Origin of the sequence: Streptomyces sp. NBC_00986, from assembly GCF_045162565.1 — a bacterium.
Classification (GTDB): domain Bacteria; phylum Actinomycetota; class Actinomycetes; order Streptomycetales; family Streptomycetaceae; genus Streptomyces.
In genome coordinates this window covers 9,432,544-9,490,214 of the sequence record NZ_CP108733.1, presented here as the reverse complement: position 1 = coordinate 9,490,214, position 57,671 = coordinate 9,432,544, and the positions used below count along the sequence as shown (strand labels likewise).

Sequence of the window (57,671 nt, the reverse complement as noted above, 5' to 3'; positions counted from 1 at the left end):
GTACGGGCGCAAGCTGTGGGAGACGATGAGCTCCTTCTGGCCGACCGGCGACCAGCAGCCGGGCGCCACCCCGGCGGAGATCGAGTTCGCGCGGAACTGGCGGGACACGCCGAAGGTGGTGTTCTCCTCGACGATCGACAAGGTCGACTGGAACACCCGCCTGGTCACCGGCGACGCGATCGCCGAGATCACCCGGCTCAAGGCCGATGACGGCGGCCCGATGAACATCGGCGGCGCGACGCTCGCCGGGGCGGCCATGCGCGCCGGGCTGATCGACGAGTACACGATCGCCACCCATCCGGTCCTGGTGGGCGGCGGCACACCGTTCTTCACCGCGCTGGACAGCTGGGTGAACCTGAACCTGGTGGAGACGCGGACGCTTCCCGGCGGCGTGATCCTGACCAGGTACGAGACGAGGCGCTGAGCAGCAGCGGCCCATGGGACTTCGGCATCGGCCGCGAGACCCTGCATGCGGCCGACAGGTCACCCGGTCCGGCGGATCAGCGCCAGATACATCGCGTCGGTGCCGTGCAGATGCGGCCACAGCTGTACGTCGGGACCCGCGCCGAGTGCCGGGACGTCCGGCAGGAGCGGGCGGGCGTCGATCAGTTCGGTGTGCGGGTACTGCTTGAGGATGTCGTCGACGACGGCCCGGGTCTCGGCGAGGTGCGGTGAGCAGGTCGCGTAACCGACGACACCGCCGACGCGCACGGATTCGAGCGCGGTGCCCAGCAGGTCGCGTTGCAGGGGCGCGAACCCTTCGAGGTCCTCCGGGCGGCGCCGCCAGCGGGCCTCCGGACGGCGGCGCAGCGCACCGAGCCCCGTACACGGCACATCCATCAGGACGCGGTCGAAGCTGCCGGGCCGCCACGGCGGCCGGGTCCCGTCGGCGGTGATGACCTGGTAGGGCCCGGGGTTCCCGGCGAGGGACTTCGCCACCAGCCCTGCCCGGTGCGGCGCCTTCTCGGAGGCGAGGAGCATCGCCCCGCGCTCGGCGGCCACGGCGGCGAGCAGCGCGGCCTTGCCACCGGGTCCGGCGCACCCGTCGAGCCACTTCTCGTCCGGCCCGTCGAGGGGCGCGTTGGCCAGCGCGAGGGCGACCAGCTGACTGCCCTCGTCCTGCACCCCCGCGCGCCCTTCCTTCACCGCTTCCACGGCCCCGGGCTCCCCGCCCTCGCTGAGCCGCACGGCATACGGCGACCAGCGCCCCGGCACCGCGGCCTCCTCGCGGAGCAGTTCCTCGGTGGTGGAGCGGCCGGGGCGGGCGACCAGGGTCACCTCGGGCCGTTCGTTGTCGGCCTCCAGCAGGTCCTCGATGCCGGCACGTCCGCCGCCGAGCGAGTCCCACAGCGCGGAGACGATCCAGCGCGGGTGCGAGTGCACGATGGCGAGGTTGTCCTCGGGGTCGTCGTCGTAGGGCGGCGCGACCCGCTCGATCCAGGTGTCGAGGTCGTCGTTGGCGACCTTGCGCAGGACGGCGTTGACGAACTTGGCCCGGCCGTCGCCGAGGACGACCCGGGCGAGTTCGACGGAGGCCGACACGGCGGCGTGCGTCGGGATCCGCGTCCCGAGCAGCTGATGCACGCCGAGACTGAGCACATCCAGCACCGGCGGGTCGACCTCGCGCAGCGGCCGGTCGACGCACGAGGCGATGATCGCGTCGTAGGTCCCCTGCTTGCGCAGCGTCCCGTACACCAGCTCGGTCGCGAGCGCGGCGTCCCGGGCGTCGAAGTCGCCCTTCTCGCGCGCCTTCCGCAGCAGCGGCGGCAGGACGAGGTTGGCGTACGCGTCCCGCTCGTCCACGGCCCTCAGCGCCTCGAAGGCGAGGAAACGGACGGGGTCCTTCTGCGGCCGGCGGTAGGGCTTGCCGGGCTTACGGGGTCGCGGGGACTGCTCGCTCACGAAAAAGGTGCTCCGGATTTCTGGCCGAGATGTGCACCCAGCGTACGTCGCCCCGCGGGGCCTGTGCGCGGGACGTCAAGCGCACGGGGATGCCGGGGGTCTCGGGATCTTGGAGGTCCTGGAGGTCCCGGGGATGCTGCGGGTCCCGGGGGGCCGGGGGGCCGGGGGGCCGGGGGGCCGAGGTGCCGGGGGGCCGAGGTGCCGAGGTGCCGAGGTGCCGAGGTGCCGAGGTGCCCAGGATGCCGAGGTGCCGGGGGTCTGGAGGTCACAGGGATACTGCGGGTCCCCGGGTCCCCGGGGGCCCGAGGTGCTGGGATGCCCGAGGTGCTGGGATGCCAAGGTGCCGGGGGTCTGGAGGTCGCAGGGATACTGCGGGTCCCGGGGTGCCCGAGGTGTTGGGGTGCCCGAGGTGCGGGGGTGCCCGAGGTGCGGGGGTCCCAGGGCGCCGGAGGTCCCGGGCTGCTGGGGCGCCGAAGGCCCCCGGGTGCCCAGAGTCCCGGAGTGCCCAGGGCACCCGGGGTCTAGGAGGTCCCGAGCGCCCCGACGGTCTCCCCCGCGCCGATCCGCGCCCCGCGCGCCCAGTCCGCCGCCCGCATCGGCTTCTTGCCCTGCGCCTGCACCCACAGCAGCTCGACGGCGTACGACCCGGTGCCCACGTAGACGTTGTTCTTGCCGACGGCCAGCGCTCCGGGCGCGAGGTCGGTCCGCTCCGGCACGGGCACCGCCTGGATGAGCTTGAGCCGCTCACCGCGGAAGACGGTCCAGGCGCCGGGCGCGGGCGTGCACCCACGCACCACCCGGTCCACCCGCAGCGCGGGAGCGGCCCAATCCACCTGCGCGTCCTCGACGTTGATCTTCGGGGCGAGGGTGATGCCCTCGTTCGGCTGCGGTACGGCCTTCAGGGTGCCGTCCTCGATACCGTCCATGGTCGCCGCGAGCAGCCCCGAGCCGGCGAACGCGAGCCGGGTGAGCAGGTCGCCGCTGGTGTCGGTGGGGCGGATCTCCTCGGTGACGGTGCCGTAGACGGGCCCGGAGTCGAGGCCCTCCTCGATGAGGAAGGTGGAGGCGCCGGTGATCTCGTCGCCGGACATGATGGAGTGCTGCACGGGGGCGGCGCCGCGCCAGGCGGGGAGCAGCGAGAAGTGCAGGTTGACCCAGCCGTGGGCGGGGATGTCGAGGGCGACGCGGGGCAGCAGGGCGCCGTAGGCGACGACGGGACAGCAGTCGGGGGCGATCTCCCGCAGCCGCTCCAGGAACTCCGGGTCGCGCGGCTTGACGGGCTTCAGCACCTCGATGCCCGCCTCCTCGGCCCGCTCGGCGACGGGACTCGCCACCAGCCTGCGCCCACGCCCGGCCGGCGCGTCGGGCCGCGTGACGACGGCGGCCACCTCGTGCCGCCCGGAGGCGATCAGGGCGTCCAGAGCGGGAACGGCGACCTCGGGGGTACCGGCGAAGACGAGCTTCATGGGAGGGTTCGGGCCTCTCGGGCGGAGGTGGGCGGGCAGCGCACCAGTCTATGGCGCGTCCCGGGACACGCGCCCGGCGGCTCACACCCGTCAACTCGCTGACAACTCATCGACAACTAGCAGGCGCCCGCAGCGCACACCGGTTCAGCGGGGGCGTACGCATATGCCCCTACGCCCCCTTCGCGTGACCAGCGGAGCGCACAGGCGTTGGTCAAGAAAGAGTTGACCTCCTTGGGCCGCATTCGCGTGGCCCGATCCTTTTCAACGCCGGTTCGAGAGGCTTGTTCATGGCCGACCACGCAACCCACGACGCCCAGGCTCGGGCCAGCCTGCACTTGCTGGTGCGGGACATCGAGCGGGTCCGCCGGCAGGTGGACGCACTGCGCACGCTCACCGCCCAGCTGGGCAACGTCTACCGCCCGCGCCGCTCCGGCCCGTCCACGGGCTTCGTCGTCTACGGACGCGCTCCCGCCCCGACGGTCCGTCTCGCGCAGGAGCTGCGGGACAGTGTCGAGACCCTGGTCACGGCCGCCGTGGACTTCGACCGCTCACTCGGTTTCTCGTGGGACGCGGTGGGCTCCGCCCTGGGTGTCACCAAGCAGGCCGTCCACCGCCGCTACGGCGCCCGCCGCGCCGCGACCCAGGCCGCGGCCGACGCCGAGCGCACGACGGAGGCGGCGACGACCCGGCCGGTGGGCGTGAACACGGGCCTCCCCACGATGCCCACGATGCCTGCCCTCCCCACGGTCCCGGCGGCCCGCTCCATGCCGACCCAGCCCACCGCAGGCAGCCCCACCCTCCGCGACGAGGCCAGGCCCACGGCCTTCCCGGGCCCCCGCAACGGCTGACCCCACCCGAACCTCACCTGCCTCCCGGCCAAAACCCGGGAGGCAGCGGCATGCCAAACCCCGTTCGCCCGTAGGCGGCACCCGCGCACGGCCGACTGCGAGTGGTACCGCATCTTCTTCTGCACCCACCGGCACGCCGCACCCGCGGGCGGCTGGCCGCCAACGGCGAGACCCCACGGCAAAAGTCCATCTCTCAGCCAGCCATAAGCGCCGGGAACACGGGCGCACGCACACCCAACAGCCGCCAGCGGCGAGACCCCCCGACACCGAAGTCCCACCCCTCAACAGACGACGAACGGCCGACCGCCGACGGAGAGAATCCCCACGGCAAGGGTCCGCCTCTCGACAGCCGCCGTCCGCCGGCCGCCGACGGCGAGAAACCCCACAGGAAACGTCCACCTCTCAAGGAGCGGTAAACGCGCGGTGCGCGGGTGGGAGACACCCCCGAGGCCGAAGGCCGAGGGGCTCACCCGATATCCGGCGGATCAACACGCACCCGCACCACATCCCCCCCACCCCGAGCCATCCGAGCAGCCTGCGCAGCCTTCAACGCCCCGGCCAACGCCCCCCCACTCCCCGGCCGCACCCGAATCAACGCCCGCACCCACTCCTCCCCCACCAGCGGCCCCCCCACCCGCCGAGCCCCCCCGGCCAAAGCAGCCGGCACCGGCACAGGCCCCAACACCTCAGCATCAGAAGGCAGTTCAGCAGCAGCAAGAAACTCCGCGACGGCTCCCGCAACCCCCGCCACCGCAGCCATCCGAGAAACCGGCGGAAACCCCAACTCCCCCCGCTCCGCAAGCTCCCGCACCGCATGCCCCACGGGATCCCACCGCACCAACGCCTGCACAGGCCGCAAGGTAGGTTCCGCGACCACGACAACGGTCCCCCCACTCCCCTGCGGCCGCACCAGCGAACTCGCCGCGATCCACCGCCGCAACGCATCCTCCCCGGCCCGCAGATCGGGCCGCCCGAGCATCGCCCACCCGTCCAGCAACAACGCCGCCGCATACCCCCCGTCGGCAACCGGCTCGGCCCCCGGCGTACTCACGACCAACGCAGGCGTCCCCGGCACGGTGTCCAGCACCTGCTCCCGCCCCGACGTCCGCACCGGCACCGCGGGAAACGCCCGCCCCAACTCCTCCGCGGTCCGCCGCGCCCCCACGATCTGCGCCCGCAACCGGAACCCCCCGCACTCGGGACAGTGCCAGGAGTTCTCCTCGACCCCGCACCACCCACAGCGCAGCACGCCCGCGTCCTGCCCCTCCAACGGCCCGGCACAGTGCCGACACCGCGCAGCGGCCCGACACTGCGCACACGCCATCCGCGGCACATACCCCCGCCGAGGCACCTGCACCAGCACGGGCCCGTGCTTCAGCCCTTCTCTCACCGCCTGCCAGGCCAACGTGGGCAACCGCGCGGCCCGAGCCGCCTCGTCCCGCGCCAAGTCCCCGTCTCCCACGGTCCGTACGAGCGGCGCGGCCACCCGCACCTGGTCCCGCGACGCGACCAACGGCCGAGCCCACCCGCTCTCCACCAGCTGCGCCGCCTCCACGGTGCAACTCCAACTCCCCAGCAAAAACCCGCACTTGTCCAACGCGGCCCGCAGCAGCAACACGTCCCGCGCATGCGGCTGCGGCGCGTGCGGCTCGCTGTGGCTCCCGTCCCCGTCGTCCCAGATCGCGACAAGCCCCAGGTCCTGCACGGGCGCGAACATAGCGGCCCGAGTCCCGACCACCGCACGCACGGCCCCGCGCCGCACGGCCAGCCACTGCCGATACCGCTTCTCGGGCCCGGCATCCGCGGTGAGCACCGCATGCCGCCCCTCCCCCAGGAGCGCGGTCAACGCGGCATCGACCCGCCCGGCGGCCCGCCCGTCCGGTACGACGACGAGCGCTCCCCGCCCCGAGGCAAGCGTCGCGGCGACGGCCCGCGCGATCTCCTCGCTCCATTCGGGCCCGGGCAACGCGTTCCACACAGCCCGAGGCGCACCCCCCGACGCGAGCGCCTCCAGAAACCCGGCCCCCCGCTCGTACCGCCCCCAGGACCCCACCTCGGGCACCTCAGGCGGCGGCAAGGGCGCAGGCGAAGGCTTCTGCTCGGCCCGAGCACTACGCGGCGGCACAGCCAGCTGCAGCACATCGGCAAGACTCCCGGCATACCGATCGGCAACAGCCCGAGCAAGCCCCAACAACTCTTCACTCAGCACAGGCTCGGGCGACACGACCTGCGCCAACGCGGCAAGCGGCCCGGAGTAGTCGGACTCGGCCAGCCGCTCGACAAGAAACCCGTCGATCAGCCCCCCGCCCTCACGCCGCCCGTCCCGCACCCGATGCCGCCCGGCCCCGAACCTGACCCGCACCCGCACCCCGGGCTGCGCATCGGCGTCGAGCTCCTCAGGCACCGCATAGTCGAAGTACCGATCAAGATGCAGCACCCCCTTGTCCACGAGCACCCGCGCAACGGGCAACTCCCCGGCCAACGCGGCCCCCCGCCACGTCCGCGGCTTGGCCTTCGGCCCCTTCGCCTGCCGCACACTCTCCCGAATCAGCGCAAGCTGCTCAGGCGGCGCACCCTCCGCCCCACCGTCCCGTTCCCCATCAGCGCTGCTCACCCTTGCATTCTTACCAAACCCGACTGACAACGCCCGCCGCCCGCCGTGCTCATGTCCGCCCATCACATCCCGCGCCGGCCCTGCCGTGAACACACCGAGGCCCGGCTCCCCCCCAAGGGAAACCGGGCCTCGCAGAACCTGACGACAGAGCGGAACTACAGCCCCGCGGCCTTCCGCAGCGCGTCCACGCGGTCGGTGCGCTCCCACGTGAAGTCGGGGATCTCGCGGCCGAAGTGACCGTACGCCGCGGTCTGGGCGTAGATCGGGCGCAGCAGGTCCAGGTCGCGGATGATGGCGGCCGGACGCAGGTCGAAGACCTCGTCGATCGCCTTCTCGATCCGGTCCGTGTCGACCTTCTCCGTGCCGAACGTCTCGACGAACAGGCCCACCGGCTCGGCCTTGCCGATCGCGTACGCGACCTGCACCTCGCAGCGCGAGGCGAGACCCGCGGCGACGACGTTCTTGGCGACCCAGCGCATCGCGTACGCCGCCGAACGGTCCACCTTGGACGGGTCCTTGCCGGAGAACGCGCCACCGCCGTGGCGGGCCATGCCGCCGTACGTGTCGATGATGATCTTGCGGCCGGTCAGACCGGCGTCGCCCATCGGGCCGCCGATCTCGAAGCGGCCGGTGGGGTTCACGAGCAGGCGGTAGCCGTCGGTGTCGAGCTTGATGCCCTCTTCGACGAGCGCCTTCAGCTCGGCCTCGACCACGAACTCGCGGATGTCGGGGGCGAGCAGCGACTCCAGGTCGATGTCACTGGCGTGCTGCGAGGAGACGACCACCGTGTCGAGGCGGACGGCCTTGTCGCCGTCGTACTCGATGGTGACCTGGGTCTTGCCGTCGGGGCGCAGGTACGGGATCGTCCCGTTCTTGCGGACCTCCGAGAGGCGCTTCGACAGGCGGTGCGCCAGGAAGATCGGGAGCGGCATCAGCGTCGGCGTCTCGTCCGTCGCGTAGCCGAACATCAGGCCCTGGTCGCCCGCGCCCTGCTTGTCGAGCTCGTCCTCATCGCCCTCGACACGGTTTTCGTACGCCGTGTCGACACCCTGCGCGATGTCCGGGGACTGCGCGCCGATGGACACCGACACGCCGCAGGAGGCGCCGTCGAAGCCCTTCTTGGAGGAGTCGTAGCCGATCTCGAGGATCTTGTCGCGGACGAGCTGCGCGATGGGCGCGTAGGTCTTGGTGGTGACCTCGCCGGCCACGTGCACCAGGCCGGTCGTGATCAGCGTCTCGACGGCGACCCGGGAGGTCGGGTCCTCCGCCAGGAGCGCGTCGAGAATGGTGTCGCTGATCTGGTCAGCGATCTTGTCGGGGTGACCTTCGGTCACGGACTCCGAGGTGAAAAGGCGACGGGACACAACGCTCCCTGAGGTTGCAGCGGCTGCTGGCTGATCATTGGCGGACGGACGGGAGCTGCGCCCGACATCGTCCGAGAACAGTTTATCGGTCGCGGTCGACAGACGGTCCACCTGTCTCGCCTCTCGGGAAACGCTGTGACCTGCGGCACGCGCATTTTGCCGAATGCCGGGTGCCGTTGGCCAGAGCCGCCACGCACCAATGTCAGGTTTCGGCGAACTGACAGACGACTGACAGATGGCTGAAACAAATCAGGCGAGACGGTGTACGACCAGGTCCCACACGGTCTCGGCCAGGGCTTCCTTCGGTCCGTAGGGAACGGCCGTCTCGCTGCCGTCGGCACCCAGCACCATCGCCTCGTTCTCCTCGGAACCGAACGTCTTGCGCTCTCCCACCTCGTTCACCACCAGCAGATCGCATCCCTTGCGGGCCAGTTTGGTGCGGCCGTTGGCGAGGACGTCGTCCGTCTCGGCGGCGAACCCGACGACCACCTGTCCGGGGCGGGCCCGGTCGGCGGAGATCTCCGCGAGGATGTCCGGATTCCGCACCAGGACGATGGGGTCGGGTTCCTTGTCGTCCTTCTTCTTGATCTTCCCCGCCGCGTACTCGGCAGGACGGAAGTCCGCGACCGCCGCGGCCATGACGACCGCATCGGCGTCCGCGGCGGCCTTCAGTACCGCCTCCCGCAGCTGTACGGCGGTCCCGACCGGGACGACGTCCACGCCCGCCGGGTCTGGCAGTCCCGCGTTCGCGGCGATCAGGGTGACCCGGGCGCCCCGGGCGGCGGCGGTGCGCGCGAGGGCGTAACCCTGCTTGCCGGAGGAGCGGTTGCCGAGGAAACGGACCGGGTCGAGGGGCTCGCGGGTGCCGCCGGCGCTGACGACGACGTGCCGGCCCTTGAGGTCGGGCTCGGTGACGCCCCGCGCGAGCACCCTGCGGCAGACCTCGAAGATCTCGGTGGGATCGGGCAGGCGGCCCTTGCCGGTGTCGACGCCGGTCAGCCGGCCGACGGCGGGCTCGATCACGACGGCGCCGCGGCGGCGCAGCGTCGCCACGTTCTCCTGGGTGGCCGGGTGTTCCCACATCTCCGTGTGCATGGCGGGCGCGAAGACGACCGGGCAGCGGGCGGTGAGAAGGGTGTTGGTGAGGAGGTCGTCGGCCAGGCCGTGGGCCGCCTTCGCCAGCATGTCCGTCGTCGCCGGTGCCACGATCACCAGGTCGGCGCTCTGTCCGATGCGCACGTGCGGGACCTCGTGGACGTCGTCCCAGACCTCGGTCGAGACGGGGTGCCCGGAGAGCGCGGACCACGTGGCCGCGCCGACGAAGTGCAGGGCGGACGCGGTGGGGACGACGCGGACGTCATGGCCCGACTCCGTCAGTCTGCGCAGCAGCTCACAGGCCTTGTACGCGGCGATGCCACCGCTGACCCCCAGAACGACCTTGGGCTTGTCCACCGTCTCTCCCCGAGCTCGGAAACGTGCGTGCGACTCATGCGACTCGCGTGCGACTCGTACGACTCCATGACACACCACAGGCCCGACAGTCGCTGCCGGGCCTGTGGATAAAGCTGCTGCGGCTCAGGTCGCGGGGCCCTCGACGGCCTCGGACGTCAGCAGACCCGCGTTGATCTCGCGCAGGGCGATGGAGAGCGGCTTCTCGTGGACGTGGGTGTCGACGAGCGGACCGACGTACTCGAGGAGGCCCTCGCCCAGCTGCGAGTAGTACGCGTTGATCTGACGGGCACGCTTGGCGGCGTAGATCACGAGGCTGTACTTCGAGTCGGTGGCCTCGAGGAGCTCGTCGATCGGAGGGTTGATGATGCCCTCGGGAGCGGTGATGGAAGAGGACACGCTCTGCCTTCCGAAAGATGGGATGAGATCGGAAAAACGATCACACAACTTCCATCAAGGCTAGCAGCTCGCGCGCTACGTCCTCGACGGAGGTGTTGACCAGGGTCGCGTCGAACTCGGGCTCCGCCGCGAGCTCGATCTTGGCCGCGTCCAGGCGGCGCTCGATCACCTCGGGCGGCTCGGTGCCCCGTCCGGTGAGCCGGCGCACCAGCTCCTCCCAGGAGGGAGGAGCCAGGAACACCGAGTGCGCCTCGGCCATGGAGTCGCGAACCTGCCGGGCACCCTGGAGATCGATCTCCAGGAGGACCGGTACGCCGGACTCCAGGTGCTCGAGCACGGCCGTGCGGGGTGTGCCGTAGCGGTTGCCCGCGAATTCGGCCCACTCCAGCAGCTCGCCGTTGGCGATCAGCTTGTCCATCTCCTCGTCGGAGACGAAGAAGTAGTGGACGCCGTGCTTCTCGCCGGGGCGTGGCCTACGGGTCGTCGCCGACACCGAGAGCCACACCTCGGGGTGTTCCTTGCGCATATGGGCGACGACCGTGCTCTTGCCGACCCCAGAGGGGCCGGAGAGCACGGTCAGCCGCGGACGTACGTCCGGGGGCTCGGGGGTCGTCCCCCGGAATGTTGCAGCCATGCAGCGATTATTCCAGCAATCCCGGTGTGCCCGGGACTCCCGGTCCGGAGTACCCGGACTCAGGAACCAGTGCTGCCGAACTCACGCTCCAGGGAGGCGATCTGGTTGGAACCAAGGCCACGGACACGGCGGCTCTCGGAGATACCGAGTCGCTCCATGATCTGCTTGGCGCGGACCTTGCCCACGCCGGGCAGGGACTCAAGCAGGGCGGAGACCTTCATCTTGCCGATGACGTCGTTCTCCTGGCCCTGCTTGATGACGTCATGCAGGGAGGCGCCGGAGTGCTTGAGTCGATTCTTGACCTCGGCCCGCTCCCGGCGAGCCGCGGCGGCCTTTTCGAGCGCGGCTGCGCGCTGTTCAGGGGTAAGGGGCGGAAGAGCCACGCCTACGTCACCTCGGATGTCGAACTGTCGGATACGGACCGGTGAGGAACCTAGTCGCCCCACACCTGGGGAGCTACGAGCAACACGCTTGCCCGTTGACTCTGCTCGGAGACTAGCGGCCAGGGACGCCAGAGTCAGCGAGAACAGAGGAAAAGTCCTGGTCAGCCTGCGCCAGGCCGGACATTTCCGGCATAATGCCCCTGATTTGAGGATGTATTCAGACTCAAGTCGCTCCGGAGTCGCTCGTCGAGCCACTCATCGGAGGACTCGATCGACCCGTTCGAACACCTCAGACGGTGGCAAAGGCGACGCGGATGTCCTCCGCGAAGCGTTCCGAGGCCGCTCGGAGCGCTCCGACGTCGGGACCGTGACGTAGAACACCTCGGCTCACGTTCGGGACGACATTGCGCAGCACCGCTCCGAAGACCCCGGGAAGATCGGCCGGAGTGGCCCCCTGCGCCCCGATGCCGGGCGCGAGGATCGGACCGTTGACCGCGAGGTCGTACGACGACAGGTCGCCCAGGGTGGCGCCGACGACGGCCCCGAAGGAGCCCAGCGGCTCCTCCCCCGCGTTCTCGGCGGCCAGGTGGGCCAGCATGGTCGCTCCGATGTTCCGGCCGTCCTCGCGGACCGCGTGCTGCACCTCGCCGCCCTCCGGGTTGGAGGTCAGCGCCAGCACGAAGAGCCCGGCGCCGCTCTCCCGTGCCAGTTCGATCGCCGGAGCGAGCGAGCCGTAGCCGAGATACGGCGAGACCGTCAGCGCGTCGGAGAAGAGCGGGGCGTCCTTCCGGAGGAAGGACTCGGCGTACGCGGCCATGGTCGAGCCGATGTCGCCGCGCTTGGCGTCCATCACGACGAGCGCACCGGCTGCCCGCGCCTCCTCGACGGACTTCTCCAGGACGGCGATACCGCGCGAGCCGAAGCGCTCGAAGAAGGCGCTCTGCGGCTTGAGGACGGCGACCCGGTCGGCGAGTGCCTCGACGACCGTGCGGCTGAACCGCTCAAGGCCGGCGACGTCGTCGTTCAGGCCCCACTCGGTGAGCAGCGAGGCGTGCGGGTCGATGCCGACGCAGAGCGGGCCGCGTTCGTCCATGGCCGAGCGGAGACGTGCACCGAAGGGTTCGAGGGGGCTCATACCGGCTGCTTCCTTACGTCGGCGCCGACCGCGTCGGCGAGGGTGGCGTACGGGCTCGTGCGCAGGCGCGCGGCGAGGCCCTTGTGGATGGCGCGGCCCCAGAAGGGCCCTTCGTAGATGAAAGCGCTGTAGCCCTGCACGAGCGTGGCACCGGCGAGGATGCGCTGCCAGGTGTCCTCGGCGTTCTCGATGCCCCCGACACCCACGAGGGTGATGCGATCGCCCACGCGCGCGTAGAGGCGGCGCAGTACCTCCAGGGAGCGGGACTTCAGGGGCGCTCCCGACAGTCCGCCGGTCTCCTTGACGAGCTCGGGTCCGGATTTCAAACCGAGGCCCTCGCGCGCGATGGTCGTGTTGGTCGCGATGATGCCGTCCAGGCCCAGCTCCACGGCCAGGTCGGCGACGGCATCCACGTCCTCGTCGGCGAGGTCCGGGGCGATCTTCACGAGGAGCGGGACGCGGCGGTCGGTCACCGTGCGGTCGGCGGCTTCGCGGACGGCGCTCAGCAGCGGGCGCAGCGCCTCGGTCGCCTGAAGGTTGCGCAGCCCGGGCGTGTTGGGTGACGACACGTTGACGACGAGATAGTCGGCGTGCCGGGCGAGCCGCTCGGTCGACTTCACGTAGTCGCCGACGGCCTCCTCCTCGGGTACGACCTTGGTCTTGCCGATGTTGACGCCGACGACGGTCCTGAAGACCGCCTCACGAGCCTCCAGGCGGGCCGCCACGGCCGCGGAGCCCTCGTTGTTGAAGCCCATGCGGTTGATGAGCGCCCGGTCCGGCACAAGGCGGAACAGCCGCTTCTTCGGGTTGCCGGGCTGCGGCTCCCCCGTGACGGTGCCGATCTCGACGTGGTCGAAGCCGAGCATCGACATGCCGTCGATCGCGACCGCGTTCTTGTCGAAGCCGGCGGCGAGCCCGAACGGGCCGTGCATGCGCAGCCCGAAGGCCTCCGTCCGCAGCTCCTCGTACCGGGGCGCGAGGGCGGCCGCGACGAACGTGCGCAGCACGGGGATGCGGACCGCGAGCCGGATCCAGCGGAAGGCGAGGTGGTGGGCCTGCTCCGGGTCCATCCGTTTGAAGACCAGACGGAAGAAAAGCTTGTACATCTCAGTGTCCTCACAAGAAGGGGGACACCGTTTCCGGTGTCCCCCTCAGGGCTGCTAGTCGCGGGCCGCGGTCAGGTGTTCCGCGTGTTCCTGGAGCGAACGCACGCCCACGTCACCGTGGTTGAGGGCGTCGATGCCCTGGACGGCGGCGGCGAGCGCCTGGACCGTCGTGAGGCAGGGCACGGACCGGGCCACGGCCGCCGTACGGATCTCGTAGCCGTCGAGGCGACCGCCGGTGCCGTACGGGGTGTTGACGATGAGGTCGACCTCGCCGTCGTGGATGAGCTGGACGATGGTCTTCTCACCGTTCGGGCCGACGCCCTCGGACTGCTTGCGGACGACCGTCGCGTTGAGGCCGTTGCGCCGGAGGACCTCGGCGGTACCGGACGTGGCGAGCAACTCGAAGCCGTGGGCGACCAGTTCACGCGCCGGGAAGATCATCGAGCGCTTGTCGCGGTTGGCGACCGAGATGAACGCGCGGCCCTTCGTGGGCAGCGGACCGTAGGCGCCCGCCTGGGACTTGGCGTACGCCGTGCCGAAGACGGAGTCGATGCCCATGACTTCGCCGGTGGAGCGCATCTCCGGGCCGAGGACCGTGTCGACGCCACGCCCATGGATGTCGCGGAAGCGCGACCACGGCATGACGGCCTCCTTGACGGAGATCGGCGCGTCGAGCGGGAGTTCGCCGCCGTCGCCGTGGGCCGGGAGCAGCCCCTCGGCGCGCAGCTCGGCGACGGTCGCGCCGAGCGAGATCCGGGCGGCGGCCTTCGCGAGCGGCACCGCGGTCGCCTTCGAGGTGAAGGGGACCGTACGGGACGCGCGCGGGTTGGCCTCCAGGACGTAGAGGATGTCGCCGGCCATCGCGAACTGGATGTTGATCAGTCCGCGCACGCCGACACCCTTGGCGATGGCTTCGGTTGAGGTCCGCAGGCGCTTGATGTCGAAGCCGCCCAGGGTGATCGGCGGCAGGGCGCAGGCCGAGTCGCCGGAGTGGATGCCGGCCTCCTCGATGTGCTCCATGACTCCGCCGAGGTACAGCTCGTGGCCGTCGTAGAGGGCGTCGACGTCGATCTCGATGGCGTCGTCGAGGAAGCGGTCGACCAGGACCGGCCGGGAGGGGCTGATCTCGGTGGACTCGGCGATGTACGACTCCAGGCGGGTCTCGTCGTAGACGATCTCCATGCCGCGTCCGCCGAGGACGTACGACGGGCGGACGAGGACCGGGTAGCCGATCTCGTCGGCGATGGCCTTGGCGCCCACGAAGGTGGTCGCGGTGCCGTGCTTGGGGGCCGGGAGGCCCGCCTCGGCGAGGACCTGGCCGAAGGCGCCGCGGTCCTCGGCGGCGTGGATCGCCTCCGGGGACGTGCCGACGACCGGGACGCCGTTGTCCTTCAGCGCCTGCGCCAGACCCAGCGGAGTCTGGCCGCCGAGCTGCACGATGACGCCCGCGACGGGGCCCGCCTGCTGCTCGGCGTGGACGATCTCCAGCACGTCTTCGAGCGTGAGCGGCTCGAAGTACAGGCGGTCGGAGGTGTCGTAGTCCGTGGAGACGGTCTCGGGGTTGCAGTTGACCATCACGGTCTCGTAGCCGGCGTCGCTGAGCGCGAAGGAGGCGTGGACGCAGGAGTAGTCGAACTCGATGCCCTGGCCGATGCGGTTGGGGCCCGACCCCAGGATGATGACCGCGGGCTTCTCGCGTGGGGCGACCTCGTTCTCCTCGTCGTAGGACGAGTAGAAGTACGGGGTCTTCGCGGCGAACTCGGCGGCACAGGTGTCGACCGTCTTGTAGACCGGGCGGATGCCGAGCGCGTGCCGGACCTCGCGGACGACGTCCTCGCGCAGGCTGCGGATCTCGCCGATCTGCTGGTCGGAGAAGCCGTGCCGCTTGGCCTCGGCGAGCAGCTCCGGGTCGAGCTTGTCTGCGGCGGCCAGCTCGTCCGCGATCTCCTTGATGAGGAAGAGCTGGTCGACGAACCAGGGGTCGATCTTCGTGTACTCGAAGATCTCCTCCTGGGTGGCGCCCGCGCGGATGGCCTGCATGACGGTGTTGATCCGGCCGTCGGTGGGCCGTACGGCCTCTTCGAGGAGCTGGATCTTGTCGCCGGGCTCGCCGACGAAGGTGAACTGGCTGCCCTTCTTCTCCAGGGAGCGCAGCGCCTTCTGGAAGGCCTCGGTGAAGTTACGGCCGATGGCCATCGCCTCGCCGACCGACTTCATGGTGGTCGTCAGGGTCGAGTCCGCCGACGGGAACTTCTCGAAGGCGAAACGCGGGGCCTTCACGACGACGTAGTCGAGGGTCGGCTCGAAGGAGGCCGGGGTCTCGCGCGTGATGTCGTTCGGGATCTCGTCGAGCGTGTAGCCGACGGCCAGCTTGGCGGCGATCTTGGCGATCGGGAAGCCGGTCGCCTTGGAGGCCAGCGCCGAGGAACGCGACACGCGCGGGTTCATCTCGATGACGATGACACGGCCGTCGACCGGGTCGATCGCGAACTGGATGTTGCAGCCGCCGGTGTCGACGCCGACCTCGCGGATGATCGCGATGCCGACGTCGCGCAGCACCTGGTACTCGCGGTCGGTCAGCGTCATCGCCGGGGCGACGGTGATCGAGTCGCCGGTGTGCACGCCCATGGGGTCGAAGTTCTCGATGGAGCAGACGACAACCACGTTGTCGTTCTTGTCGCGCATCAGCTCCAGCTCGTACTCCTTCCAGCCGAGGATGGACTCCTCCAGGAGGACCTCGGTGGTCGGAGACAGGGTGAGGCCCTGGCCGGCGATGCGGCGCAGCTCCTCCTCGTCGTGCGCGAAGCCGGAACCGGCGCCGCCCATGGTGAAGGAGGGCCGGACGACGACCGGGTAGCCGCCGAGCGTGTCGACACCGGCGATCACGTCGTCCATGGAGTGGCAGATCACCGAGCGGGCGGACTCGCCGTAGCCGATCTTCTGACGGACGGCCTCGACGACGCCCTTGAAGAGGTCGCGGTCCTCGCCCTTGTTGATGGCCTCGACGTTGGCGCCGATCAGCTCGACGCCGTACTTCTCCAGGGTGCCCGCCTCGTGCAGCGAGATGGCGGTGTTGAGCGCCGTCTGACCGCCCAGGGTGGGCAGCAGGGCGTCCGGGCGCTCCTTGGCGATGATCTTCTCGACGAAGTCCGGGGTGATCGGCTCGACGTAGGTGGCGTCGGCGATCTCCGGGTCGGTCATGATCGTCGCCGGGTTCGAGTTGACCAGGATGACGCGGATGCCCTCGGCGCGCAGGATGCGGCAGGCCTGGGTGCCGGAGTAGTCGAACTCGGCGGCCTGGCCGATGACGATCGGGCCGGAGCCGATGACCAGGACGGACTGGATATCGGTGCGCTTAGGCACGCTGGCCCTCCATCAAAGACGTGAAGCGGTCGAACAGGTAGGCGGCGTCGTGCGGGCCGGCCGCCGCCTCGGGGTGGTACTGGACGCTGAACGCCGGCCGGTCGAGCAGCCGCAGCCCCTCGACGACCTGGTCGTTCAGGCAGACGTGCGAGACCTCTGCGCGGCCGTACGGCGTGTCGGAGACCTTGTCGAGGGGCGCGTCGACGGCGAAGCCGTGGTTGTGCGCGGTGACCTCGACCTTGCCCGTCGTACGGTCCTGCACGGGCTGGTTGATGCCCCGGTGGCCGTACTTCAGCTTGTACGTGCCGAAGCCGAGCGCGCGGCCGAGGATCTGGTTGCCGAAGCAGATGCCGAAGAGCGGGGTGCCGCGCTCCAGGACGGCCCGCATGACGGCGACCGGGTGGTCGGCGGTGGCGGGGTCGCCGGGTCCGTTGGAGAAGAACACTCCGTCGGGCTGTACGGCGTAGACGTCCTCGACGGTCGCGGTGGCCGGGAGCACGTGCACCTCGATGCCGCGCTCGGCCATGCGGTGCGGGGTCATGCCCTTGATGCCGAGGTCGACGGCGGCGACGGTGAACTTCTTCTCGCCGATCGCGGGGACGACGTACGCCTCCTTGGTGGCGACCTCGGCGGAGAGGTCGGCGCCCGTCATCTCGGGGGCCTCGCGCACCTCGGCGAGCATGGTGTCGTCGTCGGGCAGTGCCGGGCCGGAGAAGATGCCCACGCGCATGGCGCCGCGCTCGCGCAGATGGCGGGTCAACGCGCGCGTGTCGATGCCGGAGATCCCGACGACGCCCTGGTTGCGCAGCTCCTCGTCCAGGGAGCGGCGGGAGCGCCAGTTGGACGGCACGCGCGCGGGGTCGCGCACCACGTAACCGGCGACCCAGATGCGGGCCGACTCGGGGTCCTCGTCGTTCACACCCGTGTTGCCGATGTGCGGGGCGGTCATGACGACGACCTGGCGGTGGTACGACGGGTCGGTCAGGGTCTCCTGGTAGCCGGTCATGCCGGTGGAGAACACGGCCTCGCCGAAGGTCACCCCCACGGACCCGTAGGCACGGCCGCGGAAGATCCGGCCGTCCTCCAGGACGAGTACGGCGGGAACCTTGGCGGCTCCCCTGGTGGAGGTGGTCATCGTGCGCCTTCCGTGTCGGTCGTCTCGAGACTCTTGTTGATCATGCCGTTCAGGGTGGTGACCCACTCCGTGTGCTCGGCCGCGTGGTCGGAGCGGAACCCGGAGTCGATCAGCCGGTCCCCGTGCGCCCACGTCACGACCAGCAGACCGCCCTCGCTGAGGACCTTCCCGGCGATGCCCTTGCCGAGCAGGGCCTCGCGCAACGCGCCGACCGGGATGAAGAAGTCGGTGGCTCCCGGTCGTACGACATCCAGGCCGGCCTCCGTCAGGGTCAGCTCGACCCGGCTGCGGGTGCCCAGGCCGTGCGCCACGATGCGGTCGAGCCACTGCCCGGCGGTGGTGGAGCCGTGGTAGCGGCCACTCATCGACAACACAGCCAGTTTCGCCTCGCCCACCTCTTCCGGCGACGTGGGCAGCTCGGGCAGGTCTCCCTGGAGCGTGCCGCGCCACTTCCAGCCCTCGCGCATCAGCCAGTAGACGAGCGCGATGAACAGGGCGAGGCCGACGAGCCAGCCGATACGGGCGGCCCAGTCGGTCACCGGGGCGGACTTCTCCCCGGCCGCGAGGTGGGTCAGTTCCAGAGGTGTCACGTGAGCTTCCCGTCGACGAGCGTGGCCTTGCCCCGGAGCCAGGTGTGCGTCACACGGCCCGGCAGCTCACGCCCCTCGTACGGGGTGTTGCGACTGCGCGAAGCGAAGCCCGCGGGGTCCACCGACCCACGGTATTCCGTGTCGACGAGCGTGAGGTTGGCGGGCTCACCAGCCGAGACGGGACGCCCGTGTCCGGTGGCCCGGCCGATCTCGGCGGGCTTGACGGACATGCGCTCGGCGACCCCGGTCCAGGTGAGGAGCCCGGTGTCCACCATGGTCTCCTGCACCACTGACAACGCCGTCTCCAGGCCGACCATCCCCATGGCGGCGGCGGCCCACTCGCAGTCCTTGTCCTCGTGCGGGTGCGGCGCGTGGTCGGTGGCGACGATGTCGATCGTGCCGTCGGCGAGCGCCTCGCGCAGGGCCAGTACGTCGCGCTCGGTGCGCAGCGGCGGGTTGACCTTGAAGACGGGGTTGTAGGAGCGCACCAGCTCATCCGTGAGGAGGAGGTGATGCGGGGTGACCTCGGCGGTCACGTCGATGCCCCGGGACTTGGCCCAGCGGACGATCTCGACGGACCCGGCGGTCGACAGGTGGCAGATGTGGACGCGGGAGCCGACGTGCTCGGCGAGGAGGACGTCCCGGGCGATGATCGATTCTTCGGCCACCGCCGGCCAGCCCCCGAGCCCCAGTTCGGCCGAGACGACGCCCTCGTTCATCTGGGCGCCCTCGGTGAGCCGCGGCTCCTGGGCGTGCTGGGCGACGACTCCGCCGAAGGCCTTCACGTACTCCAGCGCCCGGCGCATGATCACCGCGTCGTCGACGCACTTGCCGTCGTCGGAGAAGACGGTGACCCCGGCGGCCGACTCGTGCATCGCGCCCAGCTCGGCGAGCTTCTTGCCCTCCAGGCCGACGGTGACGGCGCCGATGGGCTGCACATCGCAGTAGCCGTGCTCCTGGCCGAGCCGGTAGACCTGCTCGACGACGCCGGCGGTGTCGGCGACGGGGAAGGTGTTGGCCATGGCGAACACCGCCGTGTAGCCACCGCCGGCGGCCGCGCGGGTACCGGTCAGGACGGTCTCGGAGTCCTCACGGCCGGGCTCGCGCAGGTGGGTGTGCAGGTCGACGAGGCCAGGCAGCAGCACCTTGCCGTCGGCCTCGACGACCTCGGCGCCCTCGGCGCTCAGGCCGACGCCCACCTCAGTGATCGACTCCCCGTCGATCAGCACGTCCTGCGGCTCGCCGCCGAGCACCTTCGCACCACGGATCAGGATCTTGCTCATGTGACTTACTTCTCCTCGATACGGGCGTGGCTGACGGCGGGTTCGTTGCCGCCCAGAAGCAGATAGAGCACGGCCATCCGGATGGACACTCCGTTTGCGACCTGCTCGACGACGGTGCAGCGGTCCGAGTCGGCGACCTCGGCGGTGATCTCCATGCCCCGGACCATCGGCCCCGGGTGCATCACGATGGCGTGCTCGGGCATCTTCGCCATGCGGTCGCCGTCGAGGCCGTAGCGCCGCGAGTACTCGCGCTCGGTCGGGAAGAACGCCGCGTTCATGCGCTCGCGCTGCACGCGCAGCAGCATCACCGCGTCGGACTTGGAGAGCGTGCTGTCGAGGTCGTACGACACCTCGCAGGGCCAGGCCTCGACGCCGACCGGCACCAGGGTCGGCGGGGCGACGAGGGTTACCTCGGCGCCCAGGGTGTGCAGCAGGTCGACGTTCGAGCGGGCCACCCGGCTGTGCAGGATGTCGCCGACGAGCGTGATCCGCTTGCCGTCCAGGTCCTGCCCGAGCCCGGCGTCCCGGCCGACGAGCCGGCGCCGCATGGTGAACGCGTCGAGCAGCGCCTGCGTCGGGTGCTGGTGTGTGCCGTCACCGGCGTTGATGACGGCCGCGTCGATCCACCCGGAGGTGGCGAGCCGGTACGGCGCTCCGGAGGCACCGTGCCGGATGACGACCGCGTCGACGCCCATGGCCTCCAGGGTCTGCGCGGTGTCCTTCAGGGACTCGCCCTTGGAGACGCTCGACCCCTTGGCGGTGAAGTTGATGACGTCGGCGGAGAGGCGCTTCTCGGCGGCCTCGAAGGAGATACGCGTACGCGTGGAGTCCTCGAAGAAGAGGTTCACGACGGTACGGCCGCGCAGGGTCGGCAGTTTCTTGATCGGCCGGTCGGCGACCCTGGCCATCTCCTCGGCGGTGTCGAGGATCAGGACGGCGTCGTCGCGGGTGAGGTCGGCGGCCGAGATGAGATGACGCTGCATCTGTCAGGCTCCGTAAGGCAGTTCAGGTCGGGATCCGGGGGTCTGGGGGATGTCCCCCAGAAGGCACGGCCGGGCATGCGGGGGCGCGGCGTGCCACAGGGGCACGGCGTCCGTCCGCTACGGGGTCTGCTTCACACCGAGCAGCACGGTGTCGCGACCGTCCTCCTCGGCGAGCTGGACCTTGACCGTCTCCCGCAGCGACGTGGGGAGGTTCTTGCCGACGTAGTCGGCGCGGATGGGCAGTTCGCGGTGGCCCCTGTCGACCAGGACCGCGAGCTGCACCGCGCGGGGGCGCCCGATGTCGTTCAGGGCGTCGAGGGCGGCGCGGATGGTGCGGCCGGAGAAGAGCACGTCGTCGACGAGGACGACCAGGCGGCCGTCGATGCCGTCACCGGGGATGTCGGTGCGGGCCAGCGCTCGCGGCGGGTGCATGCGCAGGTCGTCGCGGTACATGGTGATGTCGAGGGAGCCGACCGGGATCTTGCGGTCGGTGATCTCCTCGAGCTTGGCGGCGAGCCGCTGGGCGAGGAACACACCCCGGGTCGGGATGCCGAGGAGCACCACGTCGTCGGCGCCCTTGGCGCGCTCGACGATCTCGTGGGCGATGCGGGTCAGGACCCGCGCGATGTCGGGGGCTTCGAGAACCGGCCGGGCATCGGACTCGTACTGCTGGGTGTCCATAAGAAACGGACCTCCTTCTCCGCCTCACGGGACGGACCTTAAAGGACGTCGGATTTGCGCCATCCACGGTAGCAGGCCGGGGCGACACCCCAGATCACCCCTATGGCGTAATCGGACACCGCCAGCACGGAAGAGCCGGTGCGGACCATTCGGCTTGACGCGGAAGCGTAACGCTGCGTAACCTCACAGTGAGTTACCAGCCGCGCGGCGCGGAAACACTGCAGCCGCGTCGACACAGTGTCCGGGAGCTATATGTCCAGCGAATACGCCAAACAGCTCGGGGCCAAGCTCCGGGCCATCCGCACCCAGCAGGGCCTTTCCCTCCACGGTGTCGAGGAGAAGTCACAGGGACGCTGGAAGGCGGTCGTGGTCGGGTCGTACGAGCGCGGCGACCGTGCCGTCACCGTGCAGCGCCTCGCCGAGTTGGCTGACTTCTACGGGGTTCCGGTGCAGGAGCTGCTGCCGGGCACCACGCCGGGCGGGGCCGCCGAGCCGCCGCCGAAGCTGGTCCTGGACCTGGAGCGGCTGGCCCACGTGCCCGCCGAGAAGGCCGGCCCGCTGCAGCGCTACGCGGCGACGATCCAGTCCCAGCGCGGTGACTACAACGGCAAGGTGCTCTCGATCCGCCAGGACGACCTGCGCACACTCGCCGTCATCTACGACCAGTCGCCCTCGGTCCTCACCGAGCAGCTCATCAGCTGGGGCGTGCTGGACGCGGACGCGCGTCGCGCGGTCTCCCACGAGGAGAACTGAGCAGCTCCCGCCGAGCCGCTTCCCGTCTCAGCAGAAACGTGCCGCCGGGGTGGCCGGAACTTCACTGTTCCGGCCACCCCGGCGGCTTTCTGCGGGCCTCACGAGCCTCCTGCGTACGGGGAGCGCCCTCATCCCCACGGGAACGCCGGAGGGCCCGCAGCGGTCGTGCTGCGGGCCCTCCGGCGTTTCGCTCGCGTACTCGTGTCCTGCCTACGCCTCGTCGCGGCGCAGCGAGGGCTTCAGGTCCTTGAAACGGCCCAGCAGGCCGTTCACGAACGAGGGCGACTCGTCCGTGGAGAACTCCTTCGCCAGCTGCACCATCTCGTCGAGGACGACGGCGTCCGGCGTCTCGTCGGCCCAGATCAGCTCGTAGGCGCCGAGGCGCAGGATGTTGCGGTCCACCACGGGCATGCGGTCGAGCGTCCAGCCGACGGAGTACTGCGCGATCAGCTCGTCGATGCGGCGCGCGTGCTGCGCGTACCCCTCGACCAGCTCCATCGTGTACTCGCTGACCGGGGGCTGCCGGGTGTCGTCCCGGGAGAGCCGGATCCAGTCCGCGAGGACCGTGGTGACGCCGACTCCGCGCTGGTCGCCCTCGAAGAGGATCTGGAAGGCGCGCTTGCGGGCCGTATTGCGGGCAGCCACGGTTAGCTGTTCACCCGGCCGAGGTAGTCGCTGGAACGGGTGTCGACCTTGATCTTCTCACCGGTGGTGATGAAGAGCGGGACCTGGATCTGGTAACCGGTCTCCAGGGTGGCGGGCTTGGTGCCACCGGTGGAGCGGTCGCCCTGGACGCCGGGCTCGGTCTCCTGGATGACGAGCTCGACGGCGGCCGGCAGCTCGACGAAGAGCACCTCGCCCTCGTGCTGCGCGACCGTGGCGGTGAAGCCCTCGATCAGGAAGTTGGCGGCGTCGCCGACGGCCTTGCGGTCGACCATGAGCTGGTCGTAGGTCTCCATGTCCATGAAGACGAAGTACTCGCCGTCCATGTACGAGAACTGCATGTCGCGCTTGTCGACAGTGGCCGTCTCGACCTTGACGCCGGCGTTGAACGTCTTGTCGACGACCTTGCCGGAGAGCACGTTCTTGAGCTTGGTGCGCACGAAGGCAGGGCCCTTGCCGGGCTTGACGTGCTGGAACTCGACGACGGACCAGAGCTGGCCCCCGTCGAGCTTGAGCACCAGGCCGTTCTTGAGGTCGTTCGTGGAAGCCACGGTTGCGGAATCTCCTGGACTGACGTGGACGACCACGGGACACGCGCACAGCTCGGAAAAGCTAGAGCGCGAGCAGCTCCTTGGTCGTGATGGTGAGTAGCTCGGGTCCGCCGTCCGCCTCAGGGCGTACGACGAGCGTGTCATCGATCCGGACACCGCCCCGGCCCGGGAGGTGAACCCCCGGTTCGACGGTGACCGGCACGCAAGCGTCCAGTTTACCCATGGCCGCGGGGGCCAGCTGCGGCTCCTCGTCGATTTCGAGCCCGACACCGTGGCCGGTGAGGGCTGCGAGGCCCTCCGAGTACCCCGCGGAGTCCAGCACCTGGCGGGCCGCGCGGTCCACATCACGGTACGCGGCACCGGGGGTCAGGGACTCCCGCGCAGCCCTCTGGGCGGCGAAGACGAGGTCGTACAGCTCGATCTGCCAGTCGGCGGGAGAGGTCCCGATGACGAACGTACGGCCGATCTCACACCGGTACCCGCGATAGGTGGCACCGAGGCAGACGGAAAGGAAATCTCCCTCCTCGACCCGGCGGTCGGTCGGCCGGTGGCCGCGTCTGCCCGAGTGCGGGCCGGTGGCGACGGAGGTCGCGAAGGCCGGGCCGTCCGCGCCGTGGTCGACGAGCCGTCGCTCCAGTTCGAGGGCGAGGTGGCGTTCGGTGCGGCCGACGAGGATCGACTCCAGCAGCTCTCCGAGGGCTTGGTCGGCGATCTCGGCGGCGATTCTCAGACAGGAGATCTCCTCCTCGTCCTTGACGACCCGGAGTTGCTCGACCGCGCCGCCGATGTCGGTGAGGCGGAGCGTGGGAGCGACCGAGCGGAGGGCTCGGTGGCGGGACACCGTGAGGTGGTGTTCCTCTACGGCCATGGATTCGGCACCGTGCGCTGCCGCGAGGTCGGCGGCGGCGACGGCGGGGTCGCCATCAGCACCGGGGAGCGTGTGGATGCGCAGTGCCTCGTCGGGGCGTCCCTCAGGGGGGCGTTCCTCCAGCGGGCTCACGCAGACCAGTGTGTCGTCGCGCCTACCGAGCAGCAGAACGGTGCCCTGCGGGGCTGGACCGGCCAGGTAGCGGACGTTGGCGGGGCGGGTGACCAAGGCGGACTGGCTGCCGACGGCTTGGGCTCGTTCCCTCAGCCTTGCTCGGCGGGCTGCGTAGACCTCTGACATGAGATGAGCGTAGGAGCGGTGGCTGGATTGTGCTGGTTGGGAGAGTGCCGTTCGGGGGACGGGGGTGGGCCTTGGGTTGTTCGCCGGGCGCGCGCCGGTGGGGGCTTGTCGCGCAGTTCCCCGCGCCCCTTGGGTGGGACAGCTCCCCTGTGATTACCAGTTCGGGGGGCTTGCTATCGAGCGGGCCAGGACGTCGTTCAGGACCTGGGCCGTTTGCTGGACGTCCATCTGGGAGTTGTCGATGATCGGGAGGCCCGAGCCGTACCAGCCGGCCATGCGGCCGTGGATGCGGGCGACCTCCTCGTCGGTGAGGCGGCGGTTGCCGGAGCGTTCGGCGTTGCGTTCCAGGACGATTTCCAGGCCGGGGAGGAGGACGACGGGGAGGAGGCCGGGGCCCACGTGTCGTTTCCAGCCGCCGAGGCCCACGACCGGGCGGTCGGGGAAGACCGCGTCGTCGAGGATGCAGGAGATGCCGTTGGCGAGGAAGTTGCGGGCGGCGAAGCCGCAGGTGCGGCGGGCCAGGCGGTACTGGGCCTCGGAGTGGTCGTTCCAGCCGGACTGGGGGTCCGCGAAGCCGGAGCGGACCCATTCGCGTACGTCGTCGAGGCTGATGTGGGCCGTGGGGACCCGGCGGTGGTCCGCCCAGTACTTCGCGACGCTCGTCTTGCCCGCGCCGGCGGGGCCGATGAGCAGCACCGCGAGGGTCGTGGAGGTCGGGTCGGCCGCGGCCTGCGCCGGTGGCGTGCTGGGCATGGGGACCGGGCCGCCCGGCGGGAGCTGGACGTGGCCGGTGGTGTCCGGTGCGCGGCGCGGTACCGCGTGCGGCAGCGGCGGGGTGGGCGCGAAGCCCGGGGCCGGTGGCGGGGGCGGCACGGGTGCCGGGCCCGGATGGGGCGGCGGACCCGAGTGTTGTCCGGCCGGGGACCAACCGGTGGTCGGTCCCTGCCCCGGCTGGTGGGGCGGCGGCAGCGGAGACCCCACTGCGTGCTGCATCCGGTGCCACTCCATCTCGTACGGCGATTGGCGCTGGCAGCGGGCCCGAACCCCCGCTCCCTACCGAACGGTACCTTCCCCGGCCGCCATTTGGTGAACGGCCGGCGAGGGCCCGAAGTGCCCGTCCGCGCAAGGCAATTCGGGCGGAAGGTGCTTGGCGGTACTTACTCGCCCACTTCGCCGTACGCGGCGAGCAGGACGGCCGGGTCGGGGCCTTCGAGCACCGTCGGCTTGGCGAGGCCGTCGAGGACGATGAAGCGGAGGAGGTCGCCGCGGGACTTCTTGTCGACCTTCATGGTCTCCAGCAGCTTGGGCCACTGGTCGTAGCGGTAGCTGAGCGGCAGCCCGACCGACTCGAGGACCGTGCGGTGCCGGTCCGCCGTCGCGTCGTCCAACCGGCCCGCGAGACGGCCGAGTTCGGCCGCGAAGTGCATTCCTACGGCCACCGCCGCGCCGTGGCGCCACTTGTAGCGCTCGTTCTTCTCGATGGCGTGGGCGAGGGTGTGGCCGTAGTTGAGGATCTCGCGCAGGCCCGACTCCTTGAGGTCGGCCGAGACGACCTCGGCCTTGACCTTGATGGAGCGCTCGATCAGCTCGGCGGTGTGCGGGCCCGCCGGGGTGCGGGCGGACTCCGGGTCGGACTCGATGAGTTCGAGGATCACCGGGTCGGCGATGAAGCCTGCCTTGATGATCTCGGCGAGCCCTGAGACGTAGTCGTTGACCGGGAGGGAGTCCAGCGCGGCGAGGTCGCAGAGCACACCGGCCGGCGGGTGGAAGGAGCCGACCAGGTTCTTGCCCTCGGCGGTGTTGATGCCGGTCTTGCCGCCGACGGCCGCGTCGACCATGGCGAGCACGGTCGTCGGTACGGCGATCCAGCGGACCCCGCGCAGCCAGGTCGCGGCGACGAAGCCGGCCAGGTCGGTGGTGGAGCCGCCGCCGACGCCGACGATGACGTCGGAGCGGGTGAAGCCGGACTGGCCCAGGGCCTTCCAGCAGTAGGCGGCGACCTCGGCGGTCTTGGCCTCCTCCGCGTTCGGCACCTGGATGGCCACGGCCTCGAAGCCCTGCCCGGCCAGGTCGGCGCGCAGCGCCTCACCCGTCTCGTCGAGCGCCTCGGGGTGGATGATGGCGACCCGCTTGGCCCGGTCGCCGACCAACCCGCCCAGTTCGCCCAGGAGTTGACGGCCCACCAGGACCTCGTACGGGTCGCTGCCCGCCGTGCCGCCGACCTGGATCCGCGTCACTGACTCGCTCATGCTTCCTTCAACTCCAGTGCGTCCAGGACGGCTTGGGTGACGTCCTCGGGGGTGCGGCCGTCCGTGGGTACGACTGCCTGCGCGACCTCGGCGTACAAGTGCCGCCTGGCTTCCATCAGTTCGCGCCACTGCTTGCGCGGGTTGATCGCGAGCAGCGGGCGGGCCGCGTTGAGGCCGGTGCGCTTGACCGCTTCGTCCACGTCCATGGAGAGGTAGACGACCCGGTGTCCGGCGAGCAGCGCGCGCGTGTCCTCGTCGAGGATCGAGCCGCCGCCGAGCGCGAGGACGCCGTCGTGCCCGGCGAGTGCCTGGTGCACGGCGCGCTTCTCGATCGCGCGGAAGACGGGCTCGCCCTCGTCGACGAAGATCTCGGCGATGGTGCGGCCCTCGGTGGCCACGATGTCGTCGTCGGTGTCCCGGTAGCCGACGCCGAGCCGCTCGGCGAGCTGCTGCCCGACGGTGGACTTGCCGACGCCCATGGGACCGACCAGGACGACGAGCGGGGTCGCGGTCACCGGATGGCCAGGTTCTCGAGGTACGAGCGGACGTTACGGCGGGTCTCGGGCACCGAGTCGCCGCCGAACTTCTCCGCGACGGCGTCCGCGAGGACCAGCGCCACCATCGCCTCGGCGACAATGCCGGCGGCGGGAACCGCGGAGACGTCGGAGCGCTGGTGGTGGGCCTGCGTGGCCTCACCGGTGGCCACGTCGACGGTCTGCAGGGCACGCGGCACGGTCGCGATGGGCTTCATCGCGGCGCGGACGCGCAGCAGTTCGCCGGTGCTCAGCCCGCCCTCGGTACCACCGGAACGACCGGAGACCCGACGAATACCCTCATCGGTGTTCACGATCTCGTCGTGCGCCTGCGAGCCGGGCACCCGGGCCAGTTCAAAACCGTCACCGATCTCGACACCCTTGATCGCCTGGATACCCATGAGGGCACCGGCGAGACGGGCGTCCAGCTTGCGGTCCCAGTGCACATGCGAACCGAGGCCCACGGGAACGCCGTAGGCGAGGATCTCGACGACCCCACCGAGCGTGTCGCCGTCCTTGTGGGCCTGGTCGATCTCGGCCACCATCGCCTTCGACGCGTCCGCGTCCAGGCAGCGCACCGGGTCGGTGTCCAGCTTCTCGACATCGGCGGGCGTAGGCAGGACACCCCGCGGGGCCTTTGCGGAGGCCAACTCGACGACGTGCGAGACGATCTCGATCCCGGCCGTCTCCTTGATGTACGACCGGGCCACCGCGCCCAGCGCGACACGGGCCGCCGTCTCCCGCGCGGAGGCACGCTCCAGGATCGGCCGGGCCTCGTCGAAACCGTACTTCTGCATACCGGCGAGGTCGGCGTGCCCGGGCCGCGGCCGGGTAAGCGGCGCATTGCGGGCGAGCCCCGCCAGAATCTCGGGGTCGACCGGGTCGGCCGCCATGACCTGCTCCCACTTGGGCCACTCGGTGTTGCCCACCATGATGGCCACCGGCGAACCGAGGGTCAGGCCGTGCCGGACACCGCCGAGGAAGGTGACCTCGTCGCGCTCGAACTTCATGCGAGCACCGCGTCCATAGCCGAGCCGGCGCCGGGCCAGGTGGTCCGCCACCATGTCCGTGGTGATCGGCACGCCGGCGGGAAGACCCTCCAGCGTCGCCACGAGTGCGGGACCGTGGGACTCCCCCGCGGTCAGCCAGCGCAACCTGCTCAACGGTGCTCCTCATGCTCGCGCCCTGGTACTGCTGCGTACGCGCGTCCTCGCATACGCCGACGGCGCGACCGGGTGCGCGGCCCTGGCCCGCCGCCCCCGATCCTCCCACGTCCGGGGCGCGGACCCGGCCTACGGTCCAGGGGGCGGACGGGGCGGGGCAAGGGACGACGACGGACTTGGGCCTTCTCGCCCTGCTGTTCCGGGCTGAGGCCAGCCGAGGTCAGGGGCCGACCGACTCGCGCTCGGTCGCGTTGCGGGGGCCGGGTGAGGGGTTGGGCGACGGCTCCTTGAGAGCCGTGGCGGGGCGAGGGCCGAGGTCAGGAGCCGGCCGGCGGCCACTTGCCTGCCCTGTCGGGTCCGGCCCAGCGGTCTGCCGACGTCTTCTCGACCGCCCCGCCCAACCCCGGTCAGCAGTCGGGCTCTGTCTCCTGGCCCGCTCCGCCAGGCCCAAGGCGACGCCTCGCCGATGCAGTCCAGTCCACCGTGTCTCCACCGCCCCAGGACCGGCAATCAGTCGACCGCGGTGCTTACCCCGCCGTCGGCCAACCCCACCTCACCGCTCCGCCAACGCCCTCTCCCCCGCCCTCCGCATCACGTCCACCGGCGCCGGCCGACACCCCGTCATCTGTTCCACCTGGAGTACCGCCTGATGCACCAGCAGATCGAGTCCGCTCACCACCGCGCCCCCGTAGCCGGACCAGCGGGCCGCGAGATCCGTGGGCCAGGGGTCGTACAGGACGTCGAAAAGCGTGGCGGGGCGTTCCGGTACCGCGGAGGAAAGGGCGTCGGTCGTGCCGGCCGGCGTCGTGGCGAAGACCAGGGGTGCACGCAGCCCCTCCGCCGCGTCCGCCCAGTCCGCCGTGCGTACCTCTACGTCCAGCCGCTTCCCCCACTGCCGCATCTCCGCCGCGCGCGCCTCGCTGCGGACGTACGCGACGACCTCGCCCGTGCAGATCCGGGCGAGGGCGGCGAGGGCGGAGGAGGCGGTGGCGCCGGCGCCGAGGATGGCGGCGGAGTCGACCTGTTCGATGCCGTGTTCACGGAGGGCGGCGACCATGCCTGGGATGTCGGTGTTGTCGCCGACGCGTCGGCCGTCCTCCGTGACGACGACTGTGTTCACCGCGTCCACCGACGCCGCTGTCTCGCTGATCTCGTCCAGCAGCGGTATCACGGCGCGCTTCAGCGGCATCGTCAGCGACAGGCCCGCCCACTCCGGGCCGAGGTCCTTGAAGAAGCCCGGCAGGGCTGCCTCGTCCACGTCGAAGCGGTCGTAGGACCAGTTGTCCAGCCCCAGCTCCCCGTATGCCGCGCGATGCAGCACCGGGGAGAGGGAGTGGGCGATGGGGGAACCGAGCACGGCGGCACGGCGGGCGTCAGTTGCCCGAGGTGGCATTGAACTTTTCCTTGAGTGCCTGGAATTCGGCGTACGTCTTGGCGAATTCGGTCTTGTTCTCGCCGTCGGTCGCCACGAAGTAGATCCAGCCGTCGTGGGTCGGATTCAGTGCCGCTGCCAGAGCCTCGTCACCGGGGTTGTCGATGGGACCGGGCGGGAGGCCCTTTTGGGTGTAGGTGTTGTACGGGTCCTTGTTGCTGTTGATCTCGGACTCGCTGATGTGGATGTTGCTCTGGCCCTTCAGGTAATTGAAGGTCGAGTCGAATTGCAGGTACCGGTTCGTCTCGGTGTTCGTGGTCTTGAGACGGTTGTAGACCACTTCGGCCATCTTGCGGAAGTCGTCGTGCGTCTTGCCCTCGGCCTGGACGAGGCTCGCGACCGTGATGACCTGCAGCGGGTCTTCCAGGTTGAGCGCCTTGGCCTTCGCTTCAAGGTCGATCGCGCCGTATTTGTCGCTGGCCTGGGCGACCATCTGCTTGAGGACCGTTTCGGGTTTCATGCCCTTTGCGGCGCCGTACGTGCCGGGGTAGAGGAAGCCCTCCAACGGGTCCTTGATGTCCTTGTTGCTGTTCGCCCAGCTGGGCAGCCCGAAGGACTTGTAATCCTTCTTGGCGATGGCCTTGGTGGTGCCGTCGGAAACCTGGAGTTTCTTGTCGATCTCCGCGTAGATCTTGGAGTTGCGCCAGCCCGTGGGGATGATCAGGTTGTCCTGGCTCTTCGGGTCGAGCATGAGCTTTACGGCGCTCGCGGCGGACATTTCCTTCTTGAGGAGAAAGACGCCAGCCTGGATCTTCTTGCCGTCGGGATTCTGCGACTGAGCGGCCACGAAGGCATCGACGCTCTTTACGACGCCCTGTTTCTTCAGCTCCTGCCCGATGGTGTAGCCACCCGCCCCCTTGGGGATGGTGACGCTCACCGAACCGGTGCCGTCGCCCGCGTAGTCCGGCGCCGAGCCGAAACGGTTCTGGTAGAACTGGTAGCCGAAGTAGCCGACCGTGGCCAGGCCGCCGCCGAACACCATGACGACCACAAGGCAGGCGCAGCCGTTGCGGCGCTTCCTCTCCTTGCCGCCTTTGTCCTTGCCTTTGCCGCCTTTGCCCCGTCGGCGCCCGTCCGGCTCGTCGTCGGCCTCGTCATCGTCGTCGCCGCCACCCGCGAAGAACGCATGTTCGCCCTGATCGGGTCCCGGGTCCCAGTCCGTCTGCTCCGGCTCCGGCTCGGTGCGTCGCTTGCCGGGCGGCTCGGGCGGTGGGAACGCGTCGGGCGTGCCGTAGAAATCGGGCTGTTGTTCGCCATAGGCGGCGGCCTGCTGCGCGTACGGGTCGCCGGGGTCCGCGGCGTACGGGACCTGCGCGGGCGCGCCGGTACCGTCCCAGCCGCCCTGCTGATATTGCTGCTGCTGAGCGGCGTACTGCTGATGGCTCTGATCGGCGTACTGCTGATGGTCCGCCCACTGCTGCTGGCCGGGGTAGTGCGGGTTGCCCTGTTCGTCGTAGACCGGGTACTGCTGCTGCGCCTGACCGTAGTCGGCCTGCTGGCCATGGCCCCAGTCGCCGTACTGCTGCGGCTGCTGCGGCTGTTCCGGGTAGTGCTGCGGCTGGCCGCCGTAGGAGGACTGCTGCCCCTGCTGGGCCTGCTGTCCTTCCCATCCGACGTCCCCGAACAACGGGTCCTCCGGATGCCACGGTTCGGAGCCTGGGCCCCGGCCATACTCAGTCATCGATCCCCTAGAGCCGCGAGGCGGCGGTCGCGGCGCTTGCGGCTCCGGCTCCCGTCCCGCCTCTTGCTGTGCCATGGCTGTTCGAACACCATCGCATCGCGCGGAACGTTACCGTATCGCGATCAGATGACCACTTCGACGCCCTCGCCGGGTGGTTTACCTGACACCCGTTCGGATTCCAGCGCCTGCTGGAGGATGATGACCGCGGCCGCCTGGTCGATGACCGACCGGCCCTTCTTGGACTTCACCCCGGAGGCGCGCAGTCCCTGACTGGCCGTCACCGTGGTCATCCGTTCGTCCAACAGTCTGACCGGTACCGGGGCGATGCCCTTCGCGAGTTCCTGGGCGAAGGCCCGGACCTTCACCGCGGCCGGTCCCTCGCCCCCCTTGAGGGAGCGCGGGAGGCCGACGACGACTTCGATCGGTTCGTACTCCTCGGCGAGCTGCTTCAGCCGGCGGTGCGCCGCCGGGATGTCGCGGCCGGGGACCGTCTCGACGGGAGTCGCGAGGATCCCGTCGGGGTCGCACGAGGCGACCCCGATCCGGGCGTCCCCGACGTCGATCGCGAGTCGACGTCCTCTTCGCATGTTCGCGGCCGTTTCTTACTTGGCCGTGTCGGCGACGAGGCGTTCGACAGCGTCCACGGCCTCGCCGACCGCGGCCGGGTTCTGGCCACCGCCCTGGGCCACGTCCGGCTTGCCGCCACCGCCGCCGCCGAGGGTCTTGGCAGCCGCGCGGACCAGGTCGCCGGCCTTGAGACCGCGCTCGCGAGCGGCCTCGTTGGTGGCGATGACCGTCAGCGGCTTGCCGTTGTTGACCGTGAAGAGGGCCACTACGGCGGCCCGGCCGCCCTGGATACGGCCGCGCACGTCGAGGACCAGCTTGCGCAGGTCGTCGGCGCTCGTGCCGTCCGGCACCTGGCCGGTGACCAGCGCGACACCGTGCACGTCCTTGGCGGACTCGACGAGACCGGCCGCGGCCTGCAGCACCTTCTCGGCGCGGAACTTCTCGATCTCCTTCTCGGCGTCCTTCAGCTTGCCGAGCATGGCGGAGACCTTCTCCGGCAGTTCCTCCGGGCGCCCCTTCATCAGCTCCTGGAGCTGGGCGACGACCGTGTGCTCACGGGCGAGGAAGTTGTAGGCGTCGACACCGACGAGCGCTTCGATACGGCGGACTCCGGAGCCGATCGACGACTCACCGAGCAGCTTGACCAGGCCGAGCTGCGAGGTGTTGTGGACGTGGGTACCGCCGCACAGCTCCTTGGAGAAGTCGCCGATGGTGACGACGCGGACCCGCTCGCCGTACTTCTCTCCGAACTCGGCGATGGCGCCCTGCTTCTTGGCCTCGTCGAGGCTGAGGATCTCGGCGTGCACGTCCAGGTCGCGGGCGAGCACCTCGTTGATCTTCTGCTCGACGTCGGTCATCACGGCCGTGGGAACCGCGGACGGCGATCCGAAGTCGAAGCGGAAGCGGCCCGGCTGGTTCTCGGAACCGGCCTGCGCGGCCGTCGGACCGAGGGCGTCACGCAGCGCCTGGTGGGTGAGGTGAGTGGCCGAGTGGGCGCGGGCGATGGCGGTACGACGGCGGATGTCGATCGCGGCCTCGGCCTTGGCGCCGACGGTGACCTCGCCGTACTGGACGACGCCCTTGTGGACGTAGACCCCGGGCACCGGCTTCTGGCAGTCGCGGATCTCGATCACGGCACCGGACTCGACCTTGATGCGGCCGGTGTCGCCGATCTGGCCGCCGCCCTCGGCGTAGAAGGGGGTGCGGTCGAGGACGATCTCGACCTCGTCGCCCTCGGTCGCGGCCGGGGAGGAGACGCCGTCGACGAGGATGCCGACGATGGTGGACTCGCCCTGGGTGTCCGAGTAGCCGATGAAGTCGGTCTCGCCGGCCTTGTCGGCGATCTCGCGGTAGGCGCCGACGCCCGCGTGGCCGGTCTTCTTGGCCTGCGCGTCGGCCTTGGCCTGGTCGCGCTGCTGCTTCATCAGGCGCCGGAAGCCGTCCTCGTCCACGGAAAGGCCCTGTTCGGCGGCCATTTCGAGGGTGAGGTCGATCGGGAAGCCCCAGGTGTCGTGGAGCAGGAACGCCTTGTCGCCGGCGAGGACCTTGCCGCCGGACTGCTTGGTGTCGGCGATGGCGGTGTCGAGGATGTTGGTGCCGGCCTTCAGCGTCTTGACGAAGGCGGCCTCCTCGGCGAGGGCCACGGTCTCGATGCGCTGCCGGTCGGTGACGAGCTCCGGGTACTGCTGGCCCATCATCGCGATGACCGTGTCGATGAGGTCCTTGACGACCAGACCGGTGGCACCGAGCAGCCGCATGTTGCGGATGGCGCGGCGCATGATGCGGCGCAGTACGTAACCGCGGCCCTCGTTACCGGGGGTCACGCCGTCGCCGATGAGCATCACGGACGTCCGCATGTGGTCGGTGACCACGCGCAGGGAGACGTCGGACTCGTGCGAGTCGCCGTACTCGACACCGGTCAGCTCGGTGGCCTTCTTGATGACGGCCATGGAGGTGTCGATCTCGTACATGTTCTGCACGCCCTGCAGGATCATCGCGAGGCGCTCAAGGCCGAGGCCCGTGTCGATGTTCTTGCTGGGCAGCTCGCCGAGGATCTCGAAGTCCTCCTTGCCGATGCCCTCGCCGCGCTCGTACTGCATGAAGACGAGGTTCCAGATCTCCACGTACCGCTCGTCGTTGACGGCCGGGCCGCCCTCGACGCCGAACTCGGGGCCGCGGTCGTAGTTGATCTCGGAGCACGGGCCGCAGGGTCCGGGGACGCCCATCGACCAGTAGTTGTCCTTCTTGCCGAGGCGCTGGATGCGCTCGGCCGGGACGCCGATCTTCTCGCGCCAGATGGTCTCGGCCTCGTCGTCGTCGAGGTAGACGGTGATCCACAGGCGCTCGGGGTCGAGGCCGTAACCACCCTTGTCCTGGGGCGAGGTGAGCAGCTCCCAGGCGTAGGTGATCGCGCCTTCCTTGAAGTAGTCGCCGAAGGAGAAGTTGCCGCACATCTGGAAGAACGTGCCGTGGCGGGTGGTCTTGCCGACCTCTTCGATGTCGGGCGTGCGCACGCACTTCTGCACGCTGGTGGCGCGCGGCCACGGCGGCTTGACCTCGCCGAGGAAGTACGGCTTGAAGGGGACCATGCCGGCGGGGACCAGGAGCAGAGTCGGGTCGTCCGCGATGAGCGACGCCGAGGGAACGACGGTGTGGCCGCGCTCCTCGTAGAAGCTCAGCCAGCGGCGGCGGATTTCAGCCGACTCCATCAGTGGTCCTCATTCCGGTTGTACGAGTACGTCGTCCTGTCGTTTCTTTCGACGGACATCGGGGTGTTGCGGTTCTCGATGGCGATGTGCCCCCGGGGCGCCGGGAGTTCGGGGTCCACGGGAGCGTTGATCCCGAGCGCGTCGCCGAGTTCGGCCTCGCGCTGGGCCATGCCCGCGCGGACGTCGAGCGCGAAGTGCACCGCGCTGTCCTTGAGCCGGTGGCCCGCGTCGAGCGCCTTGTTGGCCGCCGCGACGGCGAGGTGCTCGGGGGTCAGCTGCTTCAGCTTGCGATTGACCTTGGTGGTCGCCCAGACACCGGCGGCTACGCCCGTGCCGAACCAGAACGTACGGCGGAACATCGCTCGGTCAGTCCTTCTTCCGGGTGCGCTTGCCCCGCCGTCCGGCCGGGACGGTACGGCCCACGATCACCGTACGACGGGACGCCCCGGACGGCGCGGGCACGTCCTCGCGGCGGCCGCCCAGGGCCCGGCGGACACCGTAGCCGAAGGCCGCGACCTTGACGAGGGGCCCGCCGAAGGTGGAGGCGACGGTGGTGGACAGTGCGGAGGCGTTCGAGGTGACTTCCTGGACGTCGGTGGCGATCGCGTCGACCCGGTCGATCTGGGTCTGCGCGGAGCGCACCGCCGCGGAGGCATCGGCCAGCAGCGGCACGGCCTGGTCGGTCACGTCCGCGACCAGCTTGGTGGTCGCCTTGAGCGTCTGGGCCAGCCTCACCAGTGCGACGGCGAGGAACGAGACCAGGATCGCCCAGAAGACGGCCACCAGGATCCCGGCCACTTCTCCACCGGACACCTGACACCCGCTCTCATAAACGCTTGTTGATGACTCGTCCCGAGCCTATCGCGCCGGAGGCGGCGCCCCGTAAACCCCTGTGGATAACCGCTGCCGAGCCTATCGCGCCGGGGGTGGCGCTCCGTACCGCATTACCGCCCCGCGCACACTGGAGTTGCGCGAAGCGATTGTACGGACTGAATACGGTTCAGTACGCTCCGTGTTCCATGCGAGCTTCCCATGGCGGCGACGCCACCGCGGACGGCAATCTGCCCCTCGAACCCGACCGGTTCGTGGGCCGCTCGGCCGAACTCACCGAGCTGGCGCGGGCCCTCGACGCCTCGCGTCTGGTCACGGTGACCGGGCCCGGCGGGGTCGGCAAGTCGCGGCTCGCGGCCCACGCGGCTGCCCGGTCCGCACCCCCGGACGGCGTGTGGCGGGTGGAGCTGGCGCCGGTGCGCGACCCGGAACTCGTGGACTTCGCGGTCGTGGAGGCGCTGGGGCTGACGGATCACACCGCGCGGCTGCCGCGCGAGGCACTGCTCGCGCACCTGACGGACCGTCAACTCCTCTTGGTGCTGGACGGGTTCGAGCATCTGGTCGAGGTGTGTGCCGAGCTGGTGGCCGAGTTGCTCGGGCGGGTGCCGGGGCTGCGGGTGCTCGCGGTGGGGCGGCGGCCGTTGGAGCTGGCGGGTGAACGGGTCGTCGCGGTGGCGCCGTTGGGCGAGGACGAGGCGGTGGAACTGTTCGCCGACCGGGCCGCGCAGCAAGGGGTCGTACTCCAGGACGAGCCGGACGTACGGGAGTTGTGCCGGCGGCTCGACGGGATTCCCCTTGCCGTCGAGCTGGCGGCGGGGCGGCTGCGGGCGCTGTCGCCCGGGGAGTTGCTGGCGCGGTTCGACGACCGGTTCCGGCTGCTGGCCGGCGGGCGCAGGGACGCGCTCCCCCGGCACCAGACACTCCGCACGGCGATCGGCTGGAGCCATGAACTGTGCACGCCCGAGGAGCGGTTGCTGTGGGCGCGGCTGTCGGTGTTCGCCGGGCGCTTCGACCTGGAGGCCGCCGAGTACGTGTGCGGCGGCGACGGACTGCACACGGACGGCGTCCTCGACGTGCTCTCCGAACTCCTCGCGCAGTCCGTGGTCGTCCGCGAGCAGACGCCGACAGGCGTGCGCTACCGCATGCTCGACACGATCCGGGCCTACGGCGCCGACTGGCTGGAGGCGGCCGGGGACGCGGCCCGGCTGCGGCGCAGACACCGCGACTGGTATCTGGGCCTGGCCACCTGGTGCGAGCTGGACTGGTTCTCGCCGCGCCAGGGCGAGGTCGCCGCGCGGGTCGAGGCGGAGCTGCCGAATCTCCGCGGAGCCCTGGAGTACTGCCTGACCGAGCCGGACGAGACACACCTGGGCCAGTACCTCGCCGGCTCGCTCTGGTTCTACTGGGCGGGCTGCGGGCGCCTCGCGGAGGGCCGGCACTGGCTGGAGCAGGCCGTACAGCTGGACGCCGAGGACACGGCGAACGACCAGTCACGGCTGAAGGCCCTGTGGGTGCTGGGCTATGTGGCGATCCTCCAGGGCGACACCGTGCCCGCGCTGGCGGCCCTCCAGGAATGCCGCGAGGAGGCGGACGAGGCCGCGAACCCCACGGCGGTCGCCTACGCCGAACACCGCACCGGCTGCCTGGCGTTGGTCACGGACGACATGCCGCGCGCGGAGACCCTGCTGCGCTCGGCGCTCGACCGCTACCAGCAGATCGGCGAGCTCAACAGCAACGTGCTGATGGGCCAGGTCGAGCTGGCCATGACCCGGGCTTTCCAGGGCGATCTCGCGGACGCCGTGAAGCTGTGCGAGGACGTCAGGCGCGTGTGCGAGGACCACGGCGAGCGCTGGACCCGGGCGTACGCGCTGTACGTCCTGGCGTACGTCGCCTGGAGCGACGGCGAACTCCCCCTCGCCCGCGACCTGTTGGCGGACTGCCTGGGCAGCGCGCACGGCTTCCGCGATCTGCTGGGCTCGGTGCTCGCGGTCGAGCTGCTGGCCCTCGTCACCGCGGCGGAGGGCGATGCCGCCGAGGCCGCGCTGCTGCAGGGCGCGGCGGCCGGGATGTGGCCCTCGGTGGGGCTGCCGCTGTTCGGCTCGGCGTACTACAACGCGCCGCACGAACTGTGCGAGGCGATGGCCCGCGAGCGGCTCGGCGACGAGCGGTACGCGGAGTGCGTACGGGAAGGGGCGCGGCTGGGCCGGGAGGCGGCTGTGGCCCGGGCGCTGGGGCCGTCGCGGGCGCTGGAGGCGGTGCCGGTGCCGCGCGGCCCGGTACGGCCCACGACGGTGAGCGTGGACATGCGAAAGCCCGCCGCCTCGCCCACCCGGAAGGGCGGGGAGACGGCGGGCTGACGCGAAAGGTGGTGCTACGTCCGTGAGGTGATCAGCGGGCGTAGTACTCGACGACGAGCTGCTCGTCGCAGATCACCGGGATCTCCTTGCGGTTCGGCTCGCGGTCCAGGCGGAACGCCAGGGCGCCGAGGTTCACCTGGAGGTAGCGCGGGGTCTCGCCGTCGGGGGCGAAGCCACCGGCGCGGGAGACCTCGAACAGCGTCTTGCTGCGGCTGCGCTCGCGGACCATGACGACGTCGTCGGGCTTGACGCGGAAGGACGGCTTGTCGACCTTCTGGCCGTTGACCTCGATGTGGCCGTGGACGACCATCTGGCGGGCCTGGTAGATCGTGCGGGCGATGCCCGAACGAAGGACCAGCGCGTCGAGACGACGCTCCAGCTCGATGATCAGGGCCTCACCGGTCTTGCCCTGGACCTTGGAGGCACGCTCGTAGGCGCGGACGAGCTGGCGCTCGGACACGTCGTACTGCGCGCGCAGACGCTGCTTCTCCAGCAGACGGACCTTGTAGTCCGAGTTCTGCTTGCGGCCACGACCGTGCTCACCCGGCGGGTAGGGACGGGCCTCGAAGTACTTGACGGCCTTCGGGGTCAGCGCGATGCCGAGGGCACGCGACTTCTTGACCTTGGGGCGGGACTGATTCGCCACGATGTCTCTCTCTGTCTGTCGGCTTGTCAGAGTGGTGAGGGAGGTCGCATCCGCAGCCGGGGAAACCCGCCGGGACCCTTGCGGGACCTGGTGGGCAGCCGCTCCCCTGATCTGGGCACTACGTGCAGCACGCGAGTGGCCCACCGACCGGTTCCGTCCTGCGACGGATGGTGGTGGGCTGCCCGCGACACCATTCGAAAGGTGCGCGACGCTCCTGGAGCCGGTCCGAAAACCGGGGCTCCGGCTGACCGTCCCGTTCTGACTGCACGGGACACAGCACTTCGGGGGATTCTACAGGGTGCTCAGGACCGCTTACGACCAAGGTGTTTTCTGGTCCACTCCACGGCGTCCGCGTACCGCGCCTCGGCCCCGTGCCGGGTCGGCTCGTAGTACTCGCGGTCCTTCAGCTCCTCCGGGGCGTACTGCTGCTCGGCGATGCCCTCGGGCAGGTCGTGCGGGTAGACGTACCCCTGCGCGTGACCGAGCTTGGCCGCGCCCTTGTAGTGCCCGTCCCGCAGATGCATCGGCACCGGGCCCGCGTGCCCCTTGCGTACGTCCTCCATGGCGGCGCCGATCGCGTTGGTCGCCGCGTTCGACTTGGGCGCGAGGGCGAGCGCGATGGTGGCGTGGCTGAGGGTGAGCGCGGCCTCCGGGAAGCCGATCATCGCTACGGCCTGGGCGGCGGCGACCGCGATCGGCAGCGCGTTCGGATCCGCCAGGCCGATGTCCTCGCTCGCAGAGATCATCAGGCGGCGGGCGATGAAACGGGGGTCCTCTCCGGCCTCGATCATGCGGGCCAGATAGTGCAGGGCCGCGTCGACGTCCGAACCCCGGATGGACTTGATGAGGGCGCTGGCCACGTCGTAGTGCTGGTCGCCGTCGCGGTCGTACTTCACCGCCGCGCGGTCGACGGTCTCCTCCAGGGTCTGGAGGGTGATGTCCGGCTCGCCCTTGTCGAGGGCGGCTCCGGCGGCGGCCTCCAGGGCGGTGAGCGCACGGCGGGCGTCGCCGCCGGCGATGCGCAGCAGGTGGTTCTCGCTGTCCTCGGGGAGCGTGACCGCGTCCTTCAGGCCGCGCTCGTCGGACAGCGCGCGGCGGAGCAGGGCGCGCAGGTCCTCGTCCGTGAGGGGTTCGAGGGTGAGGAGGAGGGAGCGGGACAGGAGCGGGGAGATCACCGAGAAGTACGGGTTCTCCGTGGTCGCCGCGATCAGGGTGATCCAGCGGTTCTCGACGGCCGGGAGCAGGGAGTCCTGCTGGGCCTTGCTGAAGCGGTGGATCTCGTCGAGGAAGAGGACGGTCTCCTTGCCGAAGCCTCCGGTGGCCCGGCGGGCGCCTTCGATGACCGCGCGGACCTCCTTCACGCCGGCGGTGATCGCGGACAACTCCACGAACCGCTTGTTGGTCGCCTTGGAGACGACGTAGGCGAGGGTCGTCTTTCCGGTGCCGGGCGGGCCCCAGAGGAGCACCGAGGAAGCTCCGGCCGGGCCGCCCGATCCCTCCCCGACCAGTCGGCGCAGGGGCGAGCCCGGCTTCAGCAGATGCTGCTGGCCCACGACCTCGTCGAGGGTGCGCGGGCGCATCCGCACCGCCAGGGGACTGCTGGACGGGTCCTTCTCCTGGCGTTCTTCCGCGGCGGCGGTGAATAGGTCGGGCTCCACGTCCAAAACCCTATGTCACGCCACTGACAATCCGGTCGGGGCCGGGGTAGGGCCTGTCCGGCGGATCAGGTCGCAGGAAAACGGCAGGGCCTGATCGGCGCCGGTGAGCGGGGCGTGGTGCGTGCAGCTGCAAGGCGGAGGAGGGAGGCGACGCAGAGCGTCGGCGACCGACGACGACGCCGCTGGGGGTCCCCCCACGCCTTTAAGGCAGTGGGGGAGTGCGTGCCACGCCCCGCGTCTGCGACCTGATCCGCCGGACAGGTCCTAGGCCCAGAGCTGGGTGCCCCAGCGGGTCAGGATCAGCATGGCGATGATGCCGATGTGGGTGACCGGGAGGACCCAGGTGAACTCGCCCAGGAAGTTCTTGACCGGGCGCGGGGCCTTCAGGAAGTCGTTGCGGATGTTGAACGACGTCACGTACCAGAACATCGTGATCGTGGCGACCCAGGCCAGCGAGCACCACAGGCACAGCGCGTTGATCCGGTACAGCGACTGGAACTGCAGCCAGGTGCAGAAGGCCACCCCGAAGAGCGTGCCGAAGTTGAAGGTCAGCCAGTACCAGCGCGGGAACTGGACCCGGGTCAGCAGGCTGACGCCGACGCAGATGACGATTCCGTAGGCGACCAGGCCGAGCATCGGGTTCGGGAAGCCGAAGGCGGCGGCCTGCTTGCTCTCCATGACGCTGCCGCAGGACACGATCGGGTTGATGCTGCAGCTCGGGGTGAACGTCTTCCCGGCTACCTTGCCCTCAAGGATCTTGAACTTGTCGATCGTGATGACCCAGGCGGCGAGCAGTCCGGCCGCACCGGTGATCATCAGCAACAGGGCGAAGGCCCGGCTGCTGCCCACCGTGCGCGGCTCCGCGGCCGTGTGCTCCGGCTCGGAGTCGGTGGAGACGTCCTTCACTGTCGTCTTGCTCATCACGCCGATCCGTCACTTGAGAGTTGGACCTTCTTCGGGCACGGCCATTGTGCCGCACGCGCACCTCTGTCCACCGTTCGATGGACATAAGGAAGTACGCACGGTCGTCCCTGAGCGCTCGATTCCGGACGATGCTCATGGCATGACAACACAGGCGAACGAACTCGCAGTGGATGTGCGGGGGCTGCGCAAGCAGTACGGGGACGTGACCGCCGTGGACGGAATCGACCTGGAGATCCGCACGGGAGAGGTGTTCGGCCTGCTCGGACCCAATGGGGCGGGCAAGAGCACCACCGTCGAGATCCTCCAGGGCAACCGAGGCCGGGACGCGGGTGAGGTGTCGGTGCTCGGCTCGGACCCGGCGACGGGCACACGCGCGTGGCGTTCGCGGGTCGGGATCGTCTGGCAGGACGAATCGGCACCCGCGGAGTTGACGGTCGGCGAGACCGTACGGCACTTCGCGCGCTACTACCCCCGGCCGCGCGACCCCGAGGAGGTCATCGGCCTGGTCGGTCTTGAGGCCAAGGTGGACAGCCGCATCAAGGCCCTGTCGGGCGGACAGCGCAGGCGTCTCGACGTGGCCCTCGGGGTGATAGGCGGCCCCGATCTCCTCCTCCTGGATGAGCCGACGACCGGCTTCGACCCGGCGGCCCGGCGCCAGTTCTGGGACCTGATCCGCAAGCTCGCCGACGAGGGCACCACGATCCTCCTCACCACGCACTACCTGGAGGAGGCGGAGAACCTCGCCGACCGCCTCGCCATCGTCGCCAAGGGCCGCGTGGTCGCCGAGGGCGAACCGGCCGCCCTGCGCGAACGCCACGGCACCGGAGCCACGGTCGAGTGGACGGACCTGGACGGCACCCCGCGCGCGGAGCACACGGAGACTCCTACCAAGGTCGTAGCCGAGCTCATGCACCGCTTCGACGGCGAGATCCCCGGGCTGCTGGTCAGCCGCCCCACCCTGGAGGACGTCTACCTCCGCCTGACCGGACAGGAGGACGCGCGATGACCACGACCACGAACACGACCACCGTACGGCCCCGGACGAGGACCTCCGGAGACCGGCTGCCCAGTGCCTGGGGACTCGGATTGCGCCGCGGGTCGCTGGAACTCAAACAGTTCTTCCGGCAGCGCGACCAGGTGGTGTTCACCTTCGCCTTCCCGGTCGTCTTCCTGTTCCTCTTCGCGTCGATCTTCAAGGACGACGTCCGGGGCGCGGGCGTCAACGCCTCCCAGCTCTACGTCCCGGCCATGATGGCCGCCGGCATCATGTCGACGAGTTTCCAGTCCCTCGGCATCTCGATCGCGATCGAGCGGGACGAGAAGGTGCTGCGCAGGCTGCGCGGCACGCCGATGCCGCCGGCCGCGTACTTCCTCGGCAAGATCTGGCTGGTTCTGGTCACGGGCCTGATGGAGACGGCGATCCTGCTCCTCGTCGGCACCACGCTCTACGACGTGGACCTGCCCTCGTCCGCGGTGAAGTGGCTGGACTTCGGGTGGATCTTCGTGCTCGGTCTGACGGCGTGCGCACTGCTCGGCATCGCGGTCAGCTCGGTCCCGAAGTCCGGAAAGAGCGCGACCTCCGTGGTCGTACTCCCTTTCCTGGTCCTGCAGTTCATCTCCGGGGTGTACATCTCCATCGACACCATCCCGGACTGGATGCTCAACATCGGTGCCCTGTTCCCGCTGAAGTGGATGTGCCAGGGGCTGCGCGGGGTGTTCCTGCCCAGTTCGGCGCAGGTGCTGGAGCAGGCCGGGAGCTGGGAGTTCGGGAAGGTCGCGCTGGTGCTCGGGGCGTGGTGCGTCGGAGGATTGCTGCTGTGCCTGCTGACCTTCCGGTGGAAGAACCGGCGCGACGGATGACGGCTCCGCACGGGGCGTCGGGCTCGTACACCTGGGACCGCTCCTTCCGGCTCTGGGACACGTACTTCGCCCTGATCTGGCTGGCCACCCTGGTGTTCGTGCTCGGCACGAGCCGGCCGGGGTGGCCGGTACGCGTCACTGCGGCCGCGCTGCTCGTCCCGCTGATCCCGCTCTACGTCTGGACGGGCCGCCCGGTCCTCCAGGGCGACCCACCGGACGAACGCCGGGCGGTCGGCTACCTGATCGCGGAGATGGCGCTGTTCCTGCCCTCGGCGGTCCTGGTCGGCGAGACCCGATTGCTGGCCTTCGCGCTCGTCCCGCCCTGCTTCATGGTGCTGAGGCTGCGCTGGGCGCTGATCGCGGTGACCGTGATCAACATCGCGCCCGTGATCGGCTGGGCGCTGCTGTGGTGGCCGAGCGCGCAGGACGTGTTCTTCAATTCCGTCTTCGCGGTGGTCACCCTGGTCTTCTCGATGGCCCTAGGCACCTGGATCATCCGCGTCATCGAACAGAGCCAGGAGCGCGCGGAGTTGATAGCCGAGCTGGACGCCAGCCGCCACGAGGTCTCCCGACTGTCCTCGGCCCACGGCGCGTTGGCCGAACGGGAGCGGATGGCCCGCGAGATCCACGACACCCTCGCCCAGGGTTTCACCAGCCTGCTGATGCTGACCCAGGCGGTGGAGGCGGAGCTGGACGACGATCTCCCGCAGGCGAGACGGCACTTGGCCCTGATGGACGAGACGGCCCGGCAGAACCTCGCCGAGGCCCGCGCCCTGGTCGCCGGCGGCACACCGGCCGACCTGGAGGGCGCGTCCCTCTCTGACGCCCTGCGCCGACTCGCCGCCCGCCATGACGCGACGCTCCAAGTCACCGGCCCCGCGCGTGCGTTGCCCGCAGGGCCGGAGGTGGTGGCCCTGCGCTCCTGCCAGGAGGCTCTCGCCAACGCCCGTAAGCATGCGGGGAGTTCGGCGAAGGTGAGCCTCTCGCTGGCGTACGCCGCTGAGCAACTCACCGTGTCGGTACGAGATGACGGGTGCGGGTTCGATCCGGGGGCGGTGTCCGGTGGTTACGGTCTGGCGGGGTTGCGGACGCGGGCGGCGGAGGTGGGTGGGACGGCGGTGGTGCGGAGTGCGGTGGGCGAGGGGACGACGGTGACGGTACGGCTGCCGGTATCGCCCGCATCACCTGTATCCCCTGAATCCCCCGCGTCGCCGGTATCGCCTCTGAGGAGTTCTCGATGATCCGGATCGTCCTCGCCGACGACCATCCCGTCGTACGGGAAGGCCTGCGCGCCATGCTCAGTGCCGAACCCGACCTCGATGTCGTCGCCGATGCCTCCAGTGGGCCGCAGGCGGAGGCGCTGGCGGCCGAGTTGAGGCCGGACATCGTGCTGATGGACCTGCGTATGCCGGGCGGCGGGGGCGTCGACTCCATCGTGCGGATGAGTGCGGCCGGGTTGCCGTGCCGGGTGATCGTCCTCACCACGTACGAGACCGACCGGGACATTCTGCGGGCCGTGGAGGCGGGGGCGGCGGGTTACCTGCTGAAGGATCTGCCGCGAGGTGAACTCGCCGACGCGGTACGGGCCGCCGCGCGGGGCGAGACCGTGTTGGCGCCGTCTGTGGCTGCGCGGTTGGTGGACCAGTTGCGGACGAAGCCGGAGCGGCCTCGGTTGTCCGAGCGGGAGGTTGCGGTGTTGCGGTTGGTGGCGGAGGGGTGCACCAACGCGGAGATCGGGCGGCGGTTGTTCATCGGGGAGTCGACGGTGAAAACCCATCTGCTGCGGGTCTTCGGCAAGTTGGGCGTCGATGACCGGACGGCCGCCGTGACGAGTGCGATGCGGTACGGGTTGCTGGACTGAGGATCCTCGCCCCCGCCGCCCCTACCCGTCCCATCCCCCAGGGGCTCCGCCCCTTCGACCCCGCCAGGGGGCTCCGCCCCCTGGACCCCCGCTCCTCAAACGCCGGAGGGGCTGAGATTTTGCCGGCCAGAATTTTCAAGCCCTGGTCCGCATCACTCAGCCCGTCCGGCGTTTGAGGACGAGGCCGTTCAGGCCGAAGCGGGGGTCTGGGGGCGGCAGCCCCCAGGGATGGGACGGGTAGGGGCGGCGGGGGCGAAAAGGCCAGGCCTCAGCCCAGCTTCGACTCCAGTTCCGCCACGATCTCGTTCACCCCGACCGCCCGCTGGTCCCCGGACTCCATGTCCTTGAGCTGCACGACACCCTCGGCAAGGTCCCGCTCGCCGGCGACGATCGTGTAGCGGGCCCCGCTGCGGTTGGCGCTCTTCATCGCGCCCTTGAGGCCCTTGGAACCGTAGGAGAAGTCGGCCGCGATGCCCAGCTTGCGGAGTTCGGTCACCTTGGTGAAGAGGACCCGGCGGGCCTCGTCACCGAGCGGGACGGCGAACACGCTGGTGGACGCGGGGAGTTCGAGTTCGACGCCCTCCGCCTCCAGGGCGAGGACCGTACGGTCGACGCCCAACGCCCAGCCCACGGAGGGCAACGCGGGACCGCCGATCATCTCGGACAGGCCGTCGTAACGGCCGCCGCCGCCCACCGCGGACTGCGAACCCAGACCGTCGTGGACGAACTCGAAGGTCGTACGGGTGTAGTAGTCGAGGCCGCGGACCAGCTTCGGGTCGTCCTCGAAGGAGACGCCAGCAGCCGTGATGAGCTCGCGGACCTCCTCGTGGTACGCCTTGCACGCGTCGCACAGGTAGTCGCGGAGCAGCGGGGCGTCCGTCAACTGCTTCTGGACGTCCGGGCGTTTGTCGTCCAGGACCCGGAGCGGGTTGATGTCCGCGCGGCGCAGGGTCTCCTCGTCGAGGTCCAGTCCCCGGAGGAAGTTCTGCAGCGCTTCCCGGTACACCGGACGGCACTCCTTGTCGCCCAGGCTGTTGAGGAGGATGCGGAAGTTCCGCAGGCCCAGGGAGCGGTACGCCTGGTCCGCGAGGATAATCAACTCGGCGTCCAGGGCCGGGTCTTCGGCACCGATCGCCTCGGCGCCGACCTGGGAGAAGTGGCGGTAACGGCCCTTCTGGGGGCGCTCGTAGCGGTAGTAGGAGCCCGAGTACCAGAGCTTCACCGGCAGGTTGCCGAGCTTGTGCAGGTTGGCCTCAAGTGCCGCTCGCAGTACGGAGGCCGTGCCCTCGGGGCGCAGGGCGAGCTGGTCGCCGCCCTTGGTCTCGAAGGCGTACATCTCCTTGGTGACGATGTCGGTGGACTCACCTACACCGCGCGCGAACAGCTCGACGTTCTCGAAGCCGGGCGTCTCGATGTAGCCGTAGCCGGAGTTGCGCAGCGGAGCGGCGATGGCCTCGCGCACGGCGAGGTACTTGGCCGACTCCGGCGGAATCAGGTCGTACGTGCCCTTGGGGGCCTGAAAGGTGCTCACGAAAATCTCGTCACATTCCTCGTCGGGGAGCGTTCACGTCAGCGCCGTGCTCCCGGCGGCCTACGGCCACCTCTCGCAGATACGGGTTGGTGGCGCGCTCCTGGCCGATGGTCGTCTGGGGGCCGTGGCCGGACAGCACCACGGTCGAGTCGTCGAGCGGCAGGCACACACGGGCCAGCGAGTCGAGGATCTCGGCGTGGGAGCCGCCGGGCAGGTCGGTGCGTCCGATGGAGCCGGCGAAGAGCAGATCCCCGGAGAAGAACACGGACGGGATCTCCGTGTTCTCGGGCATCTGGAAGGTCACCGACCCCTTCGTATGGCCCGGCGCGTGCGCGACCGAGAACTCCAGTCCCGCGAGCGCGAGCCGTGCTCCGTCGGTCAGCTCCTTGACGTCGTCCGGCTCCCCCACGGTCAGCTCGCCCATCAGCGGCATCCCGATCGAGCGGCCGAGCGCCTTCTCGGGGTCGCTCATCATGTACCGGTCCTCGGGGTGGATCCAGGCCGGCACGTCGTGCGCGCCGCACACCGGGACGACCGAGGCCACATGGTCGATGTGACCATGGGTGAGGACGACCGCGACGGGCTTGAGCCGATGCTTCCTGAGCGCTTCCTCGACTCCCTGGGCGGCCTGATGGCCCGGGTCGATGATCACGCACTCCTCACCGGCGGCGGGGGCGACGAGATAACAGTTCGTCCCCCAGGCCCCGGCGGGGAACCCGGCAATGAGCACGATCGTCCTTCGTTGTGTCGATACGGGTGGGGATAAGGATCCCTGCGTCAGTGGTCAGAGCCTACCGGCGCTGCCGAATCCTCAGCGAACCCATATACGGTACGGGGCACACGCAGGCGGTCGGCTCATAAGACGCACGCGTCCCAGTCGACGTACGAGACGCATGAGGAGAGAATCCGGTGGTCACCCAGGAACAGCGGAAGCGGCAGCTCGCGCGGGAGAAGTTCTTGCGGCAGCAGCAGCGGCGTACGTCCGCTCGACGCAAGGCGCGCATGCGCAACTCGGTGATCGCGTCGGTGCTCGGCGTGATCGTGATCGGCAGTGTCGCGCTCTACACGACCGGCGTCCTGAAGAACGACGACGACAAGACCAACGCGAGCGCGGACGTGACGCCCACGCCCAGCGCCTCGGCGACGAAGAAGGCGCCGGACCCGTGCGCGAAGCCGGCGGCCGGCAAGATCAAGACGGAGACCTGGAAGAAGGAGCCGGCGGTCACGATCGACAAGTCGGCGAAGTACACGATGAAGCTCGCGACGACCTGCGGTGACATCGACATCGCGCTCAAGACGTCGGCCGCGCCGCACACCGTGAACTCGTTCAACTTCCTTGCCGCCAAGGGCTTCTTCGACCACACGAAGTGCCACCGGCTCACCACCAGCGGCATCTACGTGCTGCAGTGCGGCGACCCGACCGGCGCGGGCAGCGGCGGCCCCGGGTACACGATCCCGGACGAGAACCTGAAGGACGCGAGCCTCAAGGGCGGGACGTACCCGGCGGGCACGGTGGCGATGGCGAACACCGGTCAGAAGCACACCGGCGGCAGCCAGTTCTTCCTCGTGTACAAGGCCAGCACGCTGCCGGCGAGCTACACCCCGTTCGGTACCATCTCGGCCTCCGGGATGAAGGTCCTGAACAAGATCGCGGCCGCTGGTGAGAGCACGGGCGCGGGCGACGGAGCACCGAACGCGACGGTCGTGATCAACAAGGCGACCGTCACGAAATCCTGACCGTCAACAGCGAAATTTCGGTCGCGCGGGATGCGGACAGGCAACCCGCCGGTCGCCTATGTTGGCCGTGACGAAACTGTGGACGATGCCCGGGGGCACAGAGGCCCTGTGCAGGCATCATGTGGAGGAGGCGCTGTGAGCAGCGACCCGTGGGGACGCGTCGACGAGACGGGGACCGTGTACGTGCGTACGGCCGACGGCGAACAGGTCGTCGGTTCCTGGCAGGCCGGCTCCCCTGACGAGGCGCTGGCCTACTTCGAGCGCAAGTACGAGGGCCTGGTTGTCGAGATCGGCCTCCTCGAGAAGCGCGTGAAGACCACCGACCTGTCGGCGAAGGACGCTCAGGCCGCCGTGGACCATCTCCGTGAGCAGGTCGACGCCCACCACGCGGTGGGCGACCTGGCGGCGCTCACGGTGCGGCTGGACAAGCTCGTCGAGACCGTCGAGGCGCGCCGCGAGGAGCGCAAGCAGCAGCGCGCCAAACAGTCCGACGAGGCCCGGCACTCCAAGGAGGCGCTGGTCGTCGAGGCGGAGGAGCTGGCGCAGTCCGACCAGTGGCGGGCGGCCGGTGAGCGGCTGCGCGCGCTGGTGGACACCTGGAAGGGTCTGCCGCGCCTGGACCGCAAGTCGGACGACGAGCTGTGGCACCGCTTCTCGCACGCCCGGTCGGCCTTCTCCAAGCGCCGCAAGGCGCACTTCGCGTCGCTGGACGCGCAGCGCGAGGACGCCCGCAAGACCAAGGAGAAGCTGGTCGCCGAGGCCGAGGGTCTGTCGGCCTCGACGGACTGGGGTCCCACGGCCGCGCGCTACCGCGAGCTGATGGCCGACTGGAAGGCGGCGGGCCGCGCCCAGCGCGAGCACGAGGACGATCTGTGGAACCGCTTCCGCGGCGCCCAGGACGTCTTCTTCGCCGCCCGCAGCTCGGTCTTCGCCGAGCGGGACGCCGAGCAGACGGAGAACCTGAAGCTCAAGGAGGAGCTGGCCGAGGAGGCCGAGAAGCTCCTGCCGGTCACCGATCTGAAGGCGGCCCGCGCGGCCTTCCGCTCGATCAACGAGCGCTGGGAGGCCATCGGCCATGTGCCGCGTGACTCCCGTCCGAAGGTCGAGGGCCGGATGCACACGATCGAGCGGGCCCTCCAGGAGTCCGAGGAGGTCGAGTGGCGCCGGACGAACCCGGAGGCACGCGCGCGTGCCGAGGGTCTGACCGGCCAGCTCCAGGCCGCCGTGGACAAGCTCACGGGCCAGATCGAGCAGGCCCGCGCGCAGGGCAACACCTCCCGCGCGGACAAGCTCCAGCGCGAGCTGGAGGGCCGCCAGGCCCTGCTGGAGCAGGCCCTGAAGGGGCTGCAGGAGTTCGGCGGCTGACCGGTCCGCACGCATCAAGAAGGGGCTCCCGTACGCACCGTACGTGAGCCCCTTCTTCGTATGCCCTACGTCTTGTTGCGCGCCGACGTCACGCGGTAGACGTCGTAGACCCCCTCCACGCCCCTGACGGCCTTCAGGACGTGGCCCAGGTGCTTCGGGTCGCCCATCTCGAAGGTGAAGCGGGAGGTGGCCACGCGGTCGCGGGAGGTCTGGACGGCCGCGGAGAGGATGTTGACGTGCTGGTCGGACAGGACGCGGGTGACGTCCGAGAGGAGCCGGGAGCGGTCCAGGGCCTCCACCTGGATGGCGACCAGGAAGACCGAGGACTGGGTGGGCGCCCACTCGACTTCCAGGATGCGCTCGGGCTCGCGGGACAGTGACTCCACGTTGACGCAGTCGCTGCGGTGAACCGATACACCGCTACCACGCGTGACGAAACCGATGATGGGGTCGCCGGGGACGGGCGTACAACAGCGGGCCAGTTTGACCCACACGTCGTCGACGCCCTTGACGACGACACCGGGGTCGGCGTTCGACCGGCGCTTGCGCCCGCGGCCGGTCGACGGCGGCACACTCTCGTCGATCTCCTCGGTGGCCGCCTCCTCGCCGCCGAGCGCCTGCACCAGCTTCTGTACGACGTTCTGCGCGGCGACATGGCCCTCGCCGATCGCCGCGTACAGCGAGGAGATGTCCGGGTAGCGCATCTCGTGCGCGAGCGTGACGAGGGAGTCGCCGGTGAGGATGCGCTGGATCGGCAGGTTCTGTTTGCGCATCGCGCGGGCGATGGCGTCCTTGCCCTGCTCGATCGCCTCGTCGCGGCGCTCCTTGGAGAACCAGGCTCTGATCTTGTTGCGGGCGCGTGGCGACTTCACGAAGCCGAGCCAGTCGCGGGAGGGGCCCGCGCCGGGCGCCTTGGAGGTGAAGACCTCCACCAAGTCGCCGTTGTCCAGGGTGGATTCGAGCGGTACGAGGCGCCCGTTGACCCGTGCTCCTATGGTCCGGTGGCCGACCTCGGTGTGCACCGCGTACGAGAAGTCCACCGGGGTGGCGCCCGCCGGCAGCGCTATCACGTCGCCCTTGGGCGTGAAGACGAAGACCTCATTGCGGGACAGGTCGAAGCGCAGGGACTCCAGGAACTCGCCCGGGTCCTCGGTCTCCTTCTGCCAGTCGAGCAACTGGCGCAGCCACGCCATGTCGTTGAGGTGGTCGTCCTTGCCGGTGGTCCGGGGCGTCTCCGCGCGCACCTTGGAGGTGCCGGCGACGGCCTCCTGCTTGTACTTCCAGTGCGCCGCGATGCCGTACTCGGCACGGCGGTGCATGTCGAACGTGCGGATCTGGAGCTCAACAGGCTTGCCGTTGGGGCCAATTACTGTGGTGTGCAGCGACTGGTACATGTTGAACTTGGGCATCGCGATGTAGTCCTTGAACCGGCCGGGGACCGGGTTCCATCGCGCGTGCACGGTGCCGAGGGCCGCGTAGCAGTCGCGGACGGTGTCCACGAGGACGCGGATGCCCACCAGGTCGTAGATCTCCGCGAAGTCGCGGCCGCGGACGATCATCTTCTGGTAGACGCTGTAGTAGTGCTTCGGGCGGCCGGTGACGGTCGCCTTGATGCGGGCGGCGCGCAGGTCGGTCTGGACCTCGTCGGTCACTATGGCCAGATACTCGTCACGCTTCGGTGCCCGCTCGGCCACCAGCCGGACGATCTCGTCGTACATCTTGGGGTAGAGGATCGCGAAGGCGAGGTCCTCCAGTTCCCACTTGATGGTGTTCATGCCCAGGCGATGGGCGAGCGGCGCGTAGATCTCCAGCGTCTCGCGCGCCTTCTTCTCCTGCTTCTCGCGCTTGAGGTAGCGCATGGTGCGCATGTTGTGCAGGCGGTCGGCGAGCTTGATGACCAGGACGCGCGGGTCCTTGGCCATCGCTACGACCATCTTGCGCACGGTCTCGGCCTGCGCGGCCTCGCCGAACTTGACCTTGTCGAGCTTGGTGACGCCGTCGACGAGGAGGGCCACGGAGTCGCCGAAGTCGCGGCGGAGCTGGTCGAGGCCGTACTCGGTGTCCTCGACGGTGTCGTGCAGCAGGCCGGCCATCAACGTGGCCGGGTCCATGCCGAGTTCGGCGAGGATCGTCGTCACGGCGAGCGGGTGCGTGATGTACGGGTCGCCGCTCTTGCGCTTCTGCCCGCGGTGCCAGCGCTCGGCGACCTGGTAGGCGCTCTCGACCTGGCGGAGGGTGGCCGTCTCGATCTTCGGGTCGTTGCTGCGCACTATCCGCAGCAGGGGCTCCAGGACCGGGTTGTACGGGTTGGAGCGCTGGACGCCGAGACGGGCGAGGCGGGCGCGGACGCGGTTGGAGGAGCCGCCGCCGGTACGTGCGGGCTGGCCGGCGGTGGGACGGGGCGCGGGAGGAGTGGCCGCCGGGCGCTCGGCCGGAGCCGGCTTGGGGCGCGCGGGCTCGGCCGCCTTGTCGACGGGCGCCGACCGGTCGTGTTCCGCCGCCGGGCGCGGTTCGGCCGGTGCGGTGCTCGCGGCTGCGGTGCTCGCGCTCGTGGCGGGCTCCGCCGCGGGGCCCGGGGTGGGCTCGGGCTTGGCGGCGGTCAGGGGCTGGGCCTCGTCTGCCAAGAGGACTCCTCGTGCGCGATCCGGGTCCCCCGGTCAGGCTCCGGAGTGCCCATGGTAGCGATCCCGGGCTCCGGGCTCGCCTTCAGCCCGATGTGAGGGCCGTCTACCGATAAAACACGAGGGGCTGCCACCGGCATTCCGGAGGTGCCGTGAGGGCGCCTTGAAGGTGTTCGGCGGGGGTGCTCCGGGGCCGGGCGACGGGGGGCGGAGGTGTCTGGCCGATCGGAGCACCATTGCGGCTCCTCCGGGCGGACGACGACGGACCGGAGATACCTGGCCGATCCCGGCACCATCGTGACTCGTCCGGGCCGGCGACCAGGGAGAGGCCGGAGGCACCCGGCCGATCACCACGCCATCGTGGCTCCTCCGGGCAGGCGACGACGGACCGGAGATACCTGGCCGACCGCAGCACCATCGTCGCTCGACCGGGCGGACGACCAGGGAGAAGCCGAAGGCAACCGGCCGACCGCCCCGCCACCGCGGCTCGACCGGGCGGACGACAACGCACCGGAGATACCTGGCCGACCGCAGCACCATCGTCGCTCGACCGGGCAGCCGACCAGGGAGAGGCCGAAGGCGCCCGACCGACCGCCCCGCCACCGCGGCTCGACCGGGCGGACGACAACGCACCGGAGATACCTGGCCGACCGCACCATCGTCGCTCGACCGGGCAGCCGACCAGGGAGAAGCCGTAGGTGACCGGCCCACCGCCGCGCCGCGCGGCTCGTCGCGCCCACGTGGTGGGGCCGCACATGGATACAGCCCCGTGCCCCAGGGGACACCGAAACGGCCGCCCCGGTGGTACCGGGGCGGCCGTTCTCGAATCGCCGCAGGCTGGACGTGCTGTCGGCCTCAGACCACCAGCAGCGCTTCCAGTGGAGCGCCTTCCAGGGCCGGTTCCAGGCGGGCGCGGCCCGCGAGGAAGCCCAGTTCCATCAGGACCGCGAGGCCGGCGACCTGGGCGCCCGCCCTGCGGATCAGCTGGACGGAGGCCTCGGCGGTGCCGCCGGTGGCCAGGACGTCGTCGACGACCAGGACGCGGTCTCCGGCGCTCAGGTCCTCGGCGTGCACCTCGATCTCGGCGGAGCCGTACTCCAGGTCGTACGTCTGGCTGAGGGTCGCTCCAGGGAGCTTGCCCGCCTTGCGCACGGGGATGAAGCCGACGCCCGCGCGGACCGCCACCGGGGCCCCGAGGATGAACCCACGGGCCTCCAGACCCACGACCTTCGTCGCACCGGTGCGCACGACGATCTCGGCGAGCGCGTCGGTGAGCGCCGTGAACGCAGCCGGGTCCGCCAGGAGCGGGGTGATGTCCTTGAACATCACGCCCGGCTCCGGGTAGTCGGCCACATCGCGGATACGGCTGAGCAGCAGCTCCTGGATGTCCGTCATCGGCGTTTCCCCGAGGGACGGCCGCGGCCGCGGTTGCGGGACGCCGGCTGGGTGCGCGGGCCCACGACGGCTGCCGCGTCCTCGGGCTCGTCGTCGTAGTCGTCGTCCGAGCGGTTGGTGACCTGCGACTCCGCCGGCTCGCCCTGCGCGGCGGCCTGGGCCCGCTTGGCGAGGACGCGCTTCTTGAGCGCCTTCATCTGCGGCTCGGCCTCCTTGAGGTCGGCGACGAGCGGCGTGGCGATGAAGATCGAGGAGTACGCACCGGCCGCGAGGCCGACGAACAACGACAGCGAGATGTCGTTGAGCACACCCGCGCCGAGGAAGCCGCCGCCGATGAACAGCAGGGCCGCGACCGGCAGCAGCGCGACGACCGTGGTGTTGATGGAACGCACCAGGGTGCCGTTGATCGACCGGTTCGCGATGTCGCTGTAGGTCCAGCGGGTCTGCTTGGTGATGTCCTTGGTCTGCTCCTTGAGGCTGTCGAAGACGACGACCGTGTCGTAGAGCGAGTAACCGAGGATGGTCAGCAGACCGATCACCGTGCCGGGCGTGACCTCGAAGCCGACGAGGGCGTAGATGCCGATGGTGATGGTGATGTCGTGGATCAGGGCGACGAGCGCGGCCAGGGCCATGCGCCACTCGAAGGCGATCGCCAGATAGATCACGACCAGCACCATGAAGATCGCCAGGCCCTCCCAGGCCTTGTTGGCGACCTGGTCACCCCAGCTGGGGCCGACCAGGTCCGCGGCGATGCTCTCGGAGTCGACCTTCAGATCCTTCGACAGCTGCTTTTTGATGCTGTCGGACTTGTCCGTGTCGATGCCGGCGATCTGGATGCGCAGGCTGCCGTCGCCGAGCTTCTGGACGACCGCGTCGTGGCCGGAGGCGTCCTCCGCGTACTTCTCTGCCTGGCTCACCGAGGCGGACATGCCCTTCGGCGTGGTGAAGGCGGCGCCGCCCTGGAACTCGATGCCCATGTTCAGGCCGCGCACCGTCAGGCCGAGGATGGCCGTGATGGTGATCAGGATCGAGATGCCGTACCAGATCTTGCGATTGCCGACGAAGTCGTACCCGACCTCGCCACGGTGCAGTCGGGCGCCGAGGTTGCCGAGCTTCGACATCTCACGCCTCCTTCGGGTCGACAGGGCCCGCGGCAGAACCGGCGGGACGGCGGGTGCGGCGCAGCGGCGGCTTGGCGCCCAGCGCCTTCGGGTCGATGCCGGACCACTTGTGGCCGTCCGCGAAGAACTTCCTGCGGGCGAGGATCGTCATCAGCGGCTTCGTGAAGAGGAAGACGACGACCACGTCGAGCACGGTGGTCAGACCGAGGGTGAACGCGAAGCCCTGGACCTTGCCGACGGTGACGATGAACAGCACCGCGGCGGCGAGGAACGACACGAAGTCGGAGACCAGGATGGTGCGCCGGGCGCGGGGCCAGGCCCGCTCGACGGAGGGACGCAGCGAGCGGCCCTCGCGGATCTCGTCCCGGATGCGTTCGAAGAACACGATGAACGAGTCCGCGGTGATACCGATCGCGACGATCGCACCGCACACGGCCGGCAGGTTCAGCGCGAAGCCGATGCCCGGGCCGAGCAGCGCCATGATCACGTAGGTGAGGATCGCGGAGACCAGCAGCGAGGGGATCGCGATGACCGACAGACCGCGGTAGAAGATCAGCAGGTAGATGACGACCAGCGCGAGACCGATCGCGCCCGCGATCAGACCGGCGTGCAGCTGCTCACCGCCGAGGGCCGCGGTCACCGTGGTGACGCTGTCCGTCTTGAAGGTCAGCGGCAGGGCGCCGTACGACAGCATGTTGGCGAGGCTCTGGGCCTCCTCCTGGGTGAAGCTGCCGGAGATCTCCGCGCTGCCGCCGGTGATCGACGAGCTGACGGAGGGGCTGGAGACGACCTGGCCGTCGAGGACGATGCCGAACTCGTTCTGCGGGGCGGTGTTCTTCGCCAGTTCACCGGTGACCTTGGCGAACTTGTCGCCGCCCTTGCCGGTGAAGTCCATGGTGACCTGCCAGCCGGCGGCGGTCGTCGTGTTCAGGACGGCCGCGGCCTTCTTGACGTCGGTGCCGTCGACGGCGGCGGGGCCGAGCACGTACTTGTACCAGACGCCCGAGACCTGGCCGCAGGCCACGGTCGCGTCCTCGGCCTTGGCGTTCTTGCCGACGTTCTGGGACGCCTTCTTGGAGCAGTCGAGGGCGGTGTACTGGGCCTCCAGCTTGGCGGCCGCCGCGCTGGCGGCGGCGCTGCTGCTCGCCGACGGGGAGGCGCTGGCCGAGGCCGAGGCGCTGGGGCTCGCGGACGAGGTGGAGTCGGCCTTCAGCGCGTCGCTGGCGGCACGACCCTGAGAGGTGGCGGTGGCCGTCGGGGTCGCGGAGCCGGTCGAGGAGGCGGTCGCCTTGGAGCTGGCCGTGCTCGACGGGCTGCTGGAGGCGCTGCCGGACGCGCTCGGCGACGGGGTCGTCGTCGCGGCGCCCGTGGAGGCCTCCGTGGCCAGGACCGGGCGGAAGTACAGCTTGGCCGTCGTACCGACCTGCTGCCGTGCCTCGTCCGAGTTCGTGCCCTTGGGGATGTTGACGATGATGTTCCTGGAGCCCTGGGTCTGGACCTCGGCCTCCGAGACACCAAGACCATTGACACGGCGGTTCATGATGTCGACCGCGGTGTCCATGTTGGTCTTGTTGATCGACGATTCCTCGCCGGGCTGGGCCACCGCCCGCAGCGTGATGCTCGTGCCGCCGGCCAGGTCGATGCCGAGACGCGGAGTGGTGTGCCCGGATGCGAACATGCCCCCGGTGAGCGCCACGATGGCGATCAGGATGAGGGCCAGCGAGCGCCACGGCTTGCTCTGGGCGCTCGCGCTGCGGCCCCTCTTAGGTGCTGCCACCTTCTCGTACTCCCTCTCGGGCCGCTCCACGCCGGGTCAGCGCGGCTACGGCCATGACATGGTGTCGGGATCCCGTGCGAGCGACGCACGTACCCGGGGTGCGCGGGGCGCGAGCGGGTCGCGCCGCGCTCCCGGGACGTGACTACTTCGCGTCGGACTCGCCGTCGGACTTCTTCGGCTCTTCTTCCGTCTTCGCCTCGGCGGGCTTCGCCGGCTCCTCGGTGGCGTCGGCCGGCTCGTCGGCCGCGTCCTTCTTGCCGAGGTCGATGGGCTTGTCGTCGGAAGAGTCGGCGGCGGGCTCGTCGGTCTCGGTGAGGGAGGAGGCGTCGTCCGGGACGATGTCGGCGTCGTCCTTCAGGTCGTGCTCGACGCCGTGGACGATGCGGTTGTACTCGTCGTCGGTGAGGACGGCGCCGATCGCGTTCTTCGCGAAGAGGAGCTCGACGCCCGGGCCTGCGTCGAGAAGGACCGTCTCCTCGTTGACCTCCTTGACCGTCGCGTACACGCCCCCGATCGTGCGGACGCCGGTGCCGGGCTGCATGTCACTACGCATCGACGCGGCCGCCTGCTGCTTGCGCTTGGCAGAGCGGGTCATCAGGAACATGGCCCCGATGAGCACGATGAAGGGGAGAAGGGTCACGATATTCACGGGACGGAATTTCCTTCGCACGACCGCGGCGGTGAGCGGCCTGGTGGATGGGGGTGGTCGGCGCCGCCCACAAAGGCGGCATCGGCGGAGTCTAAGCGAGTCCACGCTGATGGAACAACGCTCAGCATGGCACCGGGGTTCCTGACCCGGCCAGTGCCCCCGCCGTCACGCCCCGAACAGGTCCCCTTGTCCGTTTCCCCCGGTTGACGAGCGGGGCGGAGTGAGGCCCAGATGCGCCCACGCGGCGGGGGTGGCGACGCGTCCGCGCGGGGTGCGGGCCAGCAGCCCCTCCCGTACGAGGAAGGGTTCGGCGACCTCCTCCACGGTCTCGCGCTCCTCCCCCACGGCGACGGCGAGCGTGGACAGGCCGACCGGTCCGCCGCCGAACAGCTTGAGCAGGGCTTCGAGGACACCGCGGTCGAGCCGGTCGAGGCCGCGGCCGTCGACCTCGTAGACCTTGAGGGCGGCTCCGGCGATGTCCTGGGTGATGAATCCGTCGGCCTTGACCTGCGCGTAGTCCCGTACGCGGCGCAGC

The 57,671-nt window shown here is 70.0% G+C and carries 50 protein-coding genes (2 of these 50 only partly in view); 10 read left to right on the top strand and 40 right to left on the bottom strand.

What is annotated here, in order from left to right:
- On the top strand, positions 1-424 hold the 3' portion of the coding sequence (locus OG504_RS42670; RefSeq protein ID WP_405994562.1) for a dihydrofolate reductase family protein. It extends 143 nt beyond the left edge of the window; the window shows 424 of its 567 coding nt (coding positions 144-567); its start codon lies beyond the left edge, outside the window; the stop codon is at positions 422-424.
- 59 nt (positions 425-483) lie between these two features.
- Here OG504_RS42670 and OG504_RS42665 read toward each other — a convergent pair whose 3' ends face one another.
- Positions 484-1,902: an RsmB/NOP family class I SAM-dependent RNA methyltransferase gene (locus tag OG504_RS42665; protein ID WP_405994561.1), complete on the bottom strand. Its 1,419-nt coding sequence runs from the start codon at positions 1,900-1,902 to the stop codon at positions 484-486.
- A 521-nt stretch (positions 1,903-2,423) separates the two neighbouring features.
- The gene (gene fmt / locus OG504_RS42660) at positions 2,424-3,368 is read right to left on the bottom strand and encodes a methionyl-tRNA formyltransferase (RefSeq protein WP_405994560.1); all 945 of its coding nucleotides are present in this window, start codon (positions 3,366-3,368) and stop codon (positions 2,424-2,426) included.
- Positions 3,369-3,655: 287 nt separating this feature from the next.
- On the opposite strand from fmt, the gene OG504_RS42655 reads away from it, so the two are divergent.
- Positions 3,656-4,216, top strand: coding sequence for a hypothetical protein (locus OG504_RS42655; protein WP_366495475.1), 561 nt, complete (start codon positions 3,656-3,658; stop codon positions 4,214-4,216).
- A 466-nt stretch (positions 4,217-4,682) separates the two neighbouring features.
- Here the strand turns inward: OG504_RS42655 and OG504_RS42650 are convergent, their stop codons facing one another.
- From OG504_RS42650 to pyrR, 14 genes are all read right to left on the bottom strand, one after another.
- Complete coding sequence (locus OG504_RS42650) at positions 4,683-6,830, bottom strand: primosomal protein N' (RefSeq protein ID WP_405994559.1); 2,148 nt, start codon at positions 6,828-6,830, stop codon at positions 4,683-4,685.
- A 155-nt stretch (positions 6,831-6,985) separates the two neighbouring features.
- Positions 6,986-8,194, bottom strand: a complete 1,209-nt coding sequence (metK, locus tag OG504_RS42645) for a methionine adenosyltransferase (protein WP_405838104.1) — start codon at positions 8,192-8,194, stop codon at positions 6,986-6,988.
- Positions 8,195-8,443: 249 nt separating this feature from the next.
- Positions 8,444-9,646: a bifunctional phosphopantothenoylcysteine decarboxylase/phosphopantothenate--cysteine ligase CoaBC gene (coaBC, locus tag OG504_RS42640; RefSeq protein WP_405994558.1), complete on the bottom strand. Its 1,203-nt coding sequence runs from the start codon at positions 9,644-9,646 to the stop codon at positions 8,444-8,446.
- Between the two features lie 123 nt (positions 9,647-9,769).
- Positions 9,770-10,042 (bottom strand): DNA-directed RNA polymerase subunit omega, encoded by a 273-nt coding sequence (rpoZ, locus tag OG504_RS42635; protein WP_019059732.1) that lies wholly within the window; start codon positions 10,040-10,042, stop codon positions 9,770-9,772.
- A 40-nt stretch (positions 10,043-10,082) separates the two neighbouring features.
- A complete protein-coding gene (gene gmk, locus OG504_RS42630; RefSeq protein WP_405994557.1) occupies positions 10,083-10,676 on the bottom strand; it encodes a guanylate kinase in 594 nt (197 codons plus the stop codon).
- Positions 10,677-10,735: 59 nt separating this feature from the next.
- Positions 10,736-11,059: an integration host factor gene (locus OG504_RS42625; RefSeq protein ID WP_019059734.1), complete on the bottom strand. Its 324-nt coding sequence runs from the start codon at positions 11,057-11,059 to the stop codon at positions 10,736-10,738.
- 289 nt (positions 11,060-11,348) lie between these two features.
- A complete protein-coding gene (pyrF, locus tag OG504_RS42620) occupies positions 11,349-12,194 on the bottom strand; it encodes an orotidine-5'-phosphate decarboxylase (RefSeq protein ID WP_405994556.1) in 846 nt (281 codons plus the stop codon).
- Positions 12,191-13,300: a quinone-dependent dihydroorotate dehydrogenase gene (locus OG504_RS42615; protein ID WP_405994555.1), complete on the bottom strand. Its 1,110-nt coding sequence runs from the start codon at positions 13,298-13,300 to the stop codon at positions 12,191-12,193. The genes pyrF and OG504_RS42615 overlap by 4 nt, the downstream gene beginning before the upstream one ends.
- Positions 13,301-13,354: 54 nt before the next feature.
- Positions 13,355-16,663: a carbamoyl-phosphate synthase large subunit gene (carB, locus tag OG504_RS42610; RefSeq protein WP_405994554.1), complete on the bottom strand. Its 3,309-nt coding sequence runs from the start codon at positions 16,661-16,663 to the stop codon at positions 13,355-13,357.
- Positions 16,656-17,798, bottom strand: a complete 1,143-nt coding sequence (gene carA / locus OG504_RS42605) for a glutamine-hydrolyzing carbamoyl-phosphate synthase small subunit (RefSeq protein WP_405994553.1) — start codon at positions 17,796-17,798, stop codon at positions 16,656-16,658. The genes carB and carA overlap by 8 nt, the downstream gene beginning before the upstream one ends.
- Positions 17,795-18,388 (bottom strand): hypothetical protein, encoded by a 594-nt coding sequence (locus tag OG504_RS42600; protein WP_405994552.1) that lies wholly within the window; start codon positions 18,386-18,388, stop codon positions 17,795-17,797. The genes carA and OG504_RS42600 overlap by 4 nt, the downstream gene beginning before the upstream one ends.
- Positions 18,385-19,671, bottom strand: coding sequence for a dihydroorotase (locus tag OG504_RS42595; RefSeq protein WP_405994551.1), 1,287 nt, complete (start codon positions 19,669-19,671; stop codon positions 18,385-18,387). Before OG504_RS42595 ends, OG504_RS42600 begins: the two co-directional genes overlap by 4 nt.
- Before the next feature lie 5 nt (positions 19,672-19,676).
- Positions 19,677-20,654, bottom strand: coding sequence for an aspartate carbamoyltransferase catalytic subunit (locus OG504_RS42590; protein WP_365614242.1), 978 nt, complete (start codon positions 20,652-20,654; stop codon positions 19,677-19,679).
- Positions 20,655-20,771: 117 nt separating this feature from the next.
- On the bottom strand, positions 20,772-21,335 hold the full coding sequence (gene pyrR, locus OG504_RS42585) for a bifunctional pyr operon transcriptional regulator/uracil phosphoribosyltransferase PyrR (RefSeq protein WP_266870135.1): 564 nt from the start codon (positions 21,333-21,335) through the stop codon (positions 20,772-20,774).
- Positions 21,336-21,587: 252 nt separating this feature from the next.
- Here pyrR and bldD point away from each other — a divergent pair, with 252 nt between their 5' ends.
- Positions 21,588-22,088: a transcriptional regulator BldD gene (gene bldD / locus OG504_RS42580; RefSeq protein ID WP_019059743.1), complete on the top strand. Its 501-nt coding sequence runs from the start codon at positions 21,588-21,590 to the stop codon at positions 22,086-22,088.
- 210 nt (positions 22,089-22,298) lie between these two features.
- Here the strand turns inward: bldD and nusB are convergent, their stop codons facing one another.
- The 13 genes from nusB to OG504_RS42515 form a co-directional block, all read right to left on the bottom strand.
- Positions 22,299-22,733 carry a transcription antitermination factor NusB gene (nusB, locus tag OG504_RS42575; RefSeq protein ID WP_043683949.1) on the bottom strand — a complete coding sequence of 145 codons (435 nt, stop codon included), beginning with the start codon at positions 22,731-22,733 and terminating at the stop codon, positions 22,299-22,301.
- A gap of 2 nt (positions 22,734-22,735) precedes the next feature.
- Complete coding sequence (efp, locus tag OG504_RS42570) at positions 22,736-23,302, bottom strand: elongation factor P (protein ID WP_019059745.1); 567 nt, start codon at positions 23,300-23,302, stop codon at positions 22,736-22,738.
- Positions 23,303-23,363: 61 nt separating this feature from the next.
- On the bottom strand, positions 23,364-24,470 hold the full coding sequence (locus OG504_RS42565) for an aminopeptidase P family protein (RefSeq protein ID WP_405994550.1): 1,107 nt from the start codon (positions 24,468-24,470) through the stop codon (positions 23,364-23,366).
- A 153-nt stretch (positions 24,471-24,623) separates the two neighbouring features.
- Positions 24,624-25,463 carry a Pro-rich N-terminal domain-containing protein gene (locus OG504_RS42560; protein WP_405994549.1) on the bottom strand — a complete coding sequence of 280 codons (840 nt, stop codon included), beginning with the start codon at positions 25,461-25,463 and terminating at the stop codon, positions 24,624-24,626.
- Positions 25,464-25,627: 164 nt separating this feature from the next.
- Positions 25,628-26,719 (bottom strand): 3-dehydroquinate synthase, encoded by a 1,092-nt coding sequence (gene aroB, locus OG504_RS42555; RefSeq protein ID WP_405994548.1) that lies wholly within the window; start codon positions 26,717-26,719, stop codon positions 25,628-25,630.
- The gene (locus OG504_RS42550) at positions 26,716-27,234 is read right to left on the bottom strand and encodes a shikimate kinase (protein ID WP_405994547.1); all 519 of its coding nucleotides are present in this window, start codon (positions 27,232-27,234) and stop codon (positions 26,716-26,718) included. The genes aroB and OG504_RS42550 overlap by 4 nt, the downstream gene beginning before the upstream one ends.
- Positions 27,231-28,415: a chorismate synthase gene (gene aroC / locus OG504_RS42545; protein WP_405994546.1), complete on the bottom strand. Its 1,185-nt coding sequence runs from the start codon at positions 28,413-28,415 to the stop codon at positions 27,231-27,233. Before aroC ends, OG504_RS42550 begins: the two co-directional genes overlap by 4 nt.
- A 553-nt stretch (positions 28,416-28,968) precedes the next feature.
- Entirely contained in the window at positions 28,969-29,808 is an 840-nt protein-coding gene (locus OG504_RS42540) for a shikimate dehydrogenase (protein WP_405994545.1), read from the bottom strand.
- Positions 29,789-31,528 carry an endolytic transglycosylase MltG gene (gene mltG, locus OG504_RS42535; protein ID WP_405994544.1) on the bottom strand — a complete coding sequence of 580 codons (1,740 nt, stop codon included), beginning with the start codon at positions 31,526-31,528 and terminating at the stop codon, positions 29,789-29,791. The genes OG504_RS42540 and mltG overlap by 20 nt, the downstream gene beginning before the upstream one ends.
- A gap of 122 nt (positions 31,529-31,650) precedes the next feature.
- Positions 31,651-32,115 (bottom strand): Holliday junction resolvase RuvX, encoded by a 465-nt coding sequence (gene ruvX / locus OG504_RS42530; protein WP_033282278.1) that lies wholly within the window; start codon positions 32,113-32,115, stop codon positions 31,651-31,653.
- 15 nt (positions 32,116-32,130) lie between these two features.
- Positions 32,131-34,803 carry an alanine--tRNA ligase gene (alaS, locus tag OG504_RS42525; protein WP_405994543.1) on the bottom strand — a complete coding sequence of 891 codons (2,673 nt, stop codon included), beginning with the start codon at positions 34,801-34,803 and terminating at the stop codon, positions 32,131-32,133.
- A complete protein-coding gene (locus OG504_RS42520) occupies positions 34,803-35,162 on the bottom strand; it encodes a hypothetical protein (RefSeq protein ID WP_405994542.1) in 360 nt (119 codons plus the stop codon). The genes alaS and OG504_RS42520 overlap by 1 nt, the downstream gene beginning before the upstream one ends.
- 7 nt (positions 35,163-35,169) lie before the next feature.
- Positions 35,170-35,616, bottom strand: coding sequence for a DUF948 domain-containing protein (locus OG504_RS42515; protein ID WP_063744453.1), 447 nt, complete (start codon positions 35,614-35,616; stop codon positions 35,170-35,172).
- 206 nt (positions 35,617-35,822) lie between these two features.
- Between OG504_RS42515 and OG504_RS42510 the strand changes: the two genes are divergently transcribed.
- Positions 35,823-37,991: an ATP-binding protein gene (locus OG504_RS42510; protein WP_405994541.1), complete on the top strand. Its 2,169-nt coding sequence runs from the start codon at positions 35,823-35,825 to the stop codon at positions 37,989-37,991.
- A gap of 31 nt (positions 37,992-38,022) precedes the next feature.
- On the opposite strand, the gene rpsD is transcribed toward OG504_RS42510, so the two are convergent.
- From rpsD to OG504_RS42495, 3 genes are all read right to left on the bottom strand, one after another.
- Complete coding sequence (gene rpsD, locus OG504_RS42505; RefSeq protein ID WP_019066381.1) at positions 38,023-38,637, bottom strand: 30S ribosomal protein S4; 615 nt, start codon at positions 38,635-38,637, stop codon at positions 38,023-38,025.
- Between the two features lie 302 nt (positions 38,638-38,939).
- A complete protein-coding gene (locus tag OG504_RS42500; RefSeq protein ID WP_405994540.1) occupies positions 38,940-40,295 on the bottom strand; it encodes a replication-associated recombination protein A in 1,356 nt (451 codons plus the stop codon).
- Between the two features lie 264 nt (positions 40,296-40,559).
- A complete protein-coding gene (locus OG504_RS42495; RefSeq protein ID WP_405994539.1) occupies positions 40,560-41,216 on the bottom strand; it encodes a vitamin K epoxide reductase family protein in 657 nt (218 codons plus the stop codon).
- Positions 41,217-41,358: 142 nt separating this feature from the next.
- Between OG504_RS42495 and OG504_RS42490 the strand changes: the two genes are divergently transcribed.
- The 4 genes from OG504_RS42490 to OG504_RS42475 are packed head-to-tail and all read left to right on the top strand — an operon-like array spanning position 41,359 to position 44,940.
- Positions 41,359-42,225 (top strand): ABC transporter ATP-binding protein, encoded by an 867-nt coding sequence (locus OG504_RS42490; RefSeq protein WP_393763742.1) that lies wholly within the window; start codon positions 41,359-41,361, stop codon positions 42,223-42,225.
- A complete protein-coding gene (locus tag OG504_RS42485) occupies positions 42,222-43,079 on the top strand; it encodes an ABC transporter permease (RefSeq protein ID WP_405994538.1) in 858 nt (285 codons plus the stop codon). The genes OG504_RS42490 and OG504_RS42485 overlap by 4 nt, the downstream gene beginning before the upstream one ends.
- A complete protein-coding gene (locus OG504_RS42480) occupies positions 43,076-44,320 on the top strand; it encodes a sensor histidine kinase (RefSeq protein WP_405994537.1) in 1,245 nt (414 codons plus the stop codon). The genes OG504_RS42485 and OG504_RS42480 overlap by 4 nt, the downstream gene beginning before the upstream one ends.
- Positions 44,317-44,940, top strand: coding sequence for a response regulator (locus tag OG504_RS42475; protein WP_405994536.1), 624 nt, complete (start codon positions 44,317-44,319; stop codon positions 44,938-44,940). The genes OG504_RS42480 and OG504_RS42475 overlap by 4 nt, the downstream gene beginning before the upstream one ends.
- Before the next feature lie 268 nt (positions 44,941-45,208).
- Here the strand turns inward: OG504_RS42475 and hisS are convergent, their stop codons facing one another.
- Together hisS and OG504_RS42465 are read right to left on the bottom strand one after the other, a co-directional pair.
- Positions 45,209-46,471 carry a histidine--tRNA ligase gene (gene hisS, locus OG504_RS42470; protein WP_405994535.1) on the bottom strand — a complete coding sequence of 421 codons (1,263 nt, stop codon included), beginning with the start codon at positions 46,469-46,471 and terminating at the stop codon, positions 45,209-45,211.
- A 10-nt stretch (positions 46,472-46,481) separates the two neighbouring features.
- A complete protein-coding gene (locus tag OG504_RS42465) occupies positions 46,482-47,201 on the bottom strand; it encodes an MBL fold metallo-hydrolase (RefSeq protein WP_405994534.1) in 720 nt (239 codons plus the stop codon).
- 179 nt (positions 47,202-47,380) lie between these two features.
- Between OG504_RS42465 and OG504_RS42460 the strand changes: the two genes are divergently transcribed.
- Both OG504_RS42460 and OG504_RS42455 read left to right on the top strand, forming a co-directional pair.
- Positions 47,381-48,208 (top strand): peptidylprolyl isomerase, encoded by an 828-nt coding sequence (locus tag OG504_RS42460; RefSeq protein ID WP_033282267.1) that lies wholly within the window; start codon positions 47,381-47,383, stop codon positions 48,206-48,208.
- A 135-nt stretch (positions 48,209-48,343) separates the two neighbouring features.
- Positions 48,344-49,573 (top strand): DUF349 domain-containing protein, encoded by a 1,230-nt coding sequence (locus OG504_RS42455; RefSeq protein ID WP_405994533.1) that lies wholly within the window; start codon positions 48,344-48,346, stop codon positions 49,571-49,573.
- Between the two features lie 65 nt (positions 49,574-49,638).
- Here OG504_RS42455 and OG504_RS42450 read toward each other — a convergent pair whose 3' ends face one another.
- From OG504_RS42450 to ruvB, 6 genes are all read right to left on the bottom strand, one after another.
- On the bottom strand, positions 49,639-52,197 hold the full coding sequence (locus OG504_RS42450; RefSeq protein WP_405994532.1) for a RelA/SpoT family protein: 2,559 nt from the start codon (positions 52,195-52,197) through the stop codon (positions 49,639-49,641).
- An 852-nt stretch (positions 52,198-53,049) separates the two neighbouring features.
- Positions 53,050-53,589 (bottom strand): adenine phosphoribosyltransferase, encoded by a 540-nt coding sequence (locus tag OG504_RS42445; RefSeq protein WP_405994531.1) that lies wholly within the window; start codon positions 53,587-53,589, stop codon positions 53,050-53,052.
- Positions 53,586-54,710 carry a protein translocase subunit SecF gene (gene secF, locus OG504_RS42440; protein ID WP_405994530.1) on the bottom strand — a complete coding sequence of 375 codons (1,125 nt, stop codon included), beginning with the start codon at positions 54,708-54,710 and terminating at the stop codon, positions 53,586-53,588. Before secF ends, OG504_RS42445 begins: the two co-directional genes overlap by 4 nt.
- 1 nt (position 54,711) lies before the next feature.
- On the bottom strand, positions 54,712-56,487 hold the full coding sequence (gene secD, locus OG504_RS42435; RefSeq protein ID WP_405994529.1) for a protein translocase subunit SecD: 1,776 nt from the start codon (positions 56,485-56,487) through the stop codon (positions 54,712-54,714).
- A gap of 142 nt (positions 56,488-56,629) precedes the next feature.
- Positions 56,630-57,136: a preprotein translocase subunit YajC gene (gene yajC, locus OG504_RS42430; protein ID WP_405994528.1), complete on the bottom strand. Its 507-nt coding sequence runs from the start codon at positions 57,134-57,136 to the stop codon at positions 56,630-56,632.
- A gap of 165 nt (positions 57,137-57,301) precedes the next feature.
- A protein-coding gene (gene ruvB, locus OG504_RS42425; protein ID WP_019059776.1) for a Holliday junction branch migration DNA helicase RuvB crosses the window boundary here: on the bottom strand, positions 57,302-57,671 show its 3' portion. It continues 701 nt past the right edge of the window; the window shows 370 of its 1,071 coding nt (coding positions 702-1,071); its start codon lies beyond the right edge, outside the window; its stop codon occupies positions 57,302-57,304.

Excerpts from the sequence above, each read along its gene's own strand:
- fmt (WP_405994560.1), bottom strand. The coding sequence starts at position 3,368 with ATGAAGCTCGTCTTCGCCGGTACCCCCGAGGTCGCCGTTCCCGCTCTG.
- OG504_RS42655 (WP_366495475.1), top strand. The coding sequence starts at position 3,656 with ATGGCCGACCACGCAACCCACGACGCCCAGGCTCGGGCCAGCCTGCAC.
- gmk (WP_405994557.1), bottom strand. The coding sequence starts at position 10,676 with ATGGCTGCAACATTCCGGGGGACGACCCCCGAGCCCCCGGACGTACGT.
- pyrF (WP_405994556.1), bottom strand. The coding sequence starts at position 12,194 with ATGAGCCCCCTCGAACCCTTCGGTGCACGTCTCCGCTCGGCCATGGAC.
- OG504_RS42615 (WP_405994555.1), bottom strand. The coding sequence starts at position 13,300 with ATGTACAAGCTTTTCTTCCGTCTGGTCTTCAAACGGATGGACCCGGAG.
- carA (WP_405994553.1), bottom strand. The coding sequence starts at position 17,798 with ATGACCACCTCCACCAGGGGAGCCGCCAAGGTTCCCGCCGTACTCGTC.
- OG504_RS42595 (WP_405994551.1), bottom strand. The coding sequence starts at position 19,671 with ATGAGCAAGATCCTGATCCGTGGTGCGAAGGTGCTCGGCGGCGAGCCG.
- OG504_RS42590 (WP_365614242.1), bottom strand. The coding sequence starts at position 20,654 with ATGCAGCGTCATCTCATCTCGGCCGCCGACCTCACCCGCGACGACGCC.
- pyrR (WP_266870135.1), bottom strand. The coding sequence starts at position 21,335 with ATGGACACCCAGCAGTACGAGTCCGATGCCCGGCCGGTTCTCGAAGCC.
- bldD (WP_019059743.1), top strand. The coding sequence starts at position 21,588 with ATGTCCAGCGAATACGCCAAACAGCTCGGGGCCAAGCTCCGGGCCATC.
- OG504_RS42565 (WP_405994550.1), bottom strand. The coding sequence starts at position 24,470 with ATGTCAGAGGTCTACGCAGCCCGCCGAGCAAGGCTGAGGGAACGAGCC.
- OG504_RS42560 (WP_405994549.1), bottom strand. The coding sequence starts at position 25,463 with ATGCAGCACGCAGTGGGGTCTCCGCTGCCGCCGCCCCACCAGCCGGGG.
- aroB (WP_405994548.1), bottom strand. The coding sequence starts at position 26,719 with ATGAGCGAGTCAGTGACGCGGATCCAGGTCGGCGGCACGGCGGGCAGC.
- OG504_RS42540 (WP_405994545.1), bottom strand. The coding sequence starts at position 29,808 with ATGCCACCTCGGGCAACTGACGCCCGCCGTGCCGCCGTGCTCGGTTCC.
- mltG (WP_405994544.1), bottom strand. The coding sequence starts at position 31,528 with ATGACTGAGTATGGCCGGGGCCCAGGCTCCGAACCGTGGCATCCGGAG.
- ruvX (WP_033282278.1), bottom strand. The coding sequence starts at position 32,115 with ATGCGAAGAGGACGTCGACTCGCGATCGACGTCGGGGACGCCCGGATC.
- alaS (WP_405994543.1), bottom strand. The coding sequence starts at position 34,803 with ATGGAGTCGGCTGAAATCCGCCGCCGCTGGCTGAGCTTCTACGAGGAG.
- OG504_RS42520 (WP_405994542.1), bottom strand. The coding sequence starts at position 35,162 with ATGTTCCGCCGTACGTTCTGGTTCGGCACGGGCGTAGCCGCCGGTGTC.
- OG504_RS42510 (WP_405994541.1), top strand. The coding sequence starts at position 35,823 with ATGCGAGCTTCCCATGGCGGCGACGCCACCGCGGACGGCAATCTGCCC.
- OG504_RS42495 (WP_405994539.1), bottom strand. The coding sequence starts at position 41,216 with ATGAGCAAGACGACAGTGAAGGACGTCTCCACCGACTCCGAGCCGGAG.
- OG504_RS42490 (WP_393763742.1), top strand. The coding sequence starts at position 41,359 with ATGACAACACAGGCGAACGAACTCGCAGTGGATGTGCGGGGGCTGCGC.
- OG504_RS42485 (WP_405994538.1), top strand. The coding sequence starts at position 42,222 with ATGACCACGACCACGAACACGACCACCGTACGGCCCCGGACGAGGACC.
- OG504_RS42480 (WP_405994537.1), top strand. The coding sequence starts at position 43,076 with ATGACGGCTCCGCACGGGGCGTCGGGCTCGTACACCTGGGACCGCTCC.
- OG504_RS42475 (WP_405994536.1), top strand. The coding sequence starts at position 44,317 with ATGATCCGGATCGTCCTCGCCGACGACCATCCCGTCGTACGGGAAGGC.
- OG504_RS42445 (WP_405994531.1), bottom strand. The coding sequence starts at position 53,589 with ATGACGGACATCCAGGAGCTGCTGCTCAGCCGTATCCGCGATGTGGCC.
- secF (WP_405994530.1), bottom strand. The coding sequence starts at position 54,710 with ATGTCGAAGCTCGGCAACCTCGGCGCCCGACTGCACCGTGGCGAGGTC.